General features: G+C 44.9%; 50 protein-coding genes and 1 tRNA gene (2 of these 51 cut by a window edge). 13 read left to right on the top strand and 38 right to left on the bottom strand.

Going from position 1 to position 57,671, the window contains the following annotated elements; genetic code table 11:
• The 6 genes from KHS38_RS21175 to KHS38_RS21150 form a co-directional block, all read right to left on the bottom strand.
• Positions 1-513: the beginning of an efflux RND transporter permease subunit gene (locus tag KHS38_RS21175; protein ID WP_213490741.1), read on the bottom strand. It extends 2,691 nt beyond the left edge of the window; the window shows 513 of its 3,204 coding nt (coding positions 1-513); the start codon lies at positions 511-513; its stop codon lies beyond the left edge, outside the window.
• An 11-nt stretch (positions 514-524) separates the two neighbouring features.
• Complete coding sequence (locus KHS38_RS21170; protein ID WP_213490740.1) at positions 525-1,667, bottom strand: efflux RND transporter periplasmic adaptor subunit; 1,143 nt, start codon at positions 1,665-1,667, stop codon at positions 525-527.
• 201 nt (positions 1,668-1,868) lie between these two features.
• On the bottom strand, positions 1,869-2,468 hold the full coding sequence (locus KHS38_RS21165; protein ID WP_213490739.1) for a TetR/AcrR family transcriptional regulator: 600 nt from the start codon (positions 2,466-2,468) through the stop codon (positions 1,869-1,871).
• A gap of 102 nt (positions 2,469-2,570) precedes the next feature.
• Positions 2,571-3,248: a hypothetical protein gene (locus tag KHS38_RS21160; RefSeq protein WP_213490737.1), complete on the bottom strand. Its 678-nt coding sequence runs from the start codon at positions 3,246-3,248 to the stop codon at positions 2,571-2,573.
• A gap of 31 nt (positions 3,249-3,279) precedes the next feature.
• Positions 3,280-4,281, bottom strand: a complete 1,002-nt coding sequence (locus KHS38_RS21155; protein WP_213490735.1) for an SPFH domain-containing protein — start codon at positions 4,279-4,281, stop codon at positions 3,280-3,282.
• A 9-nt stretch (positions 4,282-4,290) separates the two neighbouring features.
• Positions 4,291-5,619: a hypothetical protein gene (locus KHS38_RS21150; RefSeq protein WP_213490733.1), complete on the bottom strand. Its 1,329-nt coding sequence runs from the start codon at positions 5,617-5,619 to the stop codon at positions 4,291-4,293.
• A gap of 163 nt (positions 5,620-5,782) precedes the next feature.
• Between KHS38_RS21150 and KHS38_RS21145 the strand changes: the two genes are divergently transcribed.
• The 3 genes from KHS38_RS21145 to KHS38_RS21135 all read left to right on the top strand — a co-directional run bounded on the left by KHS38_RS21145 (position 5,783) and on the right by KHS38_RS21135 (position 9,465).
• Entirely contained in the window at positions 5,783-7,345 is a 1,563-nt protein-coding gene (locus KHS38_RS21145) for a TPM domain-containing protein (protein WP_213490732.1), read from the top strand.
• Positions 7,346-7,440: 95 nt separating this feature from the next.
• Positions 7,441-8,295: an AraC family transcriptional regulator gene (locus KHS38_RS21140; RefSeq protein WP_213490730.1), complete on the top strand. Its 855-nt coding sequence runs from the start codon at positions 7,441-7,443 to the stop codon at positions 8,293-8,295.
• 165 nt (positions 8,296-8,460) lie between these two features.
• Positions 8,461-9,465, top strand: a complete 1,005-nt coding sequence (locus tag KHS38_RS21135; protein WP_213490728.1) for a multidrug resistance efflux transporter family protein — start codon at positions 8,461-8,463, stop codon at positions 9,463-9,465.
• Between the two features lie 23 nt (positions 9,466-9,488).
• Here KHS38_RS21135 and KHS38_RS21130 read toward each other — a convergent pair whose 3' ends face one another.
• The gene (locus KHS38_RS21130; RefSeq protein WP_213490726.1) at positions 9,489-11,315 is read right to left on the bottom strand and encodes an FAD-dependent oxidoreductase; all 1,827 of its coding nucleotides are present in this window, start codon (positions 11,313-11,315) and stop codon (positions 9,489-9,491) included.
• 273 nt (positions 11,316-11,588) lie between these two features.
• Here KHS38_RS21130 and KHS38_RS22315 point away from each other — a divergent pair, with 273 nt between their 5' ends.
• Positions 11,589-12,419: a YfiT family bacillithiol transferase gene (locus KHS38_RS22315; protein WP_249665511.1), complete on the top strand. Its 831-nt coding sequence runs from the start codon at positions 11,589-11,591 to the stop codon at positions 12,417-12,419.
• Between the two features lie 92 nt (positions 12,420-12,511).
• Here KHS38_RS22315 and KHS38_RS21120 read toward each other — a convergent pair whose 3' ends face one another.
• Positions 12,512-12,892 (bottom strand): hypothetical protein, encoded by a 381-nt coding sequence (locus KHS38_RS21120; protein WP_213490724.1) that lies wholly within the window; start codon positions 12,890-12,892, stop codon positions 12,512-12,514.
• A 132-nt stretch (positions 12,893-13,024) separates the two neighbouring features.
• Here KHS38_RS21120 and KHS38_RS21115 point away from each other — a divergent pair, with 132 nt between their 5' ends.
• Both KHS38_RS21115 and KHS38_RS21110 read left to right on the top strand, forming a co-directional pair.
• Positions 13,025-13,324, top strand: a complete 300-nt coding sequence (locus KHS38_RS21115) for an ArsR/SmtB family transcription factor (protein ID WP_213490722.1) — start codon at positions 13,025-13,027, stop codon at positions 13,322-13,324.
• A gap of 14 nt (positions 13,325-13,338) precedes the next feature.
• A complete protein-coding gene (locus tag KHS38_RS21110) occupies positions 13,339-14,442 on the top strand; it encodes an NADH:flavin oxidoreductase (protein ID WP_213490720.1) in 1,104 nt (367 codons plus the stop codon).
• 84 nt (positions 14,443-14,526) lie between these two features.
• Here KHS38_RS21110 and KHS38_RS21105 read toward each other — a convergent pair whose 3' ends face one another.
• Positions 14,527-14,748 (bottom strand): hypothetical protein, encoded by a 222-nt coding sequence (locus KHS38_RS21105; protein WP_213490718.1) that lies wholly within the window; start codon positions 14,746-14,748, stop codon positions 14,527-14,529.
• A gap of 7 nt (positions 14,749-14,755) precedes the next feature.
• Positions 14,756-14,977: a hypothetical protein gene (locus tag KHS38_RS21100; protein ID WP_213490716.1), complete on the bottom strand. Its 222-nt coding sequence runs from the start codon at positions 14,975-14,977 to the stop codon at positions 14,756-14,758.
• A 171-nt stretch (positions 14,978-15,148) separates the two neighbouring features.
• Between KHS38_RS21100 and KHS38_RS21095 the strand changes: the two genes are divergently transcribed.
• Entirely contained in the window at positions 15,149-17,398 is a 2,250-nt protein-coding gene (locus KHS38_RS21095; RefSeq protein ID WP_213490715.1) for a Tex family protein, read from the top strand.
• Positions 17,399-17,403: 5 nt separating this feature from the next.
• Here KHS38_RS21095 and KHS38_RS21090 read toward each other — a convergent pair whose 3' ends face one another.
• Together KHS38_RS21090 and KHS38_RS21085 are read right to left on the bottom strand one after the other, a co-directional pair.
• Entirely contained in the window at positions 17,404-17,880 is a 477-nt protein-coding gene (locus tag KHS38_RS21090) for an HAD domain-containing protein (protein WP_213490713.1), read from the bottom strand.
• 30 nt (positions 17,881-17,910) lie between these two features.
• Positions 17,911-18,390 (bottom strand): Lrp/AsnC ligand binding domain-containing protein, encoded by a 480-nt coding sequence (locus KHS38_RS21085; protein WP_213490711.1) that lies wholly within the window; start codon positions 18,388-18,390, stop codon positions 17,911-17,913.
• A 153-nt stretch (positions 18,391-18,543) separates the two neighbouring features.
• Here KHS38_RS21085 and KHS38_RS21080 point away from each other — a divergent pair.
• Positions 18,544-18,654: transfer RNA gene (locus tag KHS38_RS21080), tRNA-Asp, on the top strand.
• A 271-nt stretch (positions 18,655-18,925) separates the two neighbouring features.
• Here the strand turns inward: KHS38_RS21080 and KHS38_RS21075 are convergent.
• Both KHS38_RS21075 and KHS38_RS21070 read right to left on the bottom strand, forming a co-directional pair.
• A complete protein-coding gene (locus KHS38_RS21075) occupies positions 18,926-19,450 on the bottom strand; it encodes a hypothetical protein (RefSeq protein WP_213490709.1) in 525 nt (174 codons plus the stop codon).
• Positions 19,447-20,424 (bottom strand): hypothetical protein, encoded by a 978-nt coding sequence (locus KHS38_RS21070; RefSeq protein ID WP_213490708.1) that lies wholly within the window; start codon positions 20,422-20,424, stop codon positions 19,447-19,449. Before KHS38_RS21070 ends, KHS38_RS21075 begins: the two co-directional genes overlap by 4 nt.
• A 450-nt stretch (positions 20,425-20,874) precedes the next feature.
• Between KHS38_RS21070 and pta the strand changes: the two genes are divergently transcribed.
• The 4 genes from pta (at position 20,875) to KHS38_RS21050 (ending at position 27,622) form a co-directional block, all read left to right on the top strand.
• Complete coding sequence (pta, locus tag KHS38_RS21065) at positions 20,875-22,971, top strand: phosphate acetyltransferase (protein ID WP_213490707.1); 2,097 nt, start codon at positions 20,875-20,877, stop codon at positions 22,969-22,971.
• A 144-nt stretch (positions 22,972-23,115) separates the two neighbouring features.
• On the top strand, positions 23,116-24,315 hold the full coding sequence (locus KHS38_RS21060; RefSeq protein WP_213490705.1) for an acetate/propionate family kinase: 1,200 nt from the start codon (positions 23,116-23,118) through the stop codon (positions 24,313-24,315).
• 167 nt (positions 24,316-24,482) lie between these two features.
• The gene (locus KHS38_RS21055) at positions 24,483-26,315 is read left to right on the top strand and encodes a M61 family metallopeptidase (protein ID WP_213490703.1); all 1,833 of its coding nucleotides are present in this window, start codon (positions 24,483-24,485) and stop codon (positions 26,313-26,315) included.
• Positions 26,315-27,622 carry a M20/M25/M40 family metallo-hydrolase gene (locus KHS38_RS21050; protein WP_249665510.1) on the top strand — a complete coding sequence of 436 codons (1,308 nt, stop codon included), beginning with the start codon at positions 26,315-26,317 and terminating at the stop codon, positions 27,620-27,622. The genes KHS38_RS21055 and KHS38_RS21050 overlap by 1 nt, the downstream gene beginning before the upstream one ends.
• 53 nt (positions 27,623-27,675) lie before the next feature.
• Here KHS38_RS21050 and KHS38_RS21045 read toward each other — a convergent pair whose 3' ends face one another.
• Positions 27,676-28,059 (bottom strand): ribosomal maturation YjgA family protein, encoded by a 384-nt coding sequence (locus KHS38_RS21045; RefSeq protein WP_213490701.1) that lies wholly within the window; start codon positions 28,057-28,059, stop codon positions 27,676-27,678.
• A gap of 77 nt (positions 28,060-28,136) precedes the next feature.
• Here KHS38_RS21045 and KHS38_RS21040 point away from each other — a divergent pair, with 77 nt between their 5' ends.
• Positions 28,137-28,346: a YtxH domain-containing protein gene (locus KHS38_RS21040; protein ID WP_213490699.1), complete on the top strand. Its 210-nt coding sequence runs from the start codon at positions 28,137-28,139 to the stop codon at positions 28,344-28,346.
• Between the two features lie 66 nt (positions 28,347-28,412).
• On the opposite strand, the gene KHS38_RS21035 is transcribed toward KHS38_RS21040, so the two are convergent.
• The 23 genes from KHS38_RS21035 to KHS38_RS20925 form a co-directional block, all read right to left on the bottom strand.
• Entirely contained in the window at positions 28,413-29,639 is a 1,227-nt protein-coding gene (locus KHS38_RS21035; protein WP_213490697.1) for a sensor histidine kinase, read from the bottom strand.
• A 145-nt stretch (positions 29,640-29,784) separates the two neighbouring features.
• On the bottom strand, positions 29,785-30,555 hold the full coding sequence (locus KHS38_RS21030) for a sterol desaturase family protein (protein WP_213490695.1): 771 nt from the start codon (positions 30,553-30,555) through the stop codon (positions 29,785-29,787).
• Positions 30,556-30,644: 89 nt separating this feature from the next.
• Positions 30,645-31,238, bottom strand: coding sequence for a Crp/Fnr family transcriptional regulator (locus tag KHS38_RS21025; RefSeq protein ID WP_213490693.1), 594 nt, complete (start codon positions 31,236-31,238; stop codon positions 30,645-30,647).
• A 54-nt stretch (positions 31,239-31,292) separates the two neighbouring features.
• Positions 31,293-31,988 (bottom strand): arylesterase, encoded by a 696-nt coding sequence (locus tag KHS38_RS21020; protein WP_249665509.1) that lies wholly within the window; start codon positions 31,986-31,988, stop codon positions 31,293-31,295.
• A gap of 12 nt (positions 31,989-32,000) precedes the next feature.
• A complete protein-coding gene (locus tag KHS38_RS21015) occupies positions 32,001-34,562 on the bottom strand; it encodes an ABC transporter permease (protein WP_213490691.1) in 2,562 nt (853 codons plus the stop codon).
• A 2-nt stretch (positions 34,563-34,564) separates the two neighbouring features.
• On the bottom strand, positions 34,565-35,251 hold the full coding sequence (locus KHS38_RS21010; protein ID WP_213490689.1) for an ABC transporter ATP-binding protein: 687 nt from the start codon (positions 35,249-35,251) through the stop codon (positions 34,565-34,567).
• 219 nt (positions 35,252-35,470) lie between these two features.
• A complete protein-coding gene (gene gnd / locus KHS38_RS21005; RefSeq protein WP_213490687.1) occupies positions 35,471-36,433 on the bottom strand; it encodes a phosphogluconate dehydrogenase (NAD(+)-dependent, decarboxylating) in 963 nt (320 codons plus the stop codon).
• A gap of 89 nt (positions 36,434-36,522) precedes the next feature.
• Positions 36,523-37,842, bottom strand: coding sequence for a GntT/GntP/DsdX family permease (locus KHS38_RS21000; protein ID WP_213490685.1), 1,320 nt, complete (start codon positions 37,840-37,842; stop codon positions 36,523-36,525).
• A gap of 111 nt (positions 37,843-37,953) precedes the next feature.
• Entirely contained in the window at positions 37,954-38,403 is a 450-nt protein-coding gene (locus tag KHS38_RS20995) for a hypothetical protein (protein ID WP_213490683.1), read from the bottom strand.
• 173 nt (positions 38,404-38,576) lie between these two features.
• On the bottom strand, positions 38,577-40,328 hold the full coding sequence (locus KHS38_RS20990) for a HAMP domain-containing sensor histidine kinase (protein ID WP_213490681.1): 1,752 nt from the start codon (positions 40,326-40,328) through the stop codon (positions 38,577-38,579).
• Between the two features lie 105 nt (positions 40,329-40,433).
• Positions 40,434-42,407 (bottom strand): KUP/HAK/KT family potassium transporter, encoded by a 1,974-nt coding sequence (locus KHS38_RS20985; protein WP_213490679.1) that lies wholly within the window; start codon positions 42,405-42,407, stop codon positions 40,434-40,436.
• A gap of 190 nt (positions 42,408-42,597) precedes the next feature.
• On the bottom strand, positions 42,598-43,935 hold the full coding sequence (locus KHS38_RS20980; protein ID WP_213490677.1) for a sigma-54-dependent transcriptional regulator: 1,338 nt from the start codon (positions 43,933-43,935) through the stop codon (positions 42,598-42,600).
• A gap of 239 nt (positions 43,936-44,174) precedes the next feature.
• Complete coding sequence (locus tag KHS38_RS20975) at positions 44,175-45,929, bottom strand: ATP-binding protein (protein ID WP_213490675.1); 1,755 nt, start codon at positions 45,927-45,929, stop codon at positions 44,175-44,177.
• A complete protein-coding gene (locus KHS38_RS20970) occupies positions 45,926-47,059 on the bottom strand; it encodes a sensor protein KdpD (RefSeq protein WP_213490673.1) in 1,134 nt (377 codons plus the stop codon). The genes KHS38_RS20975 and KHS38_RS20970 overlap by 4 nt, the downstream gene beginning before the upstream one ends.
• Before the next feature lie 14 nt (positions 47,060-47,073).
• Positions 47,074-48,153 carry a porin gene (locus tag KHS38_RS20965; protein WP_213490671.1) on the bottom strand — a complete coding sequence of 360 codons (1,080 nt, stop codon included), beginning with the start codon at positions 48,151-48,153 and terminating at the stop codon, positions 47,074-47,076.
• A 111-nt stretch (positions 48,154-48,264) separates the two neighbouring features.
• Entirely contained in the window at positions 48,265-48,831 is a 567-nt protein-coding gene (locus KHS38_RS20960; protein WP_213490669.1) for a K(+)-transporting ATPase subunit C, read from the bottom strand.
• A gap of 5 nt (positions 48,832-48,836) precedes the next feature.
• The gene (gene kdpB / locus KHS38_RS20955) at positions 48,837-50,864 is read right to left on the bottom strand and encodes a potassium-transporting ATPase subunit KdpB (protein WP_213490667.1); all 2,028 of its coding nucleotides are present in this window, start codon (positions 50,862-50,864) and stop codon (positions 48,837-48,839) included.
• An 8-nt stretch (positions 50,865-50,872) separates the two neighbouring features.
• A complete protein-coding gene (gene kdpA / locus KHS38_RS20950; protein WP_213490665.1) occupies positions 50,873-52,591 on the bottom strand; it encodes a potassium-transporting ATPase subunit KdpA in 1,719 nt (572 codons plus the stop codon).
• A 12-nt stretch (positions 52,592-52,603) separates the two neighbouring features.
• Positions 52,604-52,681, bottom strand: coding sequence for a potassium-transporting ATPase subunit F (locus tag KHS38_RS22560; RefSeq protein WP_213490749.1), 78 nt, complete (start codon positions 52,679-52,681; stop codon positions 52,604-52,606).
• A 262-nt stretch (positions 52,682-52,943) separates the two neighbouring features.
• Entirely contained in the window at positions 52,944-54,869 is a 1,926-nt protein-coding gene (locus KHS38_RS20940; RefSeq protein ID WP_349627948.1) for a 7TM diverse intracellular signaling domain-containing protein, read from the bottom strand.
• 83 nt (positions 54,870-54,952) lie between these two features.
• The gene (locus KHS38_RS20935; RefSeq protein ID WP_249665508.1) at positions 54,953-56,191 is read right to left on the bottom strand and encodes a glycoside hydrolase family 5 protein; all 1,239 of its coding nucleotides are present in this window, start codon (positions 56,189-56,191) and stop codon (positions 54,953-54,955) included.
• A gap of 58 nt (positions 56,192-56,249) precedes the next feature.
• A complete protein-coding gene (locus KHS38_RS20930) occupies positions 56,250-57,518 on the bottom strand; it encodes a multiheme c-type cytochrome (RefSeq protein ID WP_213490663.1) in 1,269 nt (422 codons plus the stop codon).
• Between the two features lie 16 nt (positions 57,519-57,534).
• Positions 57,535-57,671 carry the end of a glycoside hydrolase family 30 protein gene (locus tag KHS38_RS20925; RefSeq protein WP_213490661.1) on the bottom strand. It continues 1,318 nt past the right edge of the window, so 137 of the gene's 1,455 nt are visible here — the last part of the coding sequence; its start codon lies off the right edge, out of view — the gene reads right to left on this strand; its stop codon occupies positions 57,535-57,537.

Raw genomic sequence — 57,671 nt, 5'->3', positions numbered from 1 at the left:
CGGAATACGTTTAATTTCGGGAATAATATTGATCTGCGCGTAGTTGGTTAAAAAGGTTTGATCGTACTTGGCAGCATCATCCGTATATAAATCCACCACCATAATTAAGCTGTTCTGCTGCTTTGCGGTGGTAATACCCTGCTGTACAACCTCGGCTGGCAGCTGACTGGTAGCCTGCGATACGCGGTTTTGCACATTTACGGCAGCCTGATCGGGGTTGGTACCCAGCTTAAAGTATACGGTAATTACCAGCGACCCATCGTTACTGGCGGTGGAGCTCATGTAAGTCATGTTCTCCACCCCGTTAATGGCCTCCTCAAGTGAAGGCGCTACCGAACGCAATATGGTTTCGGCATTGGCACCCGGATAAATAGCAGTTACCTGCACGGCCGGTGGCGCTATATCCGGAAACTGCTGCAAAGGCAGTTTCATGAGGCCCAGTACACCCACAATCACCAATAAAATGGAGATTACGGTAGCCAGTACGGGCCTTTCTATAAATTTCCTGATCATGATAATAAGATTTATTTTTTAGCTGATAGGGCAAGGGCATCGGCTGCTTTAACCGGCTCGGGTTTAATTACCTGCCCCTCCTGTAAATGGTCAATACCGGTGGTAACAATACGGTCGCCGGGTTTTACACCTGCTTTTACCAAATAGTTGTTGCCGCTTTTACCAATAATGGTGATAGGTTGCTTGCTTACTTTATTACTGTCGCCCACGGTGTATACAAACACTTTGTCTTGCATTTCAACAGTGGCATCGGTAGGTACAAGGTTTACATTTTTGTGTTGCAATGCCAGGCGCACCTTACCGGTATTGCCTGATCTTAGCATGCCATCGGCATTTTTAAAGCTGGCACGCAGGGTAATGGCAGCGGTGGTTTTATCAAACTGCCCGTCTACCATATCTACGCGGCCCGGAAGGGTATAGGCACTATCATCGGATAAGATTAAAGATACAGGCGGCAGGTTTTTGATCTTTTCCTGTAGGCTATGACCGGCATATTGTTCTTTAAAATTAATAAAGTCGGTTTCGCCCAGTGAAAAGTACACATGCACATCGTGCACATCTGATAATTGTGTAAGGGATTGTGCATCGGCCGGCGAAACCAAGCTACCTTGCTTTTTTACTAAACGACCAATGTAACCGCTTACCGGGGCTTTGACAACGGTATAGCCCATATCAATTTGTGCCGTACCTACTTGTGCTCTGGCCTGTTCTACATTAGCGGCAGCAACTTTTAATGCTGCCTTGGCAGCTTTCAGCTGATAATCGGATACCACTTTATTTTCAACCAGCGGACTTAATTTTTCAACTTCCAGCTGTGCGTTGGCATATGCGCCTTCAGCTGCATGCAGGGCAGCTTTGGCATTATTCAGCTTTTCGCGGTACGGGCGATCGTTTATTTTGAATAAAGACTGACCTTTAGTTACGTAGGCGCCTTCATCTACAAATATCTGATCAAGCGTACCCTCTACCTGCGGGCGGATTTCTACGTTAACGGCTCCTTCTATAGAAGCCGGATAATCCTGATAAGTAGTTGGATTACCTGTGCTAATTGACATAACAGGTAGTGAAGGCGGTTCGGCAGCCTGCTGTTGTTGCGGTTGCTGCGAACATCCATACAAAACGGCCAGCGTTAATAATAATGCTAATGGTTTCATGAGTGTATAGTTGTTTGTGTTGTGAGTTTTCATTCGGAGTAAGTGATATTGCTTAGTGAGGCTTTTAAAAGAATTAATGCTAACTTAACAATGGTAAAATACCTAACAGTGTTAAATAGTAGTCGAAGTTATAGTGATATGTGTACATAGCAGTTTAATTATCAATGAAGAATGTAGTAATATATATTGCCCCCGGAACGGCTAAGCCTTTATAGCTCTTATGATACCACCTATGGCATCTCTTAATACTTGTTTATTAATATCATCGCTTACGCCCTGCCTAACCAGGTTGATAGAGATCAACCCATGTACAACAGACCAGAATGTATAATAGCGTCTGCAGATTTCATCTTCTGATATACCATCACCTCCCATTAACTCGCGTATCACATCGCTTATCATAATGGCCGGTGCTTCGGCTTCAGGCAAACTGTTATCAAAAACGCAGCAGTTTACTTCAATACCAAACATGAGCTGATAAAGCTCTTTTTCGGCAAAGGCAAAATGCCAGTAGGTAAGCCACATAGCCTCCAGTTGCTCGGCTGGCTTAGCGTGCTTGTCGCGCGCAGCCTGCATATCGCGGCTTAACATGAGATAGCCTTTTTTTGTAAGCTCAAGTAAAAGGGCTTCTTTATTAGAGAAGTATTCGTAAATAACCGGTGCCGTATATTCAATTACATCAGCTATTTTGCGCATGCTCAATGCCTGCCAACCCTCTTTTTTACCTATACAAAGGGCAGCATCCAGAATATTGATCCTGGTTTCATCTTTTAGCCGTTGCTTCCTCTCCTTGCTGCCCATTTTAAAGCTATTAATTTACTTAACAGTGTTAAGCAAATGTAGAAAGGATTTTGGGAGATAGTTTAATTTAAATGTCATTAAATTTAACATGAATGCAGCATCTTATAGGTTATCAGGTAAGCTCCTTAGGACAGGCACGCTTACATTATCATAGGATAATAGAATAAACCTGCCATCATTCTCTGTAATGTATTGCTTCATGCTACTATCCACATCAGTAAATTTAAACTCTTTGTGATAAACATTTTCACCGAAGGTAAACTGGACGGGTAGTAATGTAGGTGCAACATACGTACTCATCAATGCCGGGCTGAACAGCTCTGCAATTCTGCGCTTTACTGCCAGGTCTTGCTCATCGTGTATATGATAAATTTTATCAGCCACAGCTTCGATAAATGCGGCATCATGGCGTTTGTTACCGGTCGTATATATACCGTAGTAAACCTCAGCCTGCTCGTTACCGGCAATCCTTTTAGCTATGCATACGTTTACATTATCTAAATTACCTGCCAGAGCTTTCTTTTTGGCACCTCTTTGTATTAATGCCACGGCAATTAAACAAATTAGTAGCAAGGCCGCACAAGCCCACATCAATGGAGAATAGCTGGAATCGGTTTTAGCCATATCATAAAAGCAATAAGCGCCAAAAGCGCTTATTGCCCCTACCACCATAGGCAATATAATCCATCTGTTTTGCCCTAAGCTGCCTTCGCCGGCATAGGCACGCTTTAAGGACCCGTCTTTTTCCAGTTGTTGTAATAGTTCGCTGGTAAATATCATGGCAGGTATCCGGTAAGGTTAGTAAGGTGTTTTATAATTTATCCAACCATTTTTTCTTGCCGGCATCAAATTCTTCCTGCGTAATGATGCCTTCGTTTAGCAATAACTTTAATTTTTGCAGCTGTGCTACTGCATCAGTGCCGCTTTGCTGTAAAGCCGTATCTTTTTCTGATGCAAATATTTTCCCCAGTTCGGCTCCGGCACCTAATTGCATACCGGCACCGGCCAGGCCGCCTTCGTTTCGGGCGGCATCACGCAGCGCTTTTAGCTTTTGCATTTCTACATAATTGAGTCCGCCTTGTTCTGCTGCCAGGCTCTCGGCCGTTACATCAGCTATGTTACTGATACGGCTCTGGGTCTGTTTGTCAAATACGGTTCCCAGTATCTGGAAATGCGTTAGCTTAAAACCTAACTGCTCAAATGCCGCATTTAACTGTTCTTGTAACGCAGCAGCTATATTGCCCAGTTCGGCATCAATTTGTAAATAAGATAATTTTGCAGATGCCAGGTGAGCAACCAGCGTTTGTGCAATACGCGATTGAATAAGCTGCCTTGCTGCCGCCTCGGTGTATACATCTTTAACTCCTACCACCTGGGTAAAAAAGTGAAGGGCATTGGTTATGCGATAAGAGTAATTACCATTCACCCCCAGCTCAACAGGAATATTATATACCGGATCGGCATACTTAACAGGCATGGCCGTACCCCAGCTTTGGTTTACCAATTCGGCAGTACGGTAATAGTATATTTTGAGCTTATGCTCACTCTCGAACAAATTACGCAGTTTAAGCAGTGTGGTGATGAAAGGGTGGTTGGCTGTTTCGAGCTCATAAATACCTTCTTCTGTAATATGCTCGGCCACGGTGCCTTCATAAACCAGTATACATCCCTGACCAGGCGCTACAATCAACTTGCTGGCATTTTTAATCTCATCACCATCAAAAGTATATTTAAAAATCAGCAGATCGGGCTGCTGGTTTTTCCATTCTATAACTGTTGCAAACTGTTTGCTGAAAAAGTCTCTGATTCCCATAATAGCTTTTTATTTAATGGAATATTGTTCTGTTACTTTACCCTGTGCACTAATTAGGGTAACATCGGCCGAATAGTCGTTTACGGCAACGAACCCGCCGCTGTAAGGAATCACCTTACCACGCATATGCTCTTTAATATCAGTGCTCCATTTTATTTTACCGGTTTCGGCATCCAGGCATTGCAGCCTTGTCGGCGCGCCAGGCGAGGGGGTAGCTTTGTAATCAATTAGCACCTGCTTATCATCATAATAAACTACAGATGGCTCAAAATATAACCTGCCGGGCGTAAGGTCAGTATAGCGCACAACACGATGGCGGCTTTTATCAATCAGCACTTTTCTATAAGGATCCCTATCTGTAAAAATGCCCGAGCCACCAAAATCGCGCGACCAGGATGGCGATGTTTCTTTATCCTCGGGTCCGCCCGCATTACTCATGTAAGTAATCTTTAAAAGTTGCAGTTTCTCTTCCGGGAAATGCATGCTTTTATCACTAAAAACGATATAAGTTTTTTCTTTAGCATTTGGCAGCAATGTATTCATACCATGCTGTGCCGTATACAACTGATCTTCTGTATATACTTTTTTGATGCCCGGATAGTAATTGAATGTTTTACCATCATTGGTCATTACCTTAAGGCCATCGCCATACCTATTGTAAACAAACTCAAAACTGGCAACACCAGCTGTCAGTTGCGGAATACCGTTAAATACCTGTTCTGTTACTTCTTTTAGCTGAAAGCTATTTTTATCAACTAAGAAAAGATGACTTTTTTTAACTGTCAGGTACAGGTTACCATCGTTAAACGTTCTGAAATCCATGTCGGAGCTTGACTCAATATTAAAATCAACTTTACTCTCTTTTATAAATTCCTTTTTTATTGGATTATAAAAAGACAGATAACTACCGCTTTTTTTCTCGTTACCATAGTAGTTACGTTGCATCAGTGATACAACAACCGGCTCGTTATCGCCGCTTAAAAAACCAGTGGTTTTGGAATAGAATGCGGTATATTCATCCGACTGCACAGAGGATGTTGTAGCAGTGTTGTAAGAAGACTTATAGCTTCTTGCAGGCTTTAACTTGGATATCACTATGCCTGCCAATACAAAAAACACCATTATGCCTATTATCCATATGCCCAGTGTTTTTATAGTTTTATGATCATCGGCAGGCTGGGTATAATTGTAAGTATAACGGTGATTGATGTTAATATCATCATTATCCAAAAAGTACTCTGTTTGGCAACTGTTGCACCGGTAATGATCGGGTTTAAGTTCAGTTTTATCTGTACTGCCGCAATGCGGACATTTTATTGCTTTAATCTCCTTCGCCATAGTGATCGGATAGGTTTCAGTAGCTTAAAAATTAATACGTATCTCTGCTATATACAATTTGCCGGCTTGCAAGGTTTTAATAAGTATGTATTACGTGACCTTACCAACAAACGGTCAATCAACTTCACATAACAACTAAATGAATTTCTAAGTGTTAGCTATTATGAATACATGCAGTAAATTATTTGATTTGCATAATACTTTTAAGCTACTGCTCAACCGCTACCTGAACATGTTATTTAAAAACCTTACCCTACGCTACATATTATTTGTGCTATGCCTGTTGCCTTTTTGCAGCATAGCCCAATCTTACCATACGATTAATGATATACCTAACCCCACAACTACGACCGATGGTTATGTAAGTAACCCCGATGGGATATTGAACGAAGCGGATGTCACTGTACTGAATAATATCATCAAAAGCCTGAAAGACACAACCGGCGTGGAAACAGCCGTGGTAATTATTCATGACTTTAATGCAGATGACGACGATTTTAATTTTGCCAAAGACTTGTTCAGGAAGTGGGGCATTGGTAAAAAGGGAGCCAACAATGGCCTGTTGCTTTTTGTAGCTGTTGACCGCAGGCAGTATCGCTTTATTACCGGCGATGGCATGGAGGGGCTGCTGCCCGATGCCGATTTACGCCGAATTGGCGACCAGTACCTGGTGCCCCGGTTCAGGGAAAAGCAATATGGGCAAGGTGTTATAGATGCCATCACTACCATTGACACCTACTTACGCACCCCCGAAAACCAGCGCGAACTCGGTGCCTTGCTCACAAAAGACAACCCCTCATCAACCGGCTGGTATGTACCTGTTGGCTGGGCGTTATTGCTTACCGGGGCTTTTGTTATGATGCGCCGGTACATTAAAAAACAAGTTCCAAATGTAAACAAGAGCGATTACAAGAGAACTACCGCCTATGATAATGCAGCTACTGTTATTATGGTGACCTTTTTTCTGGGCTTGCTGGCTTTAATCGGTCTAATAGCTTTCACCGTCGGTTTCAGATGGCTCATATCCTCTACACGTTTGGACGATTTACCAGTTATCGTTTATAGCCTATCTACCATCCTGTTTTTTGTAAGCTATTTAAATAAGGCAAGCATACTCAGAAAAGTAAATCCGGATGATGAATACTTTACGAATGCACTATACAGCTTTTACAAAAGAACCTGGTGGAGCCTCTGGCTTTCGCCATTTATCATCATCCTGTTCATTGCAGAATACTTTCGCCGGCAGGAACAGGAGAAGAAGCTACAGCCCCCGCTGGATGCCTCGGGCAAACCTATGATCCGCGTAAACCGCAATGAAAATGAGACAGGTAAGCCTTACCTGTCCGATGGGCAGCACAAGGAAGAAGAGTTGGGCGTGTATACGTATTATATTTGGCTGGGCAGTAACAACGAACAAAAGATTATTAAGTACAACTGCAGTAACTTTAACCGGTATGCCAACTGCCCCGAATGCGGATTTAAAACGCTGGACAAGCCCAAGCTCATTACATTGGAGCCTGCTACCTACAGCAGAAGCGGCAAAGGGCAGGAGGTGCGCACCTGCAGCAACTGTAAGTTTGAGCAGATTGTAAGAGCGGTGGTTATCCCCATGAAAACCCGTAGCAGCTCATCATCTTCGTCATCATCAAGTAGCAGTTCATCATCATCTGGCAGTAGTTTTGGCGGGGGCAGCACCAGCGGTGGCGGTGCAGGTGGCAGCTGGTAAGTTGACCTTACCACACACAATTAGGCTATACTATTATTACAGGCAAACTTTTACTTTTGCGCCTGTTTTTATAAAAGCCAATTGTAAAACTAATCATGCCTAAAGAAGCGTTTACAGACCTGCCTTTTCAGCCCATGCTGGATAGCTCACCGATTCAGCTCATCCGCATGAACGGTTTTCATGACGACTCATCGGCCACACCGCACCGGCACGACTTTTATATGCTTTGCTGGACTACCCAAGGCAGCGGCAGGCACGCTATCAATTTTAAAGAATATGATATGCAGGTAGGCCGCGCTTTCTTTTTGCACGAAAACCAGGTACACCAGGTTGTGGAATACCCCGCCGACGGGTGGCTGATTTTGTTTGACGATATGCTTTTTCAACGCTTTCTGAACGTACATCCGCAACAGGAACAATCGGGCATATTGGATTATTTCAACAGATCACCATGGGTGGATTTAGCACATTCCACTTTGCAAAAGTTTAACCAGGTAGCCGAGTTACTGGCCGGGGAGTTAAAGCAGAAAGCCGATCTGGAAATCATTCTGCACTATCTTAGTTTACTTCTTTTATATACCGCACAGCAATACCAGCAAACGGAACGTTTTTCAGTCAGGTCAGCAGATGCCGAGCTTATCCGGAAACTTAAAACGCTGATAGGCCGTCATTATAAAACCGAATGGGAAACTTCTTTTTACAGTAAGGCGCTGGGCGTACCTGCACGTAAGCTTAATGATACGGTAAAAACCGCTACCGGTAAAATTGTACCCGATTTAATTACCGAACGCCTACTATCTGAAACAGAAGCGTTGCTGGCTGCTTCATCAATGCCCATGAAAGAGATTGCTTATGAATTGGGCTTTAACAATCAATCGCATTTAGCAGTGTTTTTTAAGAAGCATACCGGGCATACGCCATCAGCCTTTCGCAATCAATTTCATAAATAAGCAAATTGGTATAACAGATTATACATTTCTGTAATACATCAAACCCTAAAGCTTTGCCAACTTTGCAGCGTAAAGAAAGAACCATCTTCACGCGTTAAGTTTAGTTAGTATAAAAGCGCCTAAAGGCTACCACCTGTAAGCGCTTTTTATTTTTTATACCCGAATATGGCTAAAGCAAATACAATCAAAGCGGTTTTATTAGGAATATTGAGCGCCCTGTTTTTATCCACCGGTTTAATTGTTAACAGCCTTAACGCTTTTCATGGCGGCAACTGGGCCTGGACGGCTTGCTTACGCTACTTACTCCTGTTACCGGTATTGCTTCTGTTAGTAGCTGCAAGAGGTAAGCTAACTCCTTTATTTCAGGTATTGAAACATACCGCCGGCACCTTTTTATTATGGGGCTGTGTGGGTTTTGGCGGCTATTATGCACTACTCTCTTATGCCATCACCATGGCTCCGGGCTGGCTGGTAACAGCCGGATTTATGACCACCGTACTGGCTGGCATATTAATCTCGCCATTCATTTATAAAGATCATCGCGCCATCATATCGCGTAAAGCGCTTTTATTATCCTGCCTGCTGGTTATCAGCTTATTTACTATGCAGTTTGAGCGCTTGGCACACCTGCACGATAAAGCAACTATTGGACTGAGTATGATGATGGCTATTGTAGCCGCATTTTTATGGCCGCTTGGCAACCGCAAATTGCTTTACAAACTGGAAACTGAAGGCATTCAGCTTGACCCAATGCAACGTGTGCTGGGCATGACTATTGGTAGCCTGCCGGTACAAATTGCATTAGCAGCGTATGGTTATCATTCCAGCGGCATGCCATCTGCCCTGCAACTACAATCATCTGTTATTGCGGTACTATTTTCAGGTGTGTTTGGCAGTATCTTATTCTACAAAGCTATGCAACAGGCAGGCAAGCACTTTCTTTCCTTACTTACTGTTGAGGCTACGCAGGTGCTCGGCGTATTATTTACCCTGCTTGGCGAAATGTTTTTTAAGGGCACTCCCTGGCCCGGCCTTTTTGGCACCTTAGGCTTGGTGATGATGCTGATAGCATTGGGCGTTTATATATGGTTGTCTGCCAAAAATAGCCCAGCTATCATTAAACAGCAAAACGAGCAGTTATCTTTTCAGGAATTATCTGCGGCAAGATAATCTGCAAACCCGCCACAGCTACTTTAATTAATCAGCCTTCCGGATAAGTCGACCGTTCTGGCAAAAGGATTTAAGAACTTATTGGCAAGTATGGCAAACTCTAATCGGGTAATAGGCCGTTTCAAATCAAATGCTTGGTTGAATTTGTATACGGACTGCCACTGCTTAGCCATATTCATTTGCAATGGTTTAGGATCGCTCAAAGTAACATCGCTAATAAGCGAAAGCATATTGCCTATAGTGAATTGCTCAGCCGGTTTTTCTTTATTAAACCATAAAAAGGCATGGGTATAAATTTCGGTAAGTACCGGTTTAATCTCGTTGGTTGATACGGTACTATCTGGCTTAAACCACACGGAAGCGGTTTTGCCATCGGTATGTACCACACCCCGCAGCAAACCGGTAGCTCCTACCTGCTGTATGGCCCTAAAGGCATTAGCACTTTGCGGAATATCACAAAAAGGTATCAAATAGCCTTTAAAATCCAATAGCTCACCCTGTATCACGCGCACCTTCAGGTTTTTGGTAGTGGTTTTAAAGAACGACAGGTAGGCTGCTACTGCACCCGCTCCTTGCCCCAACACCATTTGCACAGAAGGGTAAAACGTACTGGCATTTACCAAATGACTGACAGATAGTGATTTTTCGGTAACCAGTAAATTATCAAAATCTTTTACCACAACCGCTCCCAACGGAATACTATAGGCCGGAAATGGCGGGTAACTGGTTTTAGGGCCGTTACCTGCCACATAATGCTGCCCCGGCGAGGCATCGCCCACAGCAATAGAAGTACGATACAACTTAGAGCTTCTGTCATAAGGATTTAAAATATCATCCAGCACCATCCGCACCATGCCTTTAGCCCGCCGGTATTCGCGCATGTAGGGTATGGACGGTAGCTGATCGGGCGTACTAAATTCATCCGTTAAACCAAAATTTTTAAGTCCGCCTGCGGTTTGCAGATAATAGATCAGCCCCAGCGTACGTAAGCGCATTTCTTTATAATACTGTTCGCGATGTTTTAAATTAAGCGAATCAAGGCCCGAAGTGAACGAGTTGGCACACTCGCTCCATTTGATCAGGTATTTATCATTAGGCAACCTGCCGCCTTTTACCATGCGCAGTAAGTCTTTCCCTTTCAGGCAAGCATACCTTTCGGCCTGGTAACCCGCGGGTCGGACAATAGTACGATCTGCTGCTGCACCGTAGTCTTTTACTATGGCACACCAGGTAATATCCTGTATTTCATTAATTGCTTTTTCGGGGGCCAGCTGCTCGCCGGTATCCTGCCGGCTGTCAAAACCACTTACAAACTGCACACCTGCCTGTGTAGCCACATCGCCGGTTTCGGTTGCATCAATCAGTACCTGTGCTTTAATCACATTGGTTTTACCATTTTCGGTTATGGATAGTTCCCAGCCTGTGCCATTCTTTTTAACAGATGTCCAAGGAGTTTTTAGCTTTAAAGTCAGGTTCTTTACCGTATCCGTCATCTTTCTCAGGATGGCGGCACCGGTGTATGGTTCAAAGCGTAACGGCGCATTAAGCGTAGTATCAAAGCCCGGCGTTTTTTTATAGTACTCGCGCACCTGCTTACGGAATTCGCACCAGATGCCGGATGGCAAATTACGGTTACCCTCCAATATGCACATACCGCCGCTGGTCATTTCGCCGCCCAGCCAGGGGCCGGGTTCAACCAATATTGTTTTAACTTTACTGCGTGCGCACTGCAAAGCAGCAGCTACCCCACTGGCACTGCCTCCTACTACCACTACATCGGTTTTAATGGTATCGGCATAAGCCATGGTAAATCCCGACAACAGAATGCAAAACAATAACTTTTTTATCATGCGGCTTATTAAATGGAGTAAAACGCTAAATTAGGGCAAAGCTTTTACGATATATTGATTTTATAGGATAAAAGTTTTAAGGAGAAAATATTATTCTGTATAGTTACTTTTAAAGAAATCATGATTGATAATATCAATATAGATTAACAAGTTATGCATTTAAAATTATTAGGATTTCTTGAGGAACATGATAAATGCATAGATGCCCTACCTTTTCATAAATTACTTCAAAAAAGCTCTTCATATTCCCAAAGGCAAAAAATCATTGATTATTTGAACGAAGGGAGATACTTTTTTGGATGGATGAGTTATTATACAGATATTGAGACTAACGAGCCAATTGCTCCACACACTTACTATACAGACTCAGTTTGGATATGGCCTGCGTACTTACCTTATTACTTAAAAAAACATCCACAGCTTATTTTACCTGAAGAATTTTTAGCTTACTTAGAAGCTAAAAACTTTGATATAAATAAGCCGCTGCTGCAAACCATTAATATTGGTAAAATAGAAAAAGATTTCTTAGCATATTTAATGAATAACGATCAAAAAACTGTTTCCTTTGAAGGTATGATGAGTAACGATCTACGCTACCCAATAGGCCGGTTTCAGGCACCAGCCCATTACACGTCCGAAGATATACAACAATATATAGAAACCATTAAAACGCTACCCGGACGCTTGCGGGAGGCTGTTATATACTTAACCGATGCGCAGCAAAATACAGCCTACCGACCCGGCGGCTGGACACTGAAACAAGTGGTGCATCACTTGGCCGACAGTCACATGAACTCGCTTACCCGCATCAAGCTGGCCTTAACTGAAGAAACACCAACCATTAAACCTTATGACGAAGCTGCCTGGGCCTCACACCCCGATTACCGGTTGCCGGTTGAATCTTCTTTAAAAATGCTGGAAGGCATTCACCAGCATATGGCCGCTTTATTCGAAGCTTTTACCGAGGCGGAATGGTCACGTAACTTTCACCATCCCGAAACAGGAGGCACCATGGATTTGAAGCATCTGCTGGCTGTGTATGCATGGCATAGTAATCACCACCTGGCGCATATTACCGAAACTATGAAGCAGTGGGGGTTGTAGGGACTCTAAAGCATTTACTAATTTTGAAATACTGCTAAAGTAAAAGGATCAATGCAGCTTTTGCATTGATCCTTTTATGCCTTCTACATTTGTTACTCTGCACCGGCCTCGAACAAGTATCCTTCAACGCTCGAACATAGTATCACATCGTTATCATATTCAGAGATTGTATCAACGCCCTCTTCACTTTCATCAGGATCCAGTGAAAGATATACTTTGCTGCCGATGTGATAAAACTTGCACGAATCGACCTGATACTGCTCGGTAGCAGGATTAGCGTCAAAACTATTGGAAAAGATCTCTCTGAACGTGAGCATCAGGTCGGCATCTGTATAAGCCAGCTCAAACAATATGCTCACGGCCGGGATACCTTCTACCTCATGCACCTTATAGCTTTTTACAATGGCGTTCAGCAAGGTTAAGTCGTCTTTTAAAAAATTAATGATATCTGAATTATACCCAATGAACTTCATATTGTATACCTGTTGATGCAGCAACAAGTATACAATATTTTATTAAGTGCGTTTGTGGTTGAGAGCTTCACTTCAATGTCATATCTATACGTTTAATAGATATATCGGAAAATGCCGATATATATTTGTGCAATGGATCAGGTAGAAGTATTTAAGGCACTTTCCAATAAAACGCGCTTGCAGATATTGAACTGGCTCAAAAGTCCGGAGCTCAACTTTCCGGAACAGGCAGTTTATGGTTATGACAACGGCGTGTGTGTTGGGCAGATTCAGCTGAAAGCGGGCTTAACGCAATCCACTATATCCGAATATCTGTCGGCTTTGCAACGTGCCGGTTTAGTAAAATCCACACGGGTAGGGCAGTGGACCTATTACCAGCGTAACGAAGATGCTTTTGCCGCCCTGAGCCAGTTAATCCAGTCAGAAATTTAATCCGAATTATACATATGAACACAGATAGCTTGTTTCAGCCATTTGCACTGAAATCATTAAACATCAAAAACCGCCTGGTAATGGCACCCATGACGCGTTCTTTTTCGCCCGATGGTGTGCCTACTAATGATGTTGCGCTTTACTACCGCAAACGCGCCGAAGGCGAGGTGGGCTTAATCCTTTCAGAAGGTACGGTAATTAACCGCGTAGCCTCATCAAACGATAAGGATATACCTCATTTTTATGGTACGCAGGCATTAGCGGGCTGGCAAAATGTAATCAACAATGTGCATGAGGCTGGTAGCGCTATGGGACCGCAGATATGGCACATGGGTGTGATGCCCAACCACCAATCCGGCTGGACACCTGCCGAACCATTTGAAGGCCCATCCGGCCTAAACAGCCCTGGTTTTAACAACGGCCGTACTATGACCGAGGCTGATATTGCCGATACCATTGCCGCCTTTGGTCAGGCTGCTGCCGATGCTAAGCAATTGGGTTTTGATTGTGTGGAGATTCATGGCGCTCATGGTTACCTCATCGACCAGTTTTTTTGGGAAGGAACCAACCTGCGTGAAGATATTTACGGTGGCAAAACGCTGCCCGAGCGTAGCCGCTTTGCTATTGAAGTAATTAAAGAAGTGCGTAAACGTGTAGGCGATGACTTTGCCGTAATTTTGCGCCTTTCGCAATGGAAGCCTACGGCTTATACCAACAAAATGGCGCACACGCCGCAGGAGCTGGAAGCCTGGTTAAACCCGATGGCCGATGCAGGTGTGGACATATTCCATTGCTCACAACGTCGTTTCTGGGAAGATGAGTTTGAAGGTACCGACCTGAACTTTGCAGGCTGGGCTAAAAAGGTTACCGGTAAGGCTACCATCACGGTAGGTTCGGTAGGCTTAAGCGGCGAGTTTTTGGCTGCCTTTGCTGGCGAGAGCTCAGATCCAAGTTCGCTCGATGAATTGCTGCGCCGTATGGATCGTGGCGATTTTGACCTGGTAGCCGTTGGCCGCCCGCTGCTGTCAGACCCATTCTGGGTACAAAAAATACGTGAAGGCCGTACTAATGATTTAAAAGGCTTTACGAAAGAGGCTTTGGCTACTTTGGTAATGTAATGTGCTGATAGATTTCAAAACAGAAACGCCGGCTGTTAAGTCGGCGTTTCTGTTTTAATATATTACCTGAAATATTTCACCTAACTATTTTATGTCTTCACCATCTTTTTGTTCTGCTACTTTCAGAGCAAAGCTTATAGCCGTCATCGTTGCAAAAACAGCAATAATCAATAGTGTGAAAGTAACTTGATCATCAGTTGGCGTACTGTGCGGAGCTATAATCATCCACCCGACTGCCTGTATAATTATTGTAAGCGTAAGTAGAACGAAGATAGTCCTCATCACATAAATAGCTGCTCTTCTCATTATGTTTTTAACTAAACGATTCCCGAAACGCCACCAGCACCGCCAGGCGGGTATCGCGGTCCAGATCAAAATCCTCGGGTGGTTCGGGGCGTTGGGCTACGCCGTCTTTATATTCAATCGGGAACTTGGCAATAAATTCGTTGAGGGGCAGCTCATATTGCAGCCACTCGGTTTTGTTATAAATCTCTTCCAGCTTAAACTCAAACTTCCGCACTTGGTAAGAATCCATATAGCTCAAAGATACAAAAAGAGAGCGGCGTATAAGGAACGGTGAACGGCTTGGTGTATACCTATCAACAAAAATATACGACGATAAAAGCCGTATGTAACAACTCATAATTCAGTACGCACAACTGGCAAAATTTTCCCAACTTCGCATTCTCTAATTGAAATAGTGAGCATGATTGATCATCACATTAAAATTGCGCAGGAGCTTTCCATCTCCTCAAAACAGGTAACGGCTACCGTTGGCCTGCTGGATGAAGGCGCTACCGTTCCCTTTATTTCCCGTTACCGTAAAGAGCTGACCGGCAGCTTGGACGAGGTGCAGATCACCGATATCCGCGACCGTATTCAGCAATTGCGCGACTTGGACAAACGCCGCGAGGCCATCCTGAAATCGCTTACCGATATGGGCAAGTTAACACCCGAGCTGACGCAGCAAATCAACGAGGCCGAAACCATGGTTGCCCTCGAAGATATTTACCTGCCCTATCGCCCTAAACGCAAAACACGTGCAACAGCCGCACGCGAAAAAGGCCTGCAGCCTTTGGCCGACCTGATACTGGAACAGGGTAAAGCCGATCTGCAAGCCGAGGCAGAAAAATATATTGATGCTGAAAAAGGCGTAAGTACCTTAGAAGAAGCCCTGGCTGGTGCCCGTGATATTATTGCCGAAGCCATTAGCGAAAATGCCGAAGTACGTGCCCAAATGCGCGGGCTGTTTTTAGAAAAAGGTACCTTCCAATCAAAAGTAGCACCGGGTAAAGAAGAAACCGGCATTAAATACAAGGACTATTTTGACTGGACAGAACCGGTTAAAACCGCCCCCTCTCACCGTATACTGGCCATGCGCCGCGGCGAAAAGGAAGAGATTTTATACTTGGACATTATGCCGCCCGAAGATGAGGCGATGGCTTTACTGGATCGTACCTTCGTAAAAGGTAATAATCCATCGGCTGATCAGGTGCGTTTGGCTATTATAGATGGCTACAAGCGTTTGCTTAAACCATCAATGGAAACCGAGGCGCGTTTGCTCACTAAAAAGAAGGCCGACGAAGAAGCCATCCGCGTATTTGCCGAAAATGCACGTCAGTTGCTGCTGGCTGCACCACTTGGCCAAAAGCGCGTAATGGCTATCGACCCTGGTTTCCGTACCGGCTGTAAAGTGGTTTGTTTAGACGAACAGGGCAAACTGCTTGAATACACAGCGATTTTTCCGCACACCGGTGCTGGCCAGGCACGTGAGGCAGAGAAGACCACCAAGCAATTATTCGAAACCTATAAAATTGACGCGATTGCCATTGGTAACGGTACCGCCGGCCGCGAAACAGAAACCTTTGTACGCAATTTGCAACTGCCGGGCGTTACCATTGTAATGGTGAACGAAAGTGGTGCTTCTATCTACTCGGCATCAGAAGTAGCGCGTGAAGAGTTTCCTGATAAAGATGTAACCGTGCGCGGTGCGGTATCTATCGGCAGGCGATTAATGGACCCACTGGCAGAGCTGGTTAAAATCGACCCAAAATCAATCGGTGTAGGGCAATACCAGCATGATGTGGACCAGAATAAATTGCAAACTGCACTGGATGATACCGTGGTTAGCTGTGTAAATGCGGTAGGAGTGGAGCTCAATACGGCGTCTAAGCAAGTGCTATCCTATGTATCGGGCCTGGGCGCACAATTGGCGCAAAACATTGTAGATTTCCGCAACCAAAACGGCGCATTTAAACATCGTGATCAGCTGAAAAAGGTCCCCCGCTTAGGTGATAAAGCGTTTGAACAGGCAGCAGGGTTTTTACGCATCCGCGGATCAGAGAATCCGTTGGATGCCAGCGGTGTGCACCCTGAGCGTTATAACCTGGTTGAGCAAATGGCGCAGGACATGAAATGTTCTGTACGCGATTTAATGAGCGATGACAAGCTACGTAAAAGCATCCCGTTACAAAGGTATACATCAGATAAAGTAGGCTTGCCTACCCTGAATGATATTATGGCCGAACTGGCCAAACCAGGTCGCGACCCGCGTGAAAAGTTCGAAGCCTTTAGCTTTACCGAAGGTGTGAACGAAATTAGTGACCTGAAAGTAGGCATGAAACTGCCCGGTATTGTAACCAATATAACCAATTTCGGTGCTTTTGTGGATATTGGCGTACACCAGGACGGCCTAGTACACTTAAGCCAGATTACTAACCGCTATATTAAAGACCCTAACGAGGTACTGAAAGTGCACCAACAGGTTGAGGTAACGGTTACTGAGGTTGATGTAAACCGCAAGCGCATATCACTGAGCATGAAAGAAGAAGGCAATACCAATAACAATGGCGGTGCCAGAAAACCGGCATCAGCAGGTTCAAACAATCGCAATAAAAGGGAGCCTGAAATGGATATGCAATCCAAACTGGCTGCGTTAAAGGCAAAGTTTAAATAAGCAGTTTATAAGGGTTTAGTAAAGCTGCTTATTATCTCAAAAGCAGCTTTTGTAGCCTCATCATTTAAGCCAAGTAATGGCTGCGTTGCAACCCAACGGCTTTTAATATAATGAGAGCTTTCATATAAACTTGGGTCATCATCTAAAATTAAGAATTCAGATGGTGACCCATTTTTATTTAGCCAATCTTCGATTTCTGAGCGGCGGCTCCGCATTTCAGCAATAGCAGACACGTCATTTACTTTACAAACAGAAGAAGTATGAATGCCTCTGGCTGCAAGTAAACCCATCCACCTATCCGGCGGAAAATTTATTCTGTGCGTAGTAGTTAAAACAATAGAAAATGCTTTACTCGTCAGTATCTTGTTCAGATTTAATACAGCATCGCTGTTGAACATCAAAAAGCCATCGCTCATTAGCTCTGTTTTTCGCCATGGCGGCGTAGTAATCAGTACGCCATCAAAGTCTAAAGACAAAATCATTACTACATAGAGCTATAAAGTAATCGGTGTTTATTCCGATAACGTAATTTGACGTTTAATGCTTTCTTCCAGTGATATAAAGGTTTCGGTACGTTGTATACCTGGTACGCTCTGAATACGCTCGTTCAGTACTTCGCGCAGGTGATTGGTATCATGGCATACAATTTTGGCAAAAATGCTCCAGCCGCCTGTGGTGTAATGCAGCTCAACTATTTCGCTTATTTCTTTCAGCTTTTTTACAGCTTCATTGTATTGTGAGCCTTTCTCCAGGTAAATACCTAAAAAGGCGGTTACGTCAAATCCTAATTTCTGCGGATCTACTTCCAGGCTGGCACCTTTAATTACACCCATCTCTTCCAGCTTTTTCATCCGCACGTGTATGGTACCGCCCGATACAATCAAATCTTTAGCAATTTCGGTATAAGGCGTTGTTGCATTCTTCATCAAAATTGATAAAATCTGTATATCTAAATTATCAATTTCTAAATTATGAGGTTTTCTTTGAGGCATAAATTTATATTTAGATACTTATACACAAGGATAATTAAAAATTGAATAAAAATAAAAATATTTAATTGAAATATTTGCAAAAAACTTGATAGGCCCTTAAATTTGTATCAAGCAAACGATGAAAATCTAAGCGCGTTCTTAAAAACAAAACAATGTTGGGTGGTGAAATTTTTGGCAGACACACCTCCTTGTCCCGGTGGCGGAGATCATGGGAAACCCGCAAGGGCTAACCACTCTGTGAAGGTTCGAGTCCTTCCCCAACAGCTCTTCTCATAATTTAGGTTTATAATTGGTTAGTAAAAGTCTCCTGCCCATCAGGAGGCTTTGCTTTTTTATAGGGGTTTTAAGCTCCTCCATTACAAACAACCTTCTTTGTAATTTGACGCTACCAAAATACACTATCCTCCTTAATTCAATACCAAAACAGGTTCACGTTTTATTGCTCACTTTTATTAAAAGCTGCAGGCTGTTATTTTAAAATTAAAAAAGCCTGCACGCATTACACAGTACAGGCTTAACTTATATATGGGGTTGTTTATTTTAAACTTACGTTCAACCCTTGTTTGGAGGTGCGCAGTGGCGGTCTAATTTCCCACGTTTCGCCGGTAAATTGGTCGCCGCCTATGCTGGGCCGGGTAACGTTTTTCAGAAATGCTTCCCGCTCTTTTATCTGCTGCGCTATTTCGGCTTGCAGGTCATGCAAATCATTCCAGGTTACGTCGCCACAGGCGCTATAGTCATAATTTACGCCGGTTTCTTTTTCAATAATTTCGGCATCATACATGCGCAGCTTATCGTGCCTTGGTACACGGGCCTGCTCTTCGGCATAGCGCCTCACTCTTTTCTCTAAATTATTAAACAGTTCCTGCCCCTTTTTGGCCAGGATCAGCATTTTCACGCTGTCCAGTTCGCCATCGGCAACCAGCTGCTCAGTATCGTTCACAATTCTGGCAATGGTAGCCCGGTCAAGCTTAATCAAGCTTTCGGGCTCCATATCAAAACCGGTGAACAAGGTTACCGCTTCGCAGGCAGGAATCTGCATGGCTAACTGATTTCTCATGCAGCAATTCCTTTCTTTATTTCTGCTTTTTTGGTTGATAACAGTTTAATAAACTGCTCGTCCTGTTGTAATGCTACGTTATTTTTATGGATCAGGTACAAAGCTGCTACGCTGGTTGCTTTTTCAATAGCATCGCGTGTAGGCGCAGGTATGCTCGATGCCACTTCTGCAGGTTTAGTTACGGCTTTAGCTTTAACAGCTTTGCTTTCACTAACTTTTGCAGGGGCAGCTTTTACCTCAGGCGCCTTAGCTTCTTCAGCTTTCGGTGCTGCTGCTTTAGCCTCGGCTGGTGTGGCCGACTCGCGCTGCTGTACCGTACCTTTCACCTCTTTAGCTTTATTTACAGTTTTAGGTTCTTCAACTACGGTTCCTTCAATATCAATAAAGCCCATATCTTCCACGTCCTGGGTAAAGAATTCGGATGCATTGGTGGCTAATAACATAGCGCCTACAAAGGCCCTTTTTTGTGCCATTTTTTGCATGGTATTCTGTAACCCGATCAGATCTGGATTTTCGGTACGCTCTACCCAAATCCAGCTGCCTCCCGCTTTACGGAACTTACCGGTACCTTCGGCCTTCATTAAATCCTGCATGGCCTGGTTTGGCTTTGGTTTCTCCATCCACAGGTAGCGGTATTTAGGCTCATAACTATTAACCGAACCCTCACACTGGGTTACAATACGGCCATCTTTGTTACGGGCAGTGGCTTTATAGGTATAAGCTATAAACTTAGACTGGATATCCAGTATTTTATCAGTACACTCAAACTCTACCGCCATACCAAAAAGGTTCATCAGCTTTTCGGCGCCGGGTTTCAAAAGTGTTGGCTTTTGCACGCCTGGCACTACGCCGTAGTCCTGATCTTTAACCAGTACCTCTTTAGTGAATGCAATCAGCGCATTGCGCATTTGCGCCATGTGCGTAATAGATGACTGCATCTCATCAGTAATTGTTGTTAATTCAAACGTCTCCATTTAATCTTCTTATAATTTAAGTATTCAACAATTCGGCAGCGCTTGCGCAAACTGCCTGTAACTGGTAAGGCTTGTCAGGTTCGGTAAGCCGCAAATCCGACCTGGCTATTCAATCACCAACTGGCTGAAAGTCAGTAATTATACTATAACTATACAAAGCACATGCCGTGCTTAATTTCAAGTTAAAAAGGCAGCTTTTCCAAGCAAAAACAAGTAAGTATGTCATGCTTTTGGCAGCCTTAAAAACAGTATAAATTTAGCTAATATTTTTAGCACTGTCAACCTGTAATTAAATTTATTTTTCGTGTTTACCTGCAGCTGACATACCTGTATGGCACCAAAAATTTGGATTGTATCACAACTATTAACCGGTATCTTTGTCGTACAATTTAAGTAACAGTTGGCCCTTGCTTAAGCGGCCTTTTTATATTTATTACAGATACGTGCCTCATGATAAAAACTGTTTTTGTTACCAGTACCGAGCCCTATAGTGGCAAATCAATCGTATCGCTTGGCTTAATCAATATGCTTTTGGGCAAAGCCCAAAAGATAGGTTACTTTAAACCTATTGTAAGCCGTAACGCACAAGAGCGCAAAAGCGATCATATCCAAACTGTACTCAGTTATTTTGACTTGCCTATCAGCTATGAAGACGCCAATGCGTTTAGCTGGGAGGAAGCCATGCGACTTTCGGAAGACGAAAGCCAGGGCGAAATGATCGATACCATTATCCGCAAGTACAAAAAGCTGGAAGACAAGTACGACTTTACCGTTATTGAAGGTAGTGATTATCGCGGTGAGGGTACAGCCTTTGAGTTTGAGGTAAACGCATCGATTGCTAAAAACCTGGGCGCACCGGCTATCGTGGTAATATCGGGCGAAAATAAAACCACGCCTCAAATTGTAAATGCTGCGATTACTGTAGTACGTAATTTTGATGCCCGTGAGATACAGGTATTGGCGCTGATTGCCAATAAAGTAAGCCAAGCCCAGATAGATGACATTCGTGAATTACTGGCTGCCCAGTTACCGCCCGAAATTATCCTGACGGTTATACCTACCACCCGCGGACTGGAAGCGCCTACCATGAAAGAGATTTGCGAGGCCCTGCCCGACAGCAAATTACTGTTTGGTAAGGAGCGCCTGAGCAACCAGGTAGATAACTTTGTGACCGGAGCAATGCAGGTACCTAACTTTTTAAACTTTATTAAAGAGAACGTACTGATTGTAACCCCTGGCGACCGTGGCGATATCATTATTGCAGCCTTGCAGGCTAACCTGTCTACCAGCTACCCGCCGATATCAGGCATTGTGCTTACCGCAGGTGCCGAACCCGAAGAGCCTATCATCAGGCTGATTGAAGGCTTGCAAACGGTGGTACCGATATTAACAGTCAACTCTGGTACATTTGAAACCACCACACGTGTGGGTAATATCCGGTCGAGATTAACAGCTGATAATCCTAAAAAGATACAATTAGCTATTGATGTATTTAACAAATACGTAGATATAGCTAAGCTGGACGAGCGTATTGTAACCTTTAAACACAGCGGTGGCATTACCCCGCGCATGTTCCAGTACCAGCTTACCAACTGGGCCAAAAGCCAGAAAAAACACATTGTACTGCCCGAGGGTAACGACGAGCGTATACTCAAAGCTGCAGCCCGCCTCATTAGCCAGGAGATTGTGAACCTGACTATACTGGGTAACCCTGACGACATCACTGCCAACATTAAGCGTTTGGGCTTAAACCTGGATGTAAGCAAGATCAATATTGTTAATCCGGCCAATTCTGCACATTACCAGGATTATGTAAATACGCTGTACGAGCTTCGTAAAAACAAAAACGTGAATCTGGAAATGGCCCGCGATATGATGACCGATGTATCTTACTTCGGTACTATGATGGTATACAAAGGCCATGCCGATGGTATGGTATCGGGCGCAGTGCATACCACACAGCATACCATCCGCCCGGCACTGCAATTCGTGAAAACCAAACCGGGTATTTCGGTCGTATCATCCGTATTTTTTATGTGCCTGCCCGACCGGGTATCGGTGTTTGGCGACTGTGCCGTAAACCCCAACCCAACAGCCGAGCAACTGGCCGAAATTGCCATTTCATCAGCCGAAAGCAGCCAGCGCTTTGGTATTGAACCACGTATTGCCATGCTATCCTATTCATCGGGCACATCGGGCGAGGGCGAGGACGTAGAGAAAGTACGCCGCGCTACCGAGATTGTAAAAACCAAACGCCCCGATTTGAAGGTAGAAGGCCCTATACAATACGATGCCGCGGTTGACCCAATTGTAGGCAAAAGCAAACTTCCCGGATCAGAAGTTGCCGGCCAGGCCAGCGTGCTAATTTTCCCGGATTTAAATACGGGCAACAACACCTACAAAGCCGTTCAGCGCGAAACCGGCGCATTAGCCATCGGCCCAATGCTGCAAGGACTGAACAAACCGGTGAATGACCTGAGCCGTGGCTGTACTGTAGACGATATCTTCAATACAGTTATCATCACGGCCATTCAGTGCCAGGAGTGATAATACAAACATGTCATTGCGCGCGTTAGCGAAGCAACCTCTTCTATTGCATGGCCGTTAGCCTGTCCTGTTAAAAGATTGCTTCGTTCCCCCCGCAATGACACAACTAATTAATCATACAAACATTAAAGTTTTCAAATCCTAATGAATATTTTCGTTGTAAACTCGGGCAGCAGCTCTATCAAATATCAGTTATTTAAAATGCCGGCTAAAAATCCGGTTTGTAGTGGCCTGGTAGAACGTATTGGTTTAGATAAGCCATCCATCACACATAAAGTGTTCATTAACGGCGAGGAGAAAGTTATTAACCTTAATCCTGAAGAATTGCCCGACCACGAAGCTGGCTTAAAAGAAGTAAATGCCTTGCTTACCATCGGTGAATATGCCGTAATACAAGACCCTGCCGATATACAGGTAGTTGGACACCGCATTGTGCATGGCGGCGAAACCTTTACCACTACTACTATAATTAACGAGCAGGTAAAAGATGATTTGAAGAAAACCTTCCAGCTGGCGCCACTGCACAACCCGGCCAGCTACTTAGGCATCGAGGTTGCCGAAAAGATCTTTACCAATGCTACGCAGATCGGTGTTTTTGATACGGCATTTCATCAAACCCTGCCGCCTAAAGCCTATCGTTTTGCTATACCCAATCAGTATTATACTGATTTTAACATACGGGCATATGGTTTTCATGGTACCAGCCACAAGTATGTAACCGAGCAGGCCGCCGCTTACCTGAGTAAAAAAGAGAGCAAGCTGATTAGCGTTCACCTTGGTAATGGCTGTAGCATGGCCGCGGTAAACAATGGCCAGTCGGTAGATACCAGCATGGGCTTTGGCCCGCTAAGCGGACTGATTATGGGTACCCGTTCGGGCGATATCGACCCAACCGTTATCTTTTACCTGGCAAACCAGTTGGGATATGATATTGAGCAGGTAAGCAACCTGCTTAACAAACGTAGCGGCATGCTGGGCCTTACCGGCAACAGCGATATGCGCGATATTACCCAGGCCATTGAGCAGGGCGACGAAAATGCGCAACTGGCTTACGATTTGTACACCTACCGCATTAAAAAATACATTGGCGCTTACGCCGCGGTATTAAATGGCTTAGATGCTATCCTGTTTACTGCCGGTGTCGGTGAAAATGATGCTAAAGTACGCGAGATGGTATGTGCCGATTTAAGCTATCTGGGCATTGAGCTGGATACTGCTAAAAACCAAACCCGTTCAAAAGAGATTAACGAAATCAGTACGCCCAACTCACGGGTAAAAGTACTGGTGGTACCTACCAATGAGGAGTTGGAAATTGCCCGTCAGTGTTATGAACTGGTAGATTAAGTATAATATTATTTAAAAGCTCACTTTAGAAAGGCTGATTCTTGACCAAAAAACAATCAGCCTTTCTTTTATCGAGCACTTTCGCGTAAAAAAACAGGTTGCAATCGCCTGAAAGGCTATTTCTTTCTACATTTTTGTGCTATTTTCAGCCCAGCTAACGCGCTGATATGAAAAAACTTTACCTTACAGCGGCAGCCTTACTGATGGCGGCCAGTTCTTTCGCACAAAACGAAATTTTTTACACCGTATCTTTCCCTAACGCAGCACACCACGAGGCTGAAATTAGCATGCGTATACCTGCCGTGCCGGCTGGTACGCTCAAAGTGCGCATGAGCCGTTCATCACCGGGCCGATATGCTACACATGAGTTCGGCAAAAATATTTATAACGTAAAAGCCTATGGCGAGCAGAACCAACCTCTTACTGTTAAGCAGGTGGAAGGCGACGTATATGAAATAGCGCAGCATGGCAGTACGGTAATCATCAATTATACGCTGTTTGGTAACTGGATGGATGGTACTTACAACGGCATTACCCCAAGTACAGCGCACCTGAACATGCCTGCTGCTTTTATGTGGGCCTATGGAATGGAAAAACGCCCCGTTCGCTTTAAATTTGCCGACACAGAAAAGTATGGCTGGCGCGTGGTTACCCAGCTTAAGCCCGAACCGGCTACCAACACGTATTATGCACCCAACATGCAGTACATGATGGATAGCCCAACCTCACTGGCTCCTGTAAAAACGTACAGCTGGACCATCAAAAACCCTGATGGCAAGGTACAGGATATTCACTTGAGCACGCATAGCAATGATGACCAGGCCGCGGTTGATAACTTTGGCAAAATGGTACAACGCGTAACACAGGAAGCTCAGGCCGTTTTTGGCGAACTGCCGGTTTACGATTATGGCAATTACACCTTTATACATGATATATACGCCACCAATGCCGGCGACGGTATGGAGCACCGCAACTCTACCAGCATTGTACAAACCACACCGCGAATTGCCGGGAACGAGAACCGCTTGCTGGGCACCTTTTCGCACGAGTATTTCCATAGCTGGAACGTGGAGCGCATTCGTCCAAAATCATTAGAGCCCTTCAACTTTGAACACGCCAACATGAGCAGCGAGCTATGGCTGGCAGAAGGTTTTACGCAATACTACGGCGAGTTGCTGTTGGTTCGTGCCGGCTTACGCCAACCAACAGACTATCTGCGTACGGCTGCCGGTTTAATTAATGCCGTATTGAACACGCCTGCCGCAGCCCGTTATTCGCCCGCACAAATGAGCCGGTATGCGGTGTTTGCTGATGCCGGCGTTGCCGTAGATGCGACCAACATGAGCAACATCTTTACCAGCTATTACTATTACGGAGGGGCAACCGCACTGGCACTTGATTTACGCTTGCGCAGCGAGTTTAATCTTACCCTTGATGATTATATGCGGGCGCTCTGGCTAACTCACGGTAAGCCGGAAAAGCCTTACACCATTCCCGACCTGCAAAATGCACTGGCAAGCGTAACCAAAAACCCTAAGTTTGCGGCCGACTTTTTCACCAAATACATTTACAGTAACGAAAAAAATAATTACGAAGCTCTGTTAGATAAAGCCGGTTTAATACTGCGCCGGGCGCAAACAGGTAAAGCCTGGGCGGGCCAGCTACGCGCTACGCCAGTGGCTGATGGGTTAGAAATTGAAGGCAGCACCTTAATAGGGTCTCCCATTTACCAGGCAGGCTTAGATGCGGGCGATATTATACAGACCGTAGATGGTAAAGAGGTAAAAGACACACAAACCTATCAGAGCATTATTGCCGGCAAGAAAATAGGCGATAAGATAGTTTATGCTTACAAGAACCGCAGCGGCAGCCATGAAACTACCGTAACGCTGCAGGAAAACCCGGCTTTTGAAGTAGTAACTTATGAGGCCGCAGGCAAAACTCTAACACCTGTACAAGAGAAGTTCCGTAACAACTGGCTATCCACTAAAACAAAATAATGATGAAGAAATATACCTTAGCAGTTGCCCTTACCCTGGCCGGATGGAGCAGCTTTGCACAAAATGTTGATAAACTGATACAAGCCAAAGATGTGGAACGTATCATCAAAACATTATCGGCCGATGACATGCAGGGCCGGGCTACTTTTACGCCGGGTATTGATAAGGCGGCTACTTTTATTGAAGGCGAATTTAAAAAGATTGGCCTGGAGCCTTTTAAAGGGAATACCGGCTATCGCCAGAATTTCAGCATGACGCACATTGCGCCGCTTAAAAGCAATGTGTCTGTAAACGGCACCATCGTACCTGCAGAGCATGTTGCTATTGCTGCCGGCGCATCGTTTGACTGGAGCAACAATGCCGACGTACAGGTAGTAAAAATTGGCGCGGAACAAAATTTTCAGCAAGAATACCGGAACTATATGCGCAGCGGTAAAAAGACTTTACTGCTGATTGATCCACATTTTGAAGCCTTTTTTAAACGCCTGCAAGCTTACATTGGCCGCGGCACCACTACGTTTGATGACAATGCAGCTACCAACCCACAACAGATAGTAATGGTGCTGGGAACCTATAATGAAGTTAAGTCATACGAGGTTAGCTACCAGACCAAAGCAGAGAAGCAGCCTCTGTTTAACGTGGCTGGTATGATTAAAGGCAAATCAAAACCTGATGAGTATGTGGTATTTGCCGGGCATTATGACCATTTGGGCATCATACAATCAGCCGCAGGCGATAGCATTGCCAACGGCGCCGATGATGATGCATCGGGCACCACCGCCATGATTACCTTGGCTAAATATTATAAACAACTGCATAACAATGAGCGCACGCTGATATTTGTAGCATTTTGTGCTGAGGAAATTGGCGGCTATGGCTCTCAGTATTTTTCCAAACAGCTTAACCCCGATCAAACTGTGGCCATGTTTAATATTGAGATGATTGGCAAGCCATCCAAATGGGGCACCAACTCGGCCTTTATTACCGGTTTTGAGCGGTCGGACTTTGGCGAGATTCTGCAGCGCAACTTGCAGGGTACCGCATTTAAATTTTATCCGGACCCTTATCCGCAGCAAAACCTGTTTTACCGGAGCGATAATGCTACACTGGCACGCCTGGGCGTACCGGCACATACTATATCAACCGACCAGATTGATACCGACAAGTACTATCACAGTGTTGATGACGAGCTGAGCACCCTGGATGTAAACAATATCACAGCTACCATCCGAGCTATCGCTTTAAGCTCACGCAGCATTGTAGCTGGTCAGGATACACCTAAACGCATAGCCAAGTTGGAACAATAAACACCCGTTAGTTAAAACATAAAAGGCCATTGCTGATAAGAAGCAGTGGCCTTTTATGTTTTTATGCGTTTAATGCGATCAAATGCGCACCCCAACATAATGCCTACGGTATATGCTATCAAATCACCCCATTCAAAACCTTGCCCTAAAACCAAATGACCGGGAGTGGTAGCTCGTATAGCATTGATCCAAGCGGCCTGGTAAAGCTGGCTTAGCTCAATTGCATAACAAAACAGCAGAGTAATGGCAGCAACCTTGGCTATACGCCAGTTTACAGACAGAAACCGTACTATAAAATAGATCATTAGCCCCCAAAAAGCACTGCCTATCCATAACGGAATACCATCTGATCTTCTGGATAGTAAACCTATAATGATGCTTAGCAGCACCATACCGGCGTACAGTAAACGGGTTTTTGAAAAGTAACTTTTCAGCATTATATTATTTAATGCTAAAAGTACATTATGGCATCATACTTGTACCTATCTATACAACAAAATTAATTAGAAATACTATGAGCTTATTAAGATATGCTGCTATAGGCGCTGCTGTTGCTTATGGCATTAATTACATCACCAAAAAGCGTGATACCGATGGTAAATCTATTTTAGACGACTTGAACGAAAAAGCGCCTGAATGGATGGACAAAGCCAAAAAGTTTGGCGACGAAACACTGTCAAAAGTAACCCAGCAAGCACAGCAAACGCAAGAAAATTACCAGTAATTTTACTGACAAAATGAAAACGCCCGGCATGATACCGGGCGTTTTCATTTTAGCTTTACTATAATCTTACTTGGTTAAAATTTTGCTTTGCGGAAGGCGTATAGTAAACAAGGTCCCCTTGCCCTGTTCCGATTCAATAGCCAAAGTTCCTTTCAAGCTATCAATCAGGTGCTTTACCAGCGCCAGACCAAAACCATAGCCCTGCTCACCGCCGGTACCGGTGGTTGATTCGCCTTTTCCATTCAATATTTGATCTATTTGCTCGGGATCCATACCTATACCGCTGTCCTCAACCTTTATTTGCAATAAATTATCAGGAGTGCCAAGTTCCAGCATCAGGTGTACAGCTACTTTGCCGCCCTGTGGCGTAAATTTCAGTGCATTGGATACCAGGTTGCCTATAATTTGCAACAGCTTATTCTTAGAAAAAGGCACCACCTGATTTTCGGAGCTGGTGCTTACCGTAAAATCCACTTTTTTGTTAAGGGCCTGGGGAGCATATAGCTTTAACAGCTTTTCTTTCAACACCAGTTGGTTAAACTCATTACTGCCTAATTGTGGAGCCTCCTGTTTTGCGGCTTTATCGGCACTTAAAATTTCATCGGCCAGCTCCAGTATAGAGCGCCCGCTGCGGTGTATCAGGTTTACAAACTCCAGCACCTCATCCATCTGGTTTTCGTTACCCTGTTCGCTGATAATTTGCGCCAAACCTATAATGCCGCCTAAAGGCCCCCGAATATCATGCGCCACGCGGCGTTGATTTTCAGATACCTCATCAACTCTGGATCGTAAGTTTTCAATTACTTTAAGTGCCTTTAAGCGGTTGATGATCTCGTCGGCTATAATTTTAAGCAGCTCCACCTTTTCGGGTGTAAGCACGCGGGTTTGCGTATCCAGCACGCACAGTGCGCCAATGTGATGCCCGCCATCCACCCGTAACGGAATGCCAAAGTAGTACCTTAGTTCAGGTTGTCCGGTAACGTAAAACTTATCTTTAAAACGATCATCGGCTGATAGATCTATTACCTCAAAGCTATCCTGCTCTACAATGGTGTACTGGCAAACCGAATCCTCGCGCGGCATCTGGTCTAAAGGCAAACCATAATTGGACACCGTCCATTGGGTAAACGAATCAATAAGGTTTACCATTGAAATATCCGCGCCGGCAACTTTAGCAGCCAGCTTGCTCAGATCCTTAAAATTATTGTGAATATTTGAGTAATCCAGGTCAAAATCAGATAGGGCCATAAGCCTTTCCAATTCATTTTTGGGTATTGGCAATTGCGTAGTCATATTTTGTTTATAAAAACAAGCGCAGCTGGTTAAACTGCCTATCCTTTTTACTCTCTTTAATCAAAATAAGTTTCAACAATCCCCTCTTTTAATAAAAAAGCCTTTGGTATAACTACCAAAGGCTTAACCTATTAACTCAGCGCTTTCAAACGGCCTTTATAACCTCGTCTACCGCCTTGCCAAAACGTTTTTGCTGAATGCGATCGTATTCTTTCACATAATCGGGATGCTCAGTGCCCATCAGCCTGTCCCACACACGAAAGTACAGGCCGTAATTACCTTTAAATTTACTATGGTGCAGGTTGTGGTGCACCGAAGTATTCAACACCTCGAACAACACAGTATGCCTGAACCCCTGGGGTGCTACCTCGTACCCTAAATGGCCGTATACATTAATCATAAAACCTACCACTGTAAATAAAACAATGGTGATAGGGTGCAAAGGCATCAGTATCGCAACCACAAACAATACCCCACCTTCAACACACGCCTCCAATATATGAAAGGAGTACGATGTCCAAGGTGATGGATTGGTTGACTGGTGGTGCACCAGATGTGTATACCTGAATAGTTTTTTATGGTGCAATAAACGGTGCATCCAGTAAAAATAGGTATCATGTATAATTAAGCTCAGGATTAAGCTTACGGCTATCCACCAAACAGGATAAGCATTTATATCGGTATATACCTGTGTGTACCTTTGAAGTGGGGTAAATAATACCAGATACCCGATTACAGCAAATACGGCCGTACTTTGCATAGAGTGCAAAACCTCCCTTACAAAATCTTTTATGCCGGCATTACGGTTTTGAATTTTAGACTGGCTGAACCAGTTGCTCAGCAACTTATAAAATAGAATAAACGGCACACCGGCTATAACAAAATAGCGAACAGCCGATACGCCAAAAAGTCTCATTAAATTTTCAACTATGCTCATCATCACTTACTTTTTGTATCTGCACAAAATTACCCTATGGCCGGGGCAATAAAATTAACAAAGGATAATTAACGCTTTGATGAGGAAGCAATTCTTTTACGGATACGGCTAAGCGAAACGGGCGTAATACCCAGCAAGGTAGCCAGGTATTTATCAGGTACACGGTTAATGATATTAGGTTTATCATGTACCAACTGCAGGTAGCGTTCTTCGGGCGAGAGCAGCACGAACGACTCCACCCGCTCCAGTGATTCGGCCAGCATGTGCATAGTAAAAGTATTTCGTAATGACGATAAGCGCGGATTATGATCCAGCATGTGCTGCACCTTGCTGTAATCCAGTTCCAGCATAACCGTGTCTTCCAATGCCTGGTAAATGAATCGCGAGGGCTTGTTCAGAATAATACTATCGTGCGAGGCGATGAACTGGTTTTCCCAGCGGAGCATCAGGGTTACTTCATCACCGTTTTCTTTGAGATGATACACCCTGATGAGCCCCTTGCGTATATAAGCCAGCTTTTGTGTTGATGCTCCGGACGGTATATAAACATCTTGCGCTGGTAAATGCCGTGTATGTGCCAGCTTTAACAGGTCCATTACATCGGGCAGGCTCAACCCTTTGAATACATTCAGGTAAAATTCTATTTCTTCGGCAGTAAGCATGTATGCTCTTACAACATTAACTTACCTGATTTTGTTGAACAACTACCTTTAGGCTTACAATACGTCTTTCAAAACCTTCCAAACATTATTGGCCACAATCTTAGCCCCTTCTTTGGTAGGATGAATGCCATCAGCCTGATTTAGCTTGGCAATACCGCCTACGTTTTCCAGCAAAAACGGCACTAAAGCCATGTGATTCTTTTCGGCCAGCTTAGGGAACATCGCTTTATAATCGGCGGTGTAGGCAGCTCCCATACTGGGCGGCATTTGCATACCGCATATAACCAGCTTGGCATCCGGGTATTTGTCTTTCACTTTGTCAATAATAGCCTGCAGGTTTTGGGTGGTTGTTTTTACCGGTACACCACGCAAACCGTCGTTAGCACCCAGCTCCAGTACAAACACATCCACCTTACGTTTCAAAACCCAGTCGATACGGCTTAGGCCCCCGGCCGATGTTTCGCCGCTGTTGCCGCCGTTTACCACGTTATATGGCAAGTTAGCTTCTTTTATTTTTTGCTGAAGCACGGACGGATAAGCATCATCTTCCGGGTCTTCCAGCCCGTAGCCGGCTGTTAAGCTGTCGCCAAAAACCAGCACTGTTTTTACAGGAGCCGATTGGTTAGGCACATTTTGTTCCGCACTTTTTGCTGTATCTGCATCGGTGCTTTTAGTATTGCTGTCGCTGCAGGCCACCAGTGCCGCCATGGCTGCCAGCGTAAGGATCTTTTTTAAATGATGTTGAATCATAATCATAAGTAATCAAATATCGGACCTGAGTATTTCCAGCGGCGGGCGATTGAGTACGCCCCGGCTGTTCAACAAGCCAATTACAATAGTTAACACCGCCGTTATGGTAAACATCATAATGGCCGGTGCGTAGTTAACGTTATAAGGTATCTCAAAAGTGTACTTCGCCAGCATCCAGCTACCTGCCAAAGCCAGCACAATGCCGGTCAGGGCAGACAGGGTACCCAAAAACAGGTATTCCATGGCAGTTATCCACAATATCTGTTTGCGGCTGCCACCTAATGTACGCAACAAAACGCTCTCTTTGATACGCTGGTACTTACTGATACGTACAGATGCAATAAGCACAATAAGCCCGGTAGCGATACTGAACCCGCTCATAAAACGGATAACATAACTAATCTTATCCAACACCTCATCCAATACGGTAAGTACCAAACCCAAATCAACTGCCGATACATTGGCGTACTTACGCACTACCGCCTCCTGGTATTGGGCAGATTGCCCGGCCGATTTAGAGTGGGTAAGCAATACGTGAAACTGCGGCGCCTCTTCCAATACCCCTGTTGGGAACAGCACCCTGAAATTGGTTCCCATCTGGTTCCAGTTTACTTTGCGTACGCTGGCTACCACGGTAGTCATGGGTGTGCCCTGTACGTTAAAAACCAGCTTATCGCCTAACTTAATATCCAGGCGCTTGGCGGTGCGATCATCCAGTGATACGGGGATATCCGTTGCATCCCTGGCCTCGCCAATCCATTTACCTTCAATAATTTTTTCGGATGAAGTAAGGCTATCGCGGTAGCTTACCCGGTACTCGCCGCCAAAGGCCCAGCGCCTGGAGTTGCGCGAGGTATCTTTACGGTAATCATTAACCGATTTGCCGTTGATAGTTTGCAGGCGCATGGTTACAATAGGCACCTGCTGCAAAACCGGCATTTTAAATTGCTTGGTTAGCGCTACTATGCCTTTTTCCTGATTGGTTTGGATATCGAACAATACCAGGTTAGGCTGGTTGCCGCTTGACGATAGTTTAACCTGATTGATAAGCATGGATTGCATAAATACCAGCAGGCAGATAAAAGCAGTACTCAGCCCGATTGATGCCATCAGGATAGTGGTTTGGTTGTTGGGGCGGTACAAATTGGCAAAGCCCTGCCTTACCAGATAACTCCATGGGCCTTGCACCAGCAACTTAACCACACGTTTTAACAATAATGCCGTTATCCATAAAATAAAGAAAGCAACCAGCAGGGCTACGGTAAACCCGGCACTGGCAGGCCAGCTCTGCAGCTGTATATAGGCAAACAGCACAATAAAGGCCACAATAAGCCCATACACCAGCCAGCGTAAAGGATCACGTGCCGGACGGCTATCCTCAAAAGCAGAACGCAGTGTATTTAATGGCGAAATTCTACGAATGGAGATAAGCGACAATAGTGCAAAGAGGATAGATATGATAACACCAAGCACCACACCCTGCCCTAAAGCCAGCCACGATATGGCAACCGTTATTTCGAACGGTAAAAAATCTTTCAGTACTATAGGCAACAGGTATTGCACCGCCGAACCTAATGCCGCACCAATAATTGATCCTATCAATCCGATACCGGCAATTTGTATCAGGTAAATTAAAAAGGCTTCAAATGCCTTTACGCCCAGGCAGCGCAAAACGGCAATAGAGGCCACCTTTTCGCGCACATAAATTTGGGTTGAGCTGGCTACACCAATACAACCCAACAGCAGGGCAACAAAACCCACTAATGACAGGAAGCGGTTCAGATCGGTAAATGCTCGTCCGGTATTTTCTTTACGGGTTTGGATGGTTTCATAATGCAGATCGGCTTTGTCTAACCGGGTATCCAGCTTTTCGGCCAATTTATCAACATCCGTATCCTGATCAAACTTGTAATAAAAGCTATAGTTGATACGGCTGCCTTTATCAACCAGCCCGGTTTTGTTCAAATACTGTAGTGGAATGTACACCACGGGCGCAACCCCGGCAGCAAGCCCCGTTTGCCCTGGTGCTTGCTTTAGTGCACCGGCAATAATGAAAGTTAAGTTACCAATTTTTAAGGAATCATTCACTTTGGCTTTGTACTGCAGCATCAGTGCTTCATCAACCAATGTATACTGGCCGGCTTTAAATTGCTGAGCGGCTTGCGCAGGCACTGTTTCTAACGCGCCGTAATAGGGATACCCCCCTTGCAAAGCACGTATTTGCACCAGCCGGGTATTGCCGCTTTGTGTAAACAGCACCATTGAGCCAAAACTACGCTCCTGGGAGCGCTCGGTACCCAGTGAATCGAGCAGGGGCTGTATATTTTTTTCAACCGGCTTGTTGCCCGATATTACCAGATCGGCACCGATTAGTGTAGCCGCCTGGTTATTGATATCATTACGCAGGTTATAGCCAAAAGAATAGATAGCTACCAGCGCTGCAATACCTAATATGATAGACGAAACGAACAGGAATAAACGCGACCTGTTTTTACGACTATCGCGCAGGGCCATTTTAAACAGCCAGCCGAGGCTTGTTTTACGGCTGGGTATTGGTGTTGATGTATTGGCCATAGTTAAGCTTGCGTTTTTTCATCGGCTACCAGCTTGCCGCCCTTAATGCGTAAAATGCGCTGTGTTTTGGCAGCCAGTTCTAAATCATGCGTTACCAGTATCAGGGTAGTACCCGCATCCTGATTCAGTTCAAAAAGCAGCCTTACAATCTTTTCGCTGGTTTCAGCATCCAGATTACCAGTAGGCTCATCGGCAAACAATATTTTGGGCCGGTTAGAAAACGCACGCGCTATAGATACCCGCTGCTGCTCGCCTCCGGATAATTGTGCCGGGAAGTGATGACCACGATCTGCCAGTCCAACTTTATCTAATAAGTCGAGCGCACGGGCTTTGATGTTGCGCTCGCCCCGCAACTCTAATGGCACCATTACATTTTCGAGGGCGGTAAGTGTAGGCAATAACTGAAAACTCTGGAATACAAATCCTACATACTGGTTACGTACCTGCGCCCGCTTATCTTCATTGAGCTGGTTCAGGTTAACGCCGTTGAGCACCACACTCCCGGTGGTTGATCGGTCGAGGCCAGCACATAAGCCCAGCAAGGTGGTTTTACCACTGCCTGACGGCCCTACGATAGCATTTGTTGAACCATCGGCAATAGAAAAATTAATATCATCAAGTACCGTCAGGGTTTTGCCTGCACTTTGGTAGGTTTTACCGAGGTTTATTATATCCAAAACTGTTTTCACTAATTGAATTTTAAATTTGAGTGCGCTTTAAGTTATGACCGCCACCCGTATGATATGTTACAAACGCAGTGCAAGCCAAATGTTTTATCGCAACATGATGATAATTATATGACGATTGGCTATCCTATTTGATGCAAACCCATCATAAAAATTGCGGTGATGATGCTATTTACTTCAAGGCACCATCACCGCAATAATTTGTATTTGGAAATAACGGTCTTATTTCTTTGGCTCAACAGGCGGGTAGCCACCTACTTTACCAAAATGGCGTTCGTGCTCAATTACCGCATCAGAACCAAACGGATGGCCGCCGAACCCGTTACGCATCATGGCAATGGCTTTAGCCGATACCTGGTTGCTATCACGTGAAGCTATCAGTTGCATTACCGATTGTGCAATTACCGGTATAGGCACCTCCATACTCATGGCATCGCTTACCAGCCAGTTTACCTCGCCGGTATCTTCTACGTACGATGGCACATTAAAGCCATCCTTTTCATCATACAGTTTTTTCATCAGCTCAATCAGCCAGGAGCGTACAACGGAACCGTGATTCCAGGTGTGCAGGATATCACTTATATCCAGCTTTTCACGATAGTTTTCCAGCAGGGCCATACCTTCGCCAATAGCTTGCAGCATACCAAACTCAATGCCGTTATGCACCAGCTTTACAAAGTGCCCGGAACCCGATTTACCGGTGTAAGAATATCCCTCGGGCACAGCTAAATCGCGGAATAACCCCTCTAACTGATCTACCGCCTCTTTATCGCCGCCTACCATAAAGCAGGCTCCGTTGCGGGCGCCGCTTACGCCACCGCTGGTACCGCAATCAACCAAATGCAACCCTTGTTCCTTTAATTTGGCAGCACGACGTATGCTATCGCCCCAGTAGGAGTTGCCGCCATCAATTATAATATCGCCTTCTTCAAGTAATGGAGCCAGTTCGGCAATTACATAATCAATAGCTACGCCTGCAGGTATGTAAATAAAAACTTTACGGGGACGCTCCAACTGATCAATCATGCTTTGCAGGCTGTGCGCCAGTACCAGATTTTCCTGCTCAATATCTGTAGGCAGGTGTTTATCATAGCCAATAATGGTGTACCCTTTTTCGGCCGCCTGCAAAGCCAGATTAGCACCCATTTTGCCTAACCCCACAATGCCGTATTTTTTATTTTCCATATCTATGTTGTGTTTACTTCAGTATTAGTACAAATAAGACCCGGTTAAGATTATAACCAAAGTGTAAAAGTTAATTTGACTGCAAGATTTTATCCGACAACAAAAGCATTCAGCAGCATTACGCCGGCCAATCCCATTACAGCTATGATGGATTCCATAACCGACCACGACCGAAAGGTGTCCTTGATACTTAAGTTAAAGTATTCTTTAAACAGCCAAAAGCCCGAATCATTTACATGCGAAAACGCCAGGCTGCCTGCACCGATTGATAGCACCATTAAATTAGGATTAACATGGTTTTGCATGGCAACCGATACCATAATACCGGCAGCAGTTAAACCAGCCACCGTAGCCGAACCTAAACTTACCCTGATCATGGCAGCAATAAGCCAGCCCAGCACCAACGGGTGCACGTTTACGTGCTCTAATTGCCGGGCTATTTCGGTGCTGATACCACTATCCATAAGCACCTGCTTAAAGGCACCCGAGCCGCCAATAATGAGCAGCACCAATACGATATCCTTTACGGCATCCACATAAATACTGCTTAGCCGGCTCATGGTTTTGCCCTGTTTAATACCCAGCGTATAAGTGCCAACCGCCAAAGCAATCAGCATCACCATAGAAGGATCACCAACAAATGCCAGCCACCCGGTTATTACCGGTGGGAGCTTACAGGCATATGGCAGCAATGAAGTAAACATGAGCAGAATAACCGGCAGCAGCGCCGTAACAAAACTATTGAATGCACCGGGCAAGGCTTGCTGCGGAATATCTTCGGGCTTGAAAGTAGCCAGCGGATCAGACTTTATGTTTTTTAAAGTCCGTGCAAATAATGGCCCCGCAACAATAATGGCAGGAATAGCTACCGCAAGACCATAAATTAACGTGACGCCCATATTGCCATGAAACTGCACTACCAATGCCGCCGGCGATGGATGAGGCGGCAAAAAACCATGCGTTACTGAAAGCGATGCCAGCATGGGCAGGCCAATGTAAACTGCCGGTAGCTTATACCGGTAAACAATAGAAAAGATAAGCGGTACCAGCAGTACAAAGCCAATACCGTAAAATAAGGGTATACCTACAATAAAGCCTGTGGCTACCAGCGCCCACTGTAAGTATTTTTTGCCAACGGCATTTACCAGCACCGAGGCTATTTTTTGCGCAGCACCACTAACGGCTACCAGCTTACCCAGCATAGCGCCCAAACACACAATAATAACCAGCGAACCCAAGGTATCGCCCAAACCCTTTTGTATGGATGCCAGGATTTTTACCGGCGGTATCTGTAATAGTAAACCAGCAGCAATAGATACGATAAGAAAGGCCACAAAAGGCGTTACCTTGCCCCAGCTTACCAGGGCAATGAGCAATAGAATACTAAATAATACCGTGAACAGTACCATAAGCGGTGGTAAAGATGCCTATGCCCGTTAGTAAGAAAAACATACAGGAATAAGGTATCTGTTATGCAAACAGCCAACCCACCCGTATGTTTTTGCAACCTGATAATCAGGCTACAATATCTTTTTACACTGTGCTAATAACCCGGTTTCATCGTAAATGAGCAAATCGCCGTTTTTATCCACCTTGTAAAATTCTTTAGCGTTGCTTTTGCTTACATACATATTGCCCGTTTTTTTAAGCGCAGTAGCTGTTGGCGATATTGGCGGAATATCATTCACCGTAATTTTAGTGCCGGTAAACGTAATAACCTGTATAAATATTTGCTGTTTCTTATCGCTCACAATCTCATAAGCTACGCTTTGCCCATCAGGTGCTTTAATGGCATCATCGTACCAAACGCCCAGCAGGTGGCCGGTTTCATGCACGGTAAGGTCTTCATGCGTATGGTCATGTGCGGCAGTATCTGCCGACTGCGGTTGCTGCTGCGTTGCTGTGGCTGTTGAATCGGACTTTTCCTGATTAGATGCCGCCGGCTGCTTGCATGCAACCATTCCGAACATACAATTTAAACCTATAGCGGCTATAACAAGGGCTTTATTTCGCATTATTATTCTGATTATTGTTTTGAACCGTTAACCGGCCAAAACTAAGTAAACATATTAATATACCGGCAAGCTGGAACCAAAGCGTAGATATCGGAAGCGGAGGCAGTGCTGGTTAAGAAGTAAAAAAATCACACAACCGGCAATGAGAAACTAAAAGTACTACCTTCACCAACAGCGCTTTGCACCCCTATTTTACCATTCTGCGCCTCTATAAAATCTTTGGCAATAGCCAGACCCAAACCCGATCCGGCTTTGTTCTGCCCGTCAGTCGGTACCTGGAAATAACGGTCGAACAAGCGCTTTTGGTATTGCTCGTCGATACCTTTACCTTTATCTGTAACCGAAAACTCGATTTGGCCATTGTATTCAACGGTTTGAATAACGATGGTTGACCTTTCCGGACTGTATCGCAAGGCGTTGGACAGGAAATTAACCAGCACCCAGGCCGTTTTTTCTACATCTGCCTGCACGGCAGGTAACTGTTCATTGCGCTTATAGTTGATACTGACGTCCTTTTGCTCAGCCTGGAAGCGCACGGCCGTCAGTGCATAGTCCACAATTTGGGCTGGCTTAACCGGTACGAAGTTCAACTGTATGTTGCCCGTTTCTACCTGCGACAGGTTGAGCAGTTCGCTGGTGATTTTTAGCAGGCGGTCGTTGTCTTCCTGTATATGCTCCAGCAGTTCCTGCTGCTCGGTATTAACCTGACCAATGCGTTCATCTTTCAGCAGCTTTATACTCATTTTTATGGAGGCAATCGGCGTTTTTAGTTCATGTGATATGGTGGCAATGAAATTGGTTTTAGCCTCATCGCGTTCCTTAAACTCGGTTACATTTTTCAGCACATACACCGTGCCTGCCGGTATGCCTGTAGTGCGTATACCTTCTCTTGGCTCGTTGTTCAGGTTTGGAACCACAATTTCTCTTCGCTCCAACTGAAAATAGCTTTCTTTGCCATTTATCACAATCTTAAACGGCTTTCCTTCCGTTTTACCCGACACCACGTAACCGAACAGATCATTACTTTTTATAAGCCCATCGGCACGCTGGCCAACTACTTTTCCGTCTTTGAGATTGAGCAAATTACGTGCGGCATCATTCATAAACAATACCTCCTGGGTCTGGCTAATGCCAATGATAGCATCGTGCATCTGCTCAATAATAGTTTCGATACGGCGCTTTTCGGACATTACGGTAGCCAGGTTGCTGTTCTCCCACTCATTAAGCCGCGAAGCCATGGTATTGAATGCCGAGGCCAGCTCGCCAAACTCGTCGTTCTGGGTAAAGTGCAGGCGCTGGCTATAATTTTTCTGGCTGATTTCACGTATACCATCAATCAGAACACGTAACGGGCCGGCTATCACTTCCGGAAAGTTTACCGTAAAGCTGAACAGCACCAAAAACAAAAACGAACCAACCAGGCTCAGCAGCAAAATTGCGTGGTTTACCTGTTTGGCAACACGGTCGTTCTTTTTAAAAATAGCCTGCATGTTCAGGCTTTCAATGGTGCGCACTTGCCGCCTTACCTGCCGCTCGGCATTGGCCAGTTCAAATGTTATATGCCCGGCAGAGGTAAGCTGTGTAAAATAATGCCTTAACTGCGTAGTAGCTTGTTTTTCGCCAGGCTCGGTTATATTTTGCTCCTGCCGTTTAAGCAGTGTATCAAAACCTGCTATAGCTTTGGTGCTTAGTGGCAGGGCATTTTCATCCAGCACGGTGCGCATAGCCTTGGTATAACTCAGCGTTTCGTAATTATTTTGCAGGATGTTTTTAGACCGGTCTGCAATCTGCTGGATGTAATACAGCGAAATCCCACCAAAAAACAGCACAGCCATAAACAGAAACCCAAATCCCAGCCGAAGCTTATTTTTTATTTTCATAACAGCAAAGCACCCTACCCAAGCAGCTTTAAGGTAGCTGCATCAATATTAACATTTTATTAAATGAAAATACCCTTTCAAAATGAAAGGGTATAGGAATTGTGATTAGTGTTGAGGTTCCAACCTCTTGAGTTTGATGTTGCTGAGCGGATTTACTACCAGTGGTATTTTTTCCACCCGCGTTTCGCTGGTGTCTAAGCCGAACGCTTTGGCATCGCTTTGCGCCAGATGCTTAATGGCGAAATAGCTATTTAAAATAAAGCCTTCACTTACGCTAAAGTTATTGTTGTATGACAGGAATTTCTCCATGATCACAAACTGGAAATCGGCCGGCAGGTTGTAGCTGCCGAGTGATTCATACCGGCTGGTAATATCCAGTTCGCCGCGGGCAATCATTTCTTCAACCGCTTTGCGGAACAGCACATTTACGCGGGGCTGTATCCTAAAACCGATGCGAAACTCCAGGCGTATTACCTTGTCATCCTCCAGCTCTTCTACGGTATATTCCATGGTGTAAGGTTCGTCTGTACGTTCAATATGCACAAACCAGTATACGTCCGCCCGTTTTGGCTTGCGGCTCAGTATGGAGTAAATGATTTTTTGCTCAATCTGTTTGCTGTTGTTAGCCTTAGTAAGATAGATCAGGTGGGTGGCAAACTTAGGTATACCCTGATCGTTGCTCATGGCTTTCAGCATGGGTATATAATCTTTCAGGTCAACAAAGTTCAGGAAACGGTTATTGATTTTACGTGCCCTGTACCAGATATACATAGTAAAGATCAGCCCCACCTCGAATACCAGGAAGAATATACGTTTTACAATTTTTACTGCATTAGCTACAAAGAAGGAGAATTCGATGCTGAGGAACACACACATGATGATAGCCACCAGCCACAACGGCCAGTGCTTTACATAGCGCATAAAGTAGTACATCAGTACGGTGGTCATAAGCATGGCAACGGTGATAGAAAAACCGTAGGCAGCCGTCATCGCTTCTGATTTTTTGAAGTATAAGGTAACAGCAATACAGCCAAAGCACAATATCCAGTTGATGCTGGGAATGTAAATTTGACCACGGATATTGCTTGGATATTTAACCGTAATGCGTGGCCAGAAATTCATGCTCACGGCTTCGCTGATAAGCGTAAACGAGCCGCTGATAAGCGCCTGGCTGGCAATAATGGTAGCCATGGTGGCAATACCAATAGCCGGCAACAAAAATTGGTGCGGCACAATTTCAAAAAATGGGTTTACACCTTCAAACGTTTGATATTTAGTTTGAGTAAGTACCCAGGCACCCTGCCCCAGATAGTTAAGCACTAAACAGGTTTTTACAAATATCCAGCTTACCTGAATGTTTTTACGCCCGCAGTGCCCCAGGTCAGAATATAAAGCCTCGGCACCGGTAGTACACAAAAATACAGCACCTAACAACCAAAAGCCATGCGGGTGCTGCGTTAATAAATCCCAGGCGTAAACCGGGTTAAGCGCTTTAAAAATAGCCGGGTAATGCACTATTTGTAATATACCTAATGTACCCAGCATTAAAAACCAGATCAGCATCACCGGTCCGAAAGCTGCACCAACCACATTGGTTCCAAACTGCTGAAAAAAGAACAGCAGCAGTAATATACCGATTACAATACCAATAATCAGCTCGTTGCCTGGCACAAAATCTTTACTAAGTGATGGCACTAAGCCCAAGCCTTCAATAGCTGAGGTTACCGAGATAGGCGGTGTAATAATACCATCGGCCAGCAGGGTGCCCGCACCGATAATAGCCGGAATCATCAACTTTTTACCATAGCGCCTTACCAGTGCATACAACGAAAAGATACCACCCTCGCCCCTGTTATCGGCCTGCAGGGTAATGAAAATGTACTTGAATGTAGTTTGCAAGGTTAAGGTCCAGAAAACGCAGGATATGGCCCCCAATACCAGGAACGTGTCAGACCGTGCGCCTTCTTTTAATAATGTTTGAAATGTGTAAAGAGGCGATGTACCTATGTCGCCGAAAATAATACCTAATGTAATCAATACACCGGCGCCCGAAAGCTTACGTAAATGTGAAGTATTCATTTTACCAAAAACAATGCTGAGCATTGTACCAGCGGCTGGGCAAGGGATATGCCATTATGAAAAAAAGCATGTTTAAATGAAAACAACAGGCTTTATCTATAATTGCCCAACCAGGGCACCATACCAAAATGAAAGGGTTGCTTTCCATTTTGGTAACCCGTTTTGGTAAAACCCTATCCAGATCGGTAAATTATACCAAAATCTTATACTCGTCTATTTTACGGTAAAGTGTTGTTAAACCGATGTTGAGCAAGCGTGCGGTTTCGGTTTTATTGCCTTTGGTATACTTAAGCACTTTGGCAATGTGATGCTTTTCTACCGAGCTTAAATCAAATACACCTTGCTGCATAGGTTCGTTACCGGTAAAATCAAAGGGAAGCAAATCGGCAGTAAGGGTTGGCCCGTCGGCAATAATTACCGCACGTTCAATCAGGTTTTTCAGTTCCCGGATATTGCCTTTCCAGTTATGGGCAGTTAGTTGCTTCATAAAATCGGCCCCTATCTCGCGCACGCGCTGGTTAGTTTTGAGTGAAAACTCTTTCAGATAATGTGCCGCCAGCTGCGGTATATCCTCCGTACGCTCATTAAGCGAGGGCAGCATAATGGCAAAGATGGATAGCCGGTAAAATAAATCGCGTCTGAATGTACCTTTTTCTACCTCCTGCTCCAGATTACGGTTGGTTGCAGCGATGATGCGGATGTTTACTTTCTGCGTTTGCGTTTGGCCCAGCTTAATGAACTCGCCGGTTTCCAGTACCCGCAGTAGCTTTGCCTGCAGGTCGATATTCATTTCACCAATTTCGTCTAAAAACAGGGTACCGCCATCGGCTTCTTCCATCAGGCCCTTTTTATCTTTATGGGCGCTGGTAAAGGCACCTGCCTTGTAACCAAAAAGCTCGCTCTCCAACAACTCACCACTAAAGGCACTGCAATTGAGGGCTACAAAGTTTTTTTGGTTGCGATTGCTATTGTAATGAATGGCCTGTGCAAACACCTCTTTACCTGTACCGGTTTCGCCCAATAACAGTACGGTAGTATCTGTAACCGATACCCGCTTGGCCAGGTCTATAGCTTGATTAATAGCTTTTGAGTGACCAATGATACTATCAAAGCTATGCCGGTTAATCAGTTTATGTTCGAGCTTAAATAGCCGATATTGCAGCTCGGCCTTCTCGGTGGCCTTACTAAGCAGGGGCAATATGCGGTCATTATCATCGCCTTTGGTTATATAGTCAAAAGCGCCATTTTTGATGGCTGTTACCCCATCCTGTATAGTGCCATAGGCTGTTAAACAAATTACCTCGGTATACGGCTTCTTTTCCTTAATGCTTTTAACCAGTTCAATACCGTTACTATCCGGCAACTTTACATCACTAATCACCACCAGTACATCTTCCTGAGCTAAAATTTTCAACCCATCTTTTGCGGTTGGGGCCTGCAAAACAGTGTAGCCTTCCAACTGCAAAATGCGCGACAGCAACTGGCTCAGTTTAACTTCATCATCAATAATTAATATAGTGGCTTTCATGATTTTTTGCTTTTTTGGAAGATAATCTGCTTACGCCTACCAAATACAATTCCGTTTTAGAAGCATCACTCCAAAATGGCTAACCAACAGGCTTTTGATACGGTTTACATTTATCTTACGGCATGTTGAGCTAACCCAAAACGGAAGGCATTTTTTCAAAATGGAAAGGTAAGTAAAAAGCCCATCTTTGCTAATGGCAAAAGACAGGCTTTGCATAAGGCACGGTATGTATAATGTGTTTATACAGCAACAGGTAATGAAAAGCTAAAAGTACTGCCCTCTCCAATTGCGCTTTGCACCCATATCTTACCATTCTGTGCTTCAATAAAATCACGTGATATAGCCAGCCCCAGCCCCGAGCCTGATTTATTTTGCCCATCGGTAGGTACCTGGAAATAACGGTCGAACAGGCGCTTCTGGTACTGCTCATCAATACCTTTGCCGCTATCCTTTACCGAAAACTCTACCTGCCCGTTCCGCTCCCGTGTAATGATCAGCACTTTGGATTTCTCGGGGCTGTAGCGTAAAGCGTTGGATAAGAAATTGACCAGCACCCAGGCGGTCTTTTCCACGTCGGCATGTACGGCGGGAAGGTGACCATTGGGTGTCAATTCTATTTGCACACCTTTTTGCTCGGCTTGGAAACGTACGGAGTTAAGTGCATAATCCACAATACGTGCAGGCTCAACACTACCAAAACTTAACTGGATATTACCGGTTTCTACCTGCGACAGATCCAGCAATTCGCTTGTAATTTTTAATAAGCGCTCGTTATCCTCCCGAATATGGGTCAGCAGTTGTTGTTGCTCGCCGTTCAGTACGCCAACACGCTCATCGTTCAGCAGCTGCAAACTCATTTTTATGGATGATATAGGCGTTTTCAACTCGTGAGATATGGTAGCAATGAAGTTTGTTTTAGCCTCATCGCGTTCCTTAAATTCGGTAACGTTTTGGAGCACATAAACCATTCCCGCGGATACCCCTGCAATGCGTAAAGTTTCCTGTTGCTGGTTGCTCAGATTAGGCACAGTAATTTCCCGGCATTCCAATTGAAAGTAGGCCTCTTTATGATCCAGCGCTATTTTGAATGGTTTGTTACCCGCTTTATTGTTTAGTATGAAGGTTAGCAGGTCGTTCCCTTTACTTAAATCGGCTATGTTTTGCCCTACTACCTTTTCGGTGGTTAGGTTAAGCAGGTTACGGGCTGCATCGTTAATAAACAACACCTCCTGCTTTTCATTCACGCCAATGATAGCATCGTGCATCTGCTCAATAATGGTATCTATACGGCGCTTTTCGGACAGTACAGTGGCCAGATTACTGTTCTCCCAGTCATTAAGCCGCGAAGCCATAGTATTGAATGCTGATGCTACCTCACCAAACTCATCATCCTTGTTGAAGTTTAGCCGCTGGCTATAATTTTTCTGGCTGATCTCCTGTATACCTTCCAGTAAAGCCCGCAACGGGCCTGCTATTACATCCGGAAAATTTACACTAAAGCTGAACAGGATTAAGAAAGTGAAGGTACCTACCAGGCTAAGCAGGATTGTTGCCCGGTTTACGGCCTCATGAGCACGATCATTCTTACGCATAATGGCCTGCATATTCAGCGTTTCAATAGTGCGCAAATGCTGGCGTAGCGTACGCTGGGTAGTCTGCAGTTCGGCTATGGCCAGGTTACCGGTGGTTAGCCGGTTAAAAACCTGCCTTAGCTGGGTAGTGGCCTGCTTTTCGCCGGGCTCGGTTATGTTATGCTCCTGTTTAACCAATTGGCCGTTAAAATCGGCTACAGCATCTGCATTTAACGGCACCGGATTTTCATCCAGCACAGTACGCATCTCTTTAGTATAGCTCAGCGTTTCATAGTTGTTTTTCAGGATCACCTTGGCACTTTTGGAAATATCCTGAATATAAAACAGGGACAATGCCCCGTAAAACAGGGTAACCACAAACAGAAAGCCAAAGCCTAATCGAAGTTTGCTCTTTATTTTCATGACAGTATCACTAAATCGGTTTCGGTAGCTGCCAGTCTTTTAAGCAGCTCATTAAAAACAGTGGTTTTCAGTATCACCTGAAATAAGTTCAGGTGAGGCTTACCTATGCAAATCGTGGTTATTTCGCGTTCTTCAGCTATGCGCATAATCGTTTGGGTAACCTCATCACTTTTGATGCGCAGTACCTCGGCCCCTAATTCGGTAGCCAGTTTCAGGTTATTGATAAGGTAACGCTGCTTATCGAGCTTAATGCGGTCGCCGCTCTCGCTGCTGGTTTGTACATACAGCACCAGCCACGGCGACCGGTAGTAAGATGCCAGCCGGGCCGTTTTGCGTATCACAATTTTGGCCGTATCGGCGTTGGATGATATGCAGGCCAAAAAGCGCTCAGGCCGCAGCTTGATCTGTTTAGGTACCTCAATATCAATTTTGCGTTCCAGATGATGAGCTACTTCCTTTAAAGCCAGCTCACGCAATTGCAATATCTTATCGCTCCTAAAAAAGTTTTGCAGTGCCAGTTCCACCTTGCTTTTATCGTAAATTTTACCCTCGCGCAAACGGTCAATCAGTTCGTCGGCGGTCAGGTCAATATTCACGATCTCGTCGGCCAATTCCAGCAGCTTATCAGGTATACGTTCGGTAATGGCAATACCAGTTATATTTTCTACCTCTTCATTCAGGCTTTCGAGGTGCTGTATGTTAACTGCCGAAATTACACTGATGCCGGCATCCAATATATCCAGTACATCCTGCCAGCGCTTGCCGTTCTTGCTGCCTTCAATATTGGTATGAGCCAGCTCGTCTACAATAACCACTTCCGGGTGCCGGTTCAGGATGGTTTGCAAATCCATTTCTTCCAGCTCTTTGCCTTTGTAAAAAGTTTTGCGCCTGTCAACAAGGGGCAGGCCGGCCAGCAGGGCATGGGTTTCGGCACGGTTGTGCGTTTCAATGTAGCCAACCTGTATATTGATGCCGTTGCGCAGCAGGGCATGTGCCTCTTGCAGCATGCGATAAGTTTTGCCTACACCGGCACTCATGCCGATATAAATCTTCAGCTTGCCCCGCCGCGATTTTTTCAGCAGCTCAATAAAGCTTTTAACCGACGATTCTTTCTGCTCCTGCCCGTCCATAACCGCTTTGTAGATTAAAATGACACCGCAAAGCTTGCCGTAACCAACGGATTGTTGCCAACCGGGCGACCGTTGCGCGTAAAAATCGCATCCTTGCTATCAAACACCTTACCCTCCAGCCGGATAACGGCATTTTTTACCGGTGCGTAATCCAGGTTTAAGGCATAGCCGGTGGTTTGAAAGCCACGTGGGGTATTGGTTGCGATGATTATACCGTTTTTATCCTGGTAGTACTCTACCCTGCCAGCTACGGCCCATTGATCGGTAAACTGATAACGCATTACTGCTACAGGTGCCAATATATGGTAATAGCCGCTACTGCCTTTTGCCTTTTGCTGTATGCCATAATCAAAACCTGCGGTAAGCCCCAAGGCCTTGTTTAGCTGAAATATGCCATAAAAGTTATTGTAAAAGCGGCGTACACCTGCACTGTCAGCCCCTTCGGTACCTAAATAGTTGCTATAGTTAAATGATATTTTGGATGATGGGGTATAAAACACTTCTAATCCACCGGCTGGCTTATTATTACCATCGGCGCGGTAAATACGCTGCCAGCCGTTCAGGTATAAACCAGTTAAAGTTAACTTATTGTCGGGCGTAACATAGGTAATCTTAGCCCCGGTTTCATAATACGGCGTGTTCTCGGAAACAATATTGCGGGTAAGCATCCAGTTGTTTTTACCGATGGCGCTTTCAAACCCAATATGCGATGCAAAAATACCGGCATCCAGCCACAGGTTGGCTGTTTTGCTTAGTTTAACACCCGCATTCGCCTCAAATACATTCTTCATTACACCCGGTTCGGCCGCCAGGTTGGCATTGGCGTAAGTACCGGCCATCAGCGCCAGATTGGCCCGTAGGTTACCGTTATCATAAGCTGCTTTAATAAAAGCCAGATTCAGGTTCACTTCATTGTGCCGGTTATGCGAATAGATAAATCCCGGCCGGTTATGATCAGCAGGCTTATTGAAATCATAGCCATAATATATCTCTGCGTATCCGCTTATGGTTAAAGGATTGGTTCGTGTGCTATCTTGAGCACGGGTGGCTAAGCCCGCTATTAAAAAGCTTAAAGCCAAAAATATCTTTTTCATCAAGTGATGTAGTTTACTTTCTATATGTGATTAGGGAGCAATACTCAATCCTTTTCCAAGATTGAGTATTGTTTTTAAGTTATTTTCACTAAGGAACTGAACAGCTACTTGTTATTTGCTTAACTGATCTAAGGCAATGTTCAGCTGCAGCACATTTACCGTAGCCGGGCCAAACAAACCTAATAGAGGTTTTTGAATGTGGCTTTCTACCAGTTGAGCTACCTGCTTTTCATCCAGCTTACGGTTGGCGGCGATGCGGCGCACTTGTATTTGCGCAGCAGCGGGCGACAGGTCGGGATCCAGGCCGCTGCCCGATGCGGTAACTAAATCGGCTGGTATATCACTGCGTTTTAAGTAAGGGTGATATTTGAGCAGGGTGTCTATACGGCTGTTTACATCTTTCAGGTAATCGGGGTTACTTGGGCCTTTGTTGGAGCCGGCAGAACCGGCTGCATTGTATCCCACTGCCGACGGGCGGCTCCAGAAGTAACGGGGGCCGTCAAACTTTTGGCCGATGTTGGCATAGCCTACCACTTTCCCGTTTACCGTTACGGTTTCGCCGCCGCCATTGCCTTTTGAAAACTTACCGCCAAAAGCGATGATGACCGGATAGATAACACATAGCAGCACTGTTAAAACCAAAGTGAGGCGGATGGATTGCATGATATAACTTTTCATGGCTTTTATAAGAATAAAGAGATCAACAAATCAATTAATTTGATACCGATAAATGGCGCAATTACACCACCTAAACCGTAAATAAGCAGGTTACGGCGTAACAGTGCGCTGGCACCAATCGGCTTATACTCCACGCCTTTCAGGGCCAGTGGTATCAGCAACGGTATAATGATGGCATTAAATATCACGGCCGACAGGATAGCACTCTCGGGACTATGCAGGCGCATAATGTTGATGCTTTGCAGAGCCGGTATAGAGGCAATGAACAGCGCAGGCACAATGGCGAAGTACTTAGCTACGTCGTTAGCGATAGAGAATGTAGTTAAGGTACCGCGGGTAATGAGCAACTGCTTGCCAATCTCCACAATCTCGATCAGCTTGGTTGGGTCATTATCCAAATCCACCATGTTGCCGGCTTCTTTAGCTGCTTGGGTACCGCTATTCATGGCCACGCCTACATCAGCCTGGGCAAGGGCTGGGGCATCGTTGGTACCATCACCCATCATGGCTACCAGTTTGCCGCTGGCCTGCTCATGTTTAATGTAGTTCATTTTATCTTCGGGCTTGGCCTCGGCAATAAAATCATCCACACCCGCTTTTTGGGCAATAAATTTGGCAGTTAATGGGTTATCGCCGGTTACCATTACGGTTTTAACGCCCATTTTACGCAAGCGCTCAAAACGCTCAGATATACCCGGCTTAATGATATCCTGTAACTCAATAGTGCCCAGCACTTCTTCGTTATAGGTTACTACCAGCGGTGTACCACCGTTTGATGAAATGGCCTCTACGCGATCTTTCACCTCAGCCGGAACAATATGCCCGGCATTGAGCGCCATTTTGCGCATGGCATCAAAAGCACCTTTACGGATGCGGTTACCCTCAACAGTATCCATACCACTGGAGCGGGTTTCGGCCGTAAACTTGATAAAGGTAGCCCCGGCAGGTGTTTGCGGTATTTCGGTATGGGTAGCCGCCAGTTCTACAATAGATTTACCTTCGGGCGTTTCATCTGCCAGTGAAGATAAAACGGCGGCTTTAGTCAGGTCATCAGGTGCAATGCCGGGTGCAGGCCAAAACTGGGTGGCCTTACGGTTACCAATGGTAATAGTACCGGTTTTATCCAGCAGCAACACATCAATATCACCGGCTGTTTCAACTGCCTTACCCGATTTGGTGATTACGTTGGCACGTAAAGCCCTGTCCATACCGGCTATACCGATGGCCGAAAGCAAACCGCCAATGGTGGTAGGAATCAGACATACAAACAGTGATATTAAGGCCGCAATGGTGATGGGTGTATTAGCATAATCGGCAAATGGTTTCAGCGTAACGCATACAATGATGAAGATGATGGTAAAGCTGGCCAGCAGAATGGTTAACGCAATTTCGTTAGGCGTTTTCTGGCGTGATGCACCTTCAACCAAAGCAATCATCTTATCCAGAAAGCTTTCGCCGGGCTGGGTAGTTACGAGTACCTTAATTTTATCTGACAATACCTTAGTACCACCGGTTACGGATGATTTATCGCCACCGGCCTCGCGGATCACCGGTGCCGATTCGCCCGTAATGGCCGATTCATCAATAGTTGCCAAACCTTCTACAATCTCACCATCGGTTGGGATAGTGTCGCCAGCCTCGCACACAAAGTAATCGCCTTTACGCAAATCGCTTGATGATTTGCTGACGATGGAGCCATCCTCCAGCACAACGTTGGCCGGTGTTTCCTCGCGAGTTTTACGCAAGCTATCGGCCTGGGCTTTACCACGTGCTTCGGCAATGGCTTCGGCAAAGTTGGCAAAGAGCACGGTAAGCAGCAGAACGATAAAGATAAACAAGTTATAGGCAAATGAGCCTTGGCCCGCATGGTTTAAGCTGTAGATAGTTACATACAACATAACGGCTGTACCTATCTCAACCGTGAACATCACAGGGTTACGAAGCATGAGTTTAGGATTGAGCTTAACGAACGACTCTTTTAAGGCTGTTTTTACCAGAGCCGGCTCAAATAATTTATTGGATTGCGCTTTCATCACACAGTTTATTTAATCATGGAAAAGTATTCTGCCAGCGGACCCAAGGCCAGGGCAGGGAAATAAGAAAGGGCATTAAGCACCAGGATAACGGCAAACGTCATGATGCCAAAGGTTACGGTATCGATACGCAGGGTACCAGCCGATTCGGGTACATACTTTTTCTGTCCCAGTAAGCCGGCTATAGCAACCGGGCCAATAATGGGCAGGAAGCGGCCCAGTATCAGTATAAAACCAGTGGCTACGTTCCAGAAGATATTGTTGTCGCCTAAACCCTCGAAGCCCGAACCGTTGTTGGCATTGGATGAGGTGAACTCATACAGCATTTCGGAAAAGCCATGAAAACCGGGGTTGTTTAACCATGCTGATGGTTTTACGGCCCAGTCGGCATTGCCATGTGCTACAAACAAGTAACTGGAAAGCGCTGTGCCAGCCATGATGAGGAACGGGCTGAGCAGGGTAATGAGGGCAGCGATCTTTACCTCGCGCGCCTCTACCTTGTGCCCAAAAAACTCAGGCGTACGCCCTACCATCAGCCCCGATATAAATACGGCTATAATGAGATATACAAAGTAATTGAGTATACCCACGCCGCAACCGCCAAAAAAGCCGTTGATCATCATGCCCAGCAGTTGCCATGCACCGGTTAAAGGCATGGTACTATCGTGCATACCGTTTACCGAGCCGGTTGATACAATGGTGGTAAGCGTGCTCCAGTAAGCGGTGGCCATAGGGCCAAAACGTACCTCTTTACCTTCCATAGCGCCGGTAACTTGCGATACCCCCATTTTAGCTATAGCCGGGCTACCGCCTAATTCACTACTGATGGTCGGTATCATCAACATCAGCATACCTACCGTCATTACACCACATATTACCCAACCCAGCTTTTTACGGCGAATAAAGTAGCCGAATGCCAATATCATGGCAATAGGGATAATCATTTGCGATACGATCTCGACCATGTTGGTGAAGTAGCTCGGATTTTCGAGCGGGTGGGCCGAGTTGGCACCAAACCAGCCGCCACCGTTGGTACCTAAGTGCTTAATGGCAATCATTTGCGCAGCTGGCCCGCGTGATACATTTACGGTATCGCCCTGCATGGAAATAAACTGATCTTTACCGGCGTAGCTGCTTGGTGTACCGTTAAAGGCCAGTACCAATGCTACAATAACTGATAAAGGCAGCAGCAAACGGGTGATGGATTTAACAAAGAAATCCCAGAAATTGCCCACGTTTTGCGTGGTTTTATCGCGGAAAGCTTTAAACAAAGCTACCGCTGCAGCTATACCGGTTGCAGCACTGGTAAATTGCAAAAACATCACAATAAAGTGCTGGGTGAAATAAGTAACGCCGCTTTCGCCGGAGTAGTGTTGCAGGTTACAGTTCACCACAAAACTAATGATGGTATTAAAAGCCAGGTCGGGTGTTTGGCCGGGGTTACCATCGGGGTTAAGCGGCAGCTTGTCTTGAAACATCAGTACAAAAAAGCCGTACACCAGCCACAGGATGTTGATGGTCATCATCGCTTTCAGGAACTGTTTCCAGTCCATCGGCGCATTGGGGTTAATGCCCGAAAGTTTATAAATACCTTTTTCGAGCGGCTTTAAAAAATCGGTCCATACCTTTTCGCCGGCAAACATTTTTGCCAGGTACTTGCCCAGTGGTATGGCAATAAGCAGGGTAATGAGAAAAGAGGCTAATATGCCTAAGAGTTCAGTGTTCATGGGAGTATGCCATTAAAATTTTTCGGGTTTCAGCAGCACGTAGATCATGTAGAGGAATACGGCCAGGGAGATAATGAATAGCGCTAACATAGTTTTCAGATTTTTTCGAACCAGTCGATTGTTTTAAAAATGAACCAGCAGCAAATCAGCAAAGCCAGGAATAGGATGAGTGTAAGCATGATTTTTATCTTGTTTTGACAAGGCCTTGCCAAAACCTATTCCAATTCGAAGAAATTAGCACAAATTCCTAATAATCAAATGTTTAAAACTATTAAACTCACCTTTAAAACAAAAAGACCCTTCCAAATTGGAAGGGTCTTTTCATTATAGTAAGCTATATTAGGAAAAGACGTTACTCCACCTTTATAGCATTATCACTGTAATCTATCAAAAGCTTGCTCCAGCCCATTTTACCGGCATTGCGCAGTTCTTTCTTTTTCTGCTCCATTACCTTTTTAATGCGGGTGCTGTAGGTCCAGCAGGTACTTTGGCGGATGGAGAGCTGCTCGGAAAGTTTGTGCGATGATATTTTACCTTTGGTAGAGTACAGCAAAAATATCATGTAAAACGCCTTATTGATAGGAATACGGGTGTTTTGTAAAACGGTATAAGCAATGGCCGATTCATCATAACCGCATTTGGAGCACCGGCGGCTAAAGGGCAAGTGCCCGGTGTTGTATTGCGTATGGTTGCACTTACGGCAGGCATAGCCATGCTCCCACTTCAAATCGGCCAAAAATTTAAAGCAGGCCTCACGGTCGGGGTAAATTTTGCTGAACTCTTCGTAATCCACCTCGGCCGACATTACCCTATCGTGCGTTACCTTTTCAATACTGGTTTGCAGACTGATGTTATCTTTTTCGAGCAGCACATTCATGCGCGAAATTTCTTCGGCCTGCTGCTGCAGCAAAGTGTTGGCTTCTTTCAGCTCCTCGTACTGCTGCTTAATTACAGCCGATTGCTCCATCACCTCGCGGGTGCGTTCAGTTACCTGCTGCTCTAGGGTACGGTTCAGGCTGTCTTTCAGTTCCTCATTTTGCCGTAGCTGCTTAATGGTATTACGCTGCGCCTTTTCTTTTTTCTTTTTAAGCAGCCTTACCTTATCACCAATAGCAAACGAGATGAACGACATTTCCATAATAAAGCAAACGCTTAAACTATAGTGTGTTACCGGTCCGAATGGTAGCCAAGTTACGTTCAATGCAATAAGTACTTTAATCAAAAAGCCGATCATTAAAAAGCTGTAGCCAATTACAAAGTACCTGGCTGGGCGGTAGCCATTGTATAAAATACGGCACCCTGTGATAAAAGCCAGCGACAGCGGCACCAACTCCACAATTTTAAAGGTAAACCAGTTTTTATTGATAAGTAAACAGGCTAAAAAGAATACACTACGTAAAATAATAACAGCCCATATAACTTTATTTAGGCGGCTGGCCTTGTTTTTTACATAAAGCAGGTTTTGCGTAAAGAGTAAAGCAAAAATACTTGATGAGTAAAGTGCAATGCCATAAGCATAATGGTTCCAGCCCGATGCATTAGGCCATATATACTGGTAGGCAATACCATCGGTACACATTTCATACAAACCAATGCTTAGGTTATACATAATGTAGTACAGGTATTGTATTTGCCGCATGGCAAAAAACATAACCAGGTTATACAGGCTAAACACAATGATCATCCCGTAAAAAATGCCGAAAAAGAAATACTCATCCAGCGCGTAATGGATAAACCAGCTTACCGAGCGCAACACTACTATCACGTTTGCCGGCTGGTGCGATTTGATACGGATATAATAGGTGGACTCCTTAGCCTGGTTATTCAGGATATTAACGCTAAAGTTTTTGTGCTGAAACAGGCGTTGCCCGAAAGGCCGGTTGGCCCCCATGTAGGTTACGGTATAAGTGCCATTTTTATTAGGTGTGTAAAAGGTGATGTCATCAATGGTTTGATCAAAAAACTCCAGCAGCCAGTTATTTTTGGTGCGCGGATTGTTTTGAACAGTAATGCGATACCAGTAGTAACTGTTGGTGTTTTTGGCAACAGGTGTATTTGTTTTACTGGGTTTAAACTGTGCAGCTACCTCATTTGAGGCTACTTTGCTTATATCATACCGGCCCGCTGTATCTTCCAGGCAGTATATCTCATGATAAGAAAATATATGCTGATCAATCCTGTCAGACAAGGACACAGCCGTTTGAGCGCTGGCTGTAAAAACGAAGCAAAAAAAACATACAGCCTGCAACAGCAGCAACTTCCACAGTAATTTATTCACAGATGCAAGGGTGTTTTGATTACCTGCTGCCTTAGCCTTTGTAGCATGGGGCAGCAGGTTTAATAATTGGCTGCGTAAAGTTATTATTTTTTCACATCCAAACCTAATGCTTGTATATAGCCTGTACTGGGTTTGCAGTTTTCAAATTTAGCCTGATTCAAAACATCATAAATAGCCTGCTTAATGCGGGCACGATCCTGCGGCGCAGCCTTACGGATTTCTTCAAAACTACTGCGCGGCTTTTCAGTATACTCAATTACGGCATCGTATCCGGCCGGTTTATCAAAGCTCATGATACCGGCAGTGTTGTCCATTTTTTTGTAAGGCCAGTAATGCCAGCCAATGTTGTTTTTCTCCAACATTTCGCGGAAGGTTTTAACCCACTCATCTTTGTTCTCGCCGGTTTCACCAACGTAGATAGGCACATTGTACTTGTTCCTGAAATCAATATAATCCTGCACAACAGCAACAGTTGGCTCTGTCCAGTATTTATGGAAGGTGTAAACCAGTTTCGAATCAAATGGCTGGCTAAATGGTTTGAAGTTACTATCCCACTGTGCGCCGCCAATAAATAAAATGTGGTTTTTATCAACCGTGCGAATGCCCTGGGTTATTCTTTTATACAACGGCTCCAATAACGGGTTGAAATGGTTTACGTCAAAATAATGGGCAATGGGTTCGTTTAACAAGTCGTAGCCCATTACAATGGTTTCGTTCTGGTAGTGTGCAGCAATACGTTTCCAAATATCAATGGTTAACTGCTGGCTGGCCGCATCTTCAAACAAAAACGGATAACCGTAGCCGTCATCAATATTATCGCCGGTTTGGCCACCCGGTGCGCAGTGCATATCCAGCATTACATACAGGCCTTCCTGCTTACACCAGCCAATTACCTTATCGAGCAATTCAAAGCCGTGGTTTGGATCACTCTTGCCTAGGTACTGCTCATGGGTAAACAGCTTGTAGTTAAAAGGAATGCGAATAGAATTCATCCCCAGCGATTTCAGGTAATGAATATCGGCACGCGTAATGTAAACATCCAGATACTTAAGCCAGAACGCCTGCGTTTCTTCAGGACCCATCAACTCAGAAAAAGCCGTATTGATAAGCCTTGGCGAGCTAATATTTTTAAATTTAAACATATAGCCTTCCGGCACAAGCCAGTTACCCAGGTTGGTTCCGCGCATTAAAAAAGGTTTGCCATCGGCACCAATAATGTCTTTACCTTTTACGGTTATAAACTTTTTGCTTTGTGCCTTGGTAAAAAATGCAGCCAACATAAATAGGGTAGCTGCAATCAATCTCAGTCCAAGTTTTCTCATAAGTTATAATTGATAAGATGATGTAATAATAATTGATTCTGGTGAAAGTCTTGCTCTCTTAAAGTTTATGCACCGGTTTTTGCGTCTGCGCATTAATCATATTTATGATCTTTTTAGCTTCATCAGGATAAATAGCAATGCGATGGGTACGTACCTCATAAGGCACCAATGTGCTTTTGCCGCCATTATGTACCGTAATAACGTTTGATGGCTTGGCAGGCATGTGGCAATCAATACATTTGTTGAGCAGGCTTTGATCTACCCGGCCGGTAAGCTTACAAAGGTTATGCTTTTGGGTGGTATGGCAGTTTTGGCATTGCTGTGTAAACACCGGTATCAAACCGCGCTGGTTCTGGTGGGTATTGTGGCAGGTAGCACAATCCATCTGGCTTTTAATGAAGCAGGCACTGCTGGCTAGCAACTGCACCTGGTTACCATGTACATCCAGCTTGGCCGGATCACTATCTTCATGATAAAAGCTGATTTCTTTGAACTTGGCCAGCGTATCGCCAGGTTTAAAAGCGAAGGTTGGCCGAAGCATATTACCGCTGTTGCCCGAATGGCATACCGCACAGGCATCTATTTTTTGCGAGCGCGACAGACTTTTATATTTAACAATATACTTGGCTTCTTTTACACCGGGGTACTCAGTATGATAGTTTACGTGGTTACCAGCCGGCCCGTGGCAGCGCTCACAATCAATACTTAATATTAATGATTTCTGATCCATCTCAACCGGCCGGCTCAGGCTTTGTGATTCGGACGGGAGCTCTTTAATATAAGAACTGTGGCACTCAAAACACCGGCTGCCAATTACCCTGCTGAAATCTATATAATCAGACGTATATCCGGGGCTATTCCCCCAACTGTGCAGCGCATTGTAGTAGGAGACGGGCAATTGCATTATTTGCTTGCCTTTCCAGTACAGATAGGTTTCGGCCTTAACACCGCCAAAGGCAATATCAAACCGGGCTTTTTGCAAAACCTTACCATTTTTATAACTGGTTTGATAAAAAGCTTTGCCCTGCTTGTCCATCACTACCTTCATGCTATCGTTAAATACCAAGGTATTGGAATCGGGCGAAAAGCTGCCATGAACGCTTTGAGGAGATGCTTCGCGGGTGGTTTGAAAATGGGCGGTATGCTGGTAGCTGGTATAAATATCCTTATGGCACTTTACACAAGTTGAAGAACCTGCATATAAAATCCCCCTGGGGTCCCGGCTTTCTGAGCCGCCAGTAAAGCATTGAGAGAAGATGAGCGCCAGCGGGACTAAAAATACGCCCGCCAGCAGCAAAAATCTTTTTTGTTTTGCACTTTGCCTCATCGATATAGTATTAAGCTTAAAGCACCAGCGTGCTTATAGAATGCGGCAAGCTGGTTGTTTGTGCAATTTTACCTTTTATCCATAAACTATAAGGTACTTTTTTATCAGATTTATTCATCACAATTACAGCTATGCTACCATCGGTATTCTGGA

Source organism: Mucilaginibacter sp. Bleaf8 (genome assembly GCF_018390515.1).
Lineage (GTDB): Bacteria > Bacteroidota > Bacteroidia > Sphingobacteriales > Sphingobacteriaceae > Mucilaginibacter.
Note: the sequence above shows the minus strand (reverse complement) of the source record. Positions and strands in the feature narration are given on the sequence as shown.

Bases quoted from the DNA above. Each gene is read 5' to 3' on its own strand.
- KHS38_RS21160 (WP_213490737.1), bottom strand. From the start codon at position 3,248: ATGATATTTACCAGCGAACTATTACAACAACTGGAAAAAGACGGGTCC.
- KHS38_RS21035 (WP_213490697.1), bottom strand. From the start codon at position 29,639: ATGACTACGCAATTGCCAATACCCAAAAATGAATTGGAAAGGCTTATG.
- KHS38_RS21165 (WP_213490739.1), bottom strand. From the start codon at position 2,468: ATGGGCAGCAAGGAGAGGAAGCAACGGCTAAAAGATGAAACCAGGATC.
- KHS38_RS20965 (WP_213490671.1), bottom strand. From the start codon at position 48,153: ATGAAAAAGATATTTTTGGCTTTAAGCTTTTTAATAGCGGGCTTAGCC.
- KHS38_RS20970 (WP_213490673.1), bottom strand. From the start codon at position 47,059: ATGGACGGGCAGGAGCAGAAAGAATCGTCGGTTAAAAGCTTTATTGAG.
- KHS38_RS21020 (WP_249665509.1), bottom strand. From the start codon at position 31,988: ATGATTCAACATCATTTAAAAAAGATCCTTACGCTGGCAGCCATGGCG.
- KHS38_RS21130 (WP_213490726.1), bottom strand. From the start codon at position 11,315: ATGATAAAAAAGTTATTGTTTTGCATTCTGTTGTCGGGATTTACCATG.
- KHS38_RS20980 (WP_213490677.1), bottom strand. From the start codon at position 43,935: ATGAAAGCCACTATATTAATTATTGATGATGAAGTTAAACTGAGCCAG.
- KHS38_RS21040 (WP_213490699.1), top strand. From the start codon at position 28,137: ATGAGCTTATTAAGATATGCTGCTATAGGCGCTGCTGTTGCTTATGGC.
- pta (WP_213490707.1), top strand. From the start codon at position 20,875: ATGATAAAAACTGTTTTTGTTACCAGTACCGAGCCCTATAGTGGCAAA.
- KHS38_RS21140 (WP_213490730.1), top strand. From the start codon at position 7,441: ATGCCTAAAGAAGCGTTTACAGACCTGCCTTTTCAGCCCATGCTGGAT.
- KHS38_RS21045 (WP_213490701.1), bottom strand. From the start codon at position 28,059: ATGCTGAAAAGTTACTTTTCAAAAACCCGTTTACTGTACGCCGGTATG.
- KHS38_RS21055 (WP_213490703.1), top strand. From the start codon at position 24,483: ATGAAAAAACTTTACCTTACAGCGGCAGCCTTACTGATGGCGGCCAGT.
- KHS38_RS21100 (WP_213490716.1), bottom strand. From the start codon at position 14,977: ATGGATTCTTACCAAGTGCGGAAGTTTGAGTTTAAGCTGGAAGAGATT.
- KHS38_RS21120 (WP_213490724.1), bottom strand. From the start codon at position 12,892: ATGAAGTTCATTGGGTATAATTCAGATATCATTAATTTTTTAAAAGAC.
- gnd (WP_213490687.1), bottom strand. From the start codon at position 36,433: ATGGAAAATAAAAAATACGGCATTGTGGGGTTAGGCAAAATGGGTGCT.
- KHS38_RS20975 (WP_213490675.1), bottom strand. From the start codon at position 45,929: ATGAAAATAAAGAGCAAACTTCGATTAGGCTTTGGCTTTCTGTTTGTG.
- KHS38_RS21075 (WP_213490709.1), bottom strand. From the start codon at position 19,450: ATGAGAAATCAGTTAGCCATGCAGATTCCTGCCTGCGAAGCGGTAACC.
- KHS38_RS21145 (WP_213490732.1), top strand. From the start codon at position 5,783: ATGAATACATGCAGTAAATTATTTGATTTGCATAATACTTTTAAGCTA.
- KHS38_RS21050 (WP_249665510.1), top strand. From the start codon at position 26,315: ATGATGAAGAAATATACCTTAGCAGTTGCCCTTACCCTGGCCGGATGG.
- KHS38_RS21135 (WP_213490728.1), top strand. From the start codon at position 8,461: ATGGCTAAAGCAAATACAATCAAAGCGGTTTTATTAGGAATATTGAGC.
- KHS38_RS21115 (WP_213490722.1), top strand. From the start codon at position 13,025: ATGGATCAGGTAGAAGTATTTAAGGCACTTTCCAATAAAACGCGCTTG.
- KHS38_RS21085 (WP_213490711.1), bottom strand. From the start codon at position 18,390: ATGCCTCAAAGAAAACCTCATAATTTAGAAATTGATAATTTAGATATA.
- KHS38_RS20930 (WP_213490663.1), bottom strand. From the start codon at position 57,518: ATGAGGCAAAGTGCAAAACAAAAAAGATTTTTGCTGCTGGCGGGCGTA.
- KHS38_RS20995 (WP_213490683.1), bottom strand. From the start codon at position 38,403: ATGTTCGGAATGGTTGCATGCAAGCAGCCGGCGGCATCTAATCAGGAA.
- KHS38_RS20990 (WP_213490681.1), bottom strand. From the start codon at position 40,328: ATGAAAATAAAAAATAAGCTTCGGCTGGGATTTGGGTTTCTGTTTATG.
- KHS38_RS21155 (WP_213490735.1), bottom strand. From the start codon at position 4,281: ATGGGAATCAGAGACTTTTTCAGCAAACAGTTTGCAACAGTTATAGAA.
- KHS38_RS21095 (WP_213490715.1), top strand. From the start codon at position 15,149: ATGATTGATCATCACATTAAAATTGCGCAGGAGCTTTCCATCTCCTCA.
- KHS38_RS21000 (WP_213490685.1), bottom strand. From the start codon at position 37,842: ATGGTACTGTTCACGGTATTATTTAGTATTCTATTGCTCATTGCCCTG.
- KHS38_RS21090 (WP_213490713.1), bottom strand. From the start codon at position 17,880: ATGATTTTGTCTTTAGACTTTGATGGCGTACTGATTACTACGCCGCCA.
- KHS38_RS21110 (WP_213490720.1), top strand. From the start codon at position 13,339: ATGAACACAGATAGCTTGTTTCAGCCATTTGCACTGAAATCATTAAAC.
- KHS38_RS21030 (WP_213490695.1), bottom strand. From the start codon at position 30,555: ATGAGACTTTTTGGCGTATCGGCTGTTCGCTATTTTGTTATAGCCGGT.
- KHS38_RS22560 (WP_213490749.1), bottom strand. From the start codon at position 52,681: ATGTTAGCGCTATTCATTATCTCCCTGGCCGTATTCCTCTACATGATC.
- KHS38_RS21070 (WP_213490708.1), bottom strand. From the start codon at position 20,424: ATGGAGACGTTTGAATTAACAACAATTACTGATGAGATGCAGTCATCT.
- kdpA (WP_213490665.1), bottom strand. From the start codon at position 52,591: ATGAACACTGAACTCTTAGGCATATTAGCCTCTTTTCTCATTACCCTG.
- KHS38_RS21025 (WP_213490693.1), bottom strand. From the start codon at position 31,238: ATGCTTACTGCCGAAGAAATAGAATTTTACCTGAATGTATTCAAAGGG.
- KHS38_RS21105 (WP_213490718.1), bottom strand. From the start codon at position 14,748: ATGAGAAGAGCAGCTATTTATGTGATGAGGACTATCTTCGTTCTACTT.
- KHS38_RS20985 (WP_213490679.1), bottom strand. From the start codon at position 42,407: ATGAATACTTCACATTTACGTAAGCTTTCGGGCGCCGGTGTATTGATT.
- KHS38_RS20960 (WP_213490669.1), bottom strand. From the start codon at position 48,831: ATGAAAAGTTATATCATGCAATCCATCCGCCTCACTTTGGTTTTAACA.
- kdpB (WP_213490667.1), bottom strand. From the start codon at position 50,864: ATGAAAGCGCAATCCAATAAATTATTTGAGCCGGCTCTGGTAAAAACA.
- KHS38_RS21150 (WP_213490733.1), bottom strand. From the start codon at position 5,619: ATGGCGAAGGAGATTAAAGCAATAAAATGTCCGCATTGCGGCAGTACA.
- KHS38_RS20935 (WP_249665508.1), bottom strand. From the start codon at position 56,191: ATGAGAAAACTTGGACTGAGATTGATTGCAGCTACCCTATTTATGTTG.
- KHS38_RS21170 (WP_213490740.1), bottom strand. From the start codon at position 1,667: ATGAAACCATTAGCATTATTATTAACGCTGGCCGTTTTGTATGGATGT.
- KHS38_RS21060 (WP_213490705.1), top strand. From the start codon at position 23,116: ATGAATATTTTCGTTGTAAACTCGGGCAGCAGCTCTATCAAATATCAG.
- KHS38_RS21015 (WP_213490691.1), bottom strand. From the start codon at position 34,562: ATGGCCAATACATCAACACCAATACCCAGCCGTAAAACAAGCCTCGGC.